Origin of the sequence: Flavobacterium facile, from assembly GCF_036321945.1 — a bacterium.
GTDB lineage: Bacteria > Bacteroidota > Bacteroidia > Flavobacteriales > Flavobacteriaceae > Flavobacterium > Flavobacterium facile.
Window position 1 is genome coordinate 57,672 of the sequence record NZ_JAZAYT010000030.1, and the last position, 57,671, is coordinate 115,342.

A 57,671-nucleotide genomic window follows, 5' to 3' on the forward strand; every position below is an offset into this window, starting at 1 on the left:
GAAGAAATCTGACCGTTTATTTAAAAAATTATCTACAAGAGAAATTGAGGTATTGCGCTATTTTAGTGAAGGAAGAAAAAACAAAGAAGTTGCTAAAATTTTAGGTTTAGACGAAAAAACCATCAGTACGTATAAATTACGTTTGCTTCAAAAATTGAGCGTTACAAATTTGTTGGATTTAATCAACAAGGCGAAACAATTAGAGATTATTTAGAGAATTACTTTATAGTCACGAATTTTAAAATTATTTTTTAAAATTCGTGACTTATTTTTTTAAAACCGAACCATAACTCGACCTAAGTTCTTTGCAATAACTGTTGTTAAAGATAAGTAGTCTTTTATAGTAGTTAAAATTTCGGTGTTATCAACGGTTACATCAGCGGTTATATTGTTTTTGTTCTCTTCAATGACTTTGTTTAATAAGTACCATCGGTAAGATAAAATGGTTTCGGTTACACTTTGTGCTAAATTGATATTTTTTTTCTCCACTACGATTTTTCTATTTTCCCATTTGTGCAAAATATCGCGTTCTTCTAACATTAAAATAGAAGTGATTTTGTTTGCAATTTCAGGTGAAGTTTGAGAAATATATTTATCAATTTCAAATTCCAAATTCTGATTGTAATAGTTTATGATATCTGTATAAATCGTTTTGAAAATCGGATTTGATAATTCAATTTCATCTTCTTGGAGTGCCAAATATATTTTTTCGTAAACTTTATAAGCGTTAGTTTCTTTAACATCTACTAAATTTCCTGTTTCATCTTCCGCTAAGAAAGTCTCAGTAAAATCTTCTGTTTCCGAACCGTTTACTAATAAGATTTCAATTATTTTTTGTTCTAATTCATATAAAATATCAATTTTTGCAGGTTGCAAATTCTCGTTATTTTTATGAACTTCAAATGCTTTTTTCTCTTCTGTGAATTTTTTATTCGCATCAGAAACATCCTTTTTTTCTATTTGTGCTAGAGTACTACGAATTACTTCTTCCGTAATATCCATGATACGAGAACATTCCTTAATGTAAATTTCACGTTTAATGAAATCTGAAATTTTAGAAATACTGTTCACCATATCTCTAATTAATTCCGCTTTTTTTATTGGATCGTTATTCGCTTCTTTAACTAATAAATCGGCTTTAAACTGAATAAAATCTTTTGAATTTTCGTCTAAATATTGTTTTAAAACATCGTAAGAATTGTTCTTAGCAAAACTATCTGGATCTTCTCCATCAGGAAAACTACAAACCTTTACGTTCATTCCCGCTTCCAGAATTAAATCAATTCCACGAATAGAAGCTCGTAAACCGGCTGCGTCGCCATCAAAAAGAACCGTAATGTTATTGGTTAATCGGTTTACTAATCGGATTTGATCTGCAGTTAAAGCGGTTCCAGAAGAAGCGACAACATTTTCAATTCCACTTTGATTGAACTGAATCACATCGGTATAACCTTCTACTAAATAACAAGTGTCTTGTTTGGCGATGGCTTGTTTAGCTTGAAAAATTCCGTATAAAACTTTACTTTTATGATAAATTTCGCTTTCTGGCGAATTTAAATATTTGGCTGCTTTTTTGTCGTTGGTTAAAATTCTTCCACCAAAACCTAAAACTCTACCGCTCATACTTTGAATAGGAAACATGACACGACCTTTGAATCGGTCAAATGTTTTTCCATCTTCTTGTTTTACGATAGTTAAACCGGTTTTTTCTAAATATTCTAATTTGTATGCTTTTCCTAAAGCTTCTTTGGTAAAAGCATCCCAAGAATCTGGTGAATAGCCTAATTGGAATTTTTCAATTGTGTTTTTAGTGAAACCACGTTCTTTAAAATACGATAAACCAATGGCTTGGCCTTCATCGGTATTCAACATCGTTTTATGAAAATAATCTCGGGCAAATTCCGAAACCAAATACATGCTTTCTTTTTCGTTGGCTTGTTCTAAGTCTTCATTGGTAACGATGGTTTCTTCAACTTCAATTCCGTATTTGTTAGCCAAATATTTAATGGCTTCTGGATACGTGAAATGTTCGTGTTCCATTAAGAAAGTCACGGAGTTTCCACCTTTTCCAGAACTGAAATCCTTCCAAATTTGCTTCACTGGAGATACCATAAACGAAGGTGATTTTTCGTTCACAAACGGCGAAAGTCCTTTCATGTTACTTCCGGAGCGTTTGAGTTGTACGAAATCGCCAATGACTTCCTCTACACGAGCTTGGTCAAATACTTTTTCTATGGTTTCTTTAGATATCAATGTATAATTTTTGGTTGGCTAAGATACAATAAAATTAAATTTCTATATTCAAAATTCCAAGTTGAATGTTCCAAGTTTAAAATTTAGAAGTTATTAAAGATTCTGAAATAAATTCAGATAAAAAAAACCTACAAGAAAATTCCTGTAGGTTTAAATAAAAGCATGATAATATAACTCAAAAAATGTAATTCTATTTGTTAATTGAAATCAAAACGCATTCCTAATGAAATGTTATTTTGATCTACTGCATTGTTTTTAAATACTGGATTTAAATCGTATTTTAAATATAACGAAGTTTGTTTGTATCCTACATAAGCACTTAATCCGTAGGTGAAATCGTTAACATTGAAATCTCCTTCTTGTTTCTCAGAAAATTTATATCCGTCAATTTTATATTCAATAAATTGTTTGGAGTTGGTGTTTAGACCTACAAATCCACCAATTCCTAATCGAGCTCCTCTATGTGATTTGAAAACTTTTTTATCGTCCACTGTTTTAGTTTTAGAAAAATCAAATTCTAAATGCATTGGTACTACAAAATATACGTTTTTAAAATACGTTCTACCAGCTTTTGTTGCTACACCAGCGTCTACTAATATGGTTTGATTATTACTGTCTGCAAAAACTTTATTGTCGGTTGCGTGTAACATGTTATACATAAATCCTGCTCCATATTTTAAATGTAAAAGATTGCTGTTTTTAGATAAGCGTGTGTTCCATGTTAATCCCCACTCATAAAATGAAGAACGAGCATAACCAAATTGAGAATTTGCTACCATTCCATCTGTTACAAGGTTATTAAATCCTGCTGCGAAAACAAGTTGGCTTGTAGTTCTGTTTTCAGATTTTAGAGAATCTTTTTTAGAAGCAATTGAAATTTTTAATTTACTTTTTAAAGTATCATTACTTTCTTCAATGTCTAATTTACCGTTTACTAAATCTCTTAAAGCTGTTTCTTGAGTTGCTGTTCTTGTTTCAATATTTTTAGCGCGTTCTTCTGCGATTTTTGTTTTCGATGCTTCTGCATCTTGTTTTGTCATTTTTCCTAATTCAACTGCTTTGTCAATCGCTTCAACTTCTGCTTTTAAAGCTTTTTTCTCTTCTTCAGCAATAGTTTTAATATTGACAGCAATTTCTTTTGCTCTTTGTTCAAACGTTTTTTCTTGTGCGCTAACAGTACTCACTAAAGTAACTAAAGCGATACTGATGTATAAAATAATTTTTTGCATGATTTCTAGGTTTTTTAAATTGGTTTTTAATTATAGTTTCTGTTTACAATTACTGATTTTGCTTGCTTAAATTTAGTTAACGCTTTATCTTTAAACGATTGATCGAGCTCTGATTCCACCGAATTTAGTAAATCGTTAGGGTTTACTTTTAAAGTAGATTTGTACGTATTTGTATTTCCTTTTGGCTTTTTATTACCTTGTACTTCGGCAAGTAAAGTTTCTGGATTTACATAGTTATACGTAGATTTTTGATTTGTTTGTTCTTTTTGTTGGGTTTTATTTTCGTTATTTGCGATTACTTCGTTTTGTATTTCTGTGATGGCTAAATAAGAATCTAATTTAGATTTGTATTCTGAATTATCGTTTTGTTTTGAAACTTTTTTAGCTGCTGAATTTGTTGTTTTTGGTGTAGCAATTGCTAATTCATTTTGGGTTTCTGGTGAAATTATAATTGCTACATCATCATTATTTTCAACTTCATTTGTAGGTGTTTCTTTTGAAATAACTACTTCATTTGTTGGTTGTGAAACTTCCAATTCCTGATTTTGTTGAAAAAAAACGTAACCCATTCCTGAAAACAGTAAGAACGAAGCAGCGATTTTTAACCAAAAATAGTTTTTAGGTTGTTTTTTTTCTTCGGCAACAGTTAGCATTGCGTCTAATCTGTCCCAAGCTTGTGCAGAAGGTTCAATTTCGCGAGAATTGAATTTCTGTTGTATGTTGTTATCGAAATTATTTGGTTCCATTGCTTCTGTTTTTTAATTCTGTAATCTGAATTTGCAACTGTCGTTTTGCGTGTGAAAGTTGCGATTTTGAAGTGCCTTCTGAAATATTTAATAACTCGGCAATTTCATTATGTTTATAGCCTTCAATGATGTATAAATTGAAAACCATTTTGTATCCTTCTGGCAAATTATCTATTAATAATTGAATGTCATCTATAGAAAAATCGCCTTCCATTTCGTAATTGTCTTCTTCTTCAGAATAAATTACATCGTCTATGTCTTTATGATTGAAGCTATTTTTCTTAACTCTTAAATAATCAATACATTCATGAATCATTATTCGTTTCATCCAACCTTCAAAACTGCCTTTGTTTTCAAATTTTTTTAAATTGGTAAACATTTTCATGAAACCCGTAATCATTACATCTTCGGCAAGGTGAATGTCTTTGATGTATTGTCTGCAAACACTTAACATTTTTGAAGCATACTTCGTATACAACTGTTGTTGTGCTTGACGATTATTCGCAATCGCTTCACTAATTAGTTGTTGTTCGTTTTTATGTAATGCTATTACTTTCATTAATTTAATTTGTCCATTCAAATTTAAGCTTCTATTTATATAGACGATTTTGTTTTTTAAATGGTTGCATGGCAATTAGTCAATTTTCAATTTGTTGATGTGCCAATTATGGATTCTATTGTTATAGACGATTTCGGTTTAAAAATGGTTGTATGAAAAATAATTAATTTTCAATTTACCGATGTATCAATTTGTCTTCTATTGTTATAGACGATTTTGGTATTAAAAAGGTTGTATCAATAATTGACTTATTGAAAATCGAACAATTGGCACATTGATTAAATCTTTCTTTCAATCACGTAATTTACCATTAAAGTAAGGGAATCTTTATAAATAGAAGTAGGGAAGTGTTGTATAAGTAATAATGCTTCTTGTTGAAATTGCATCATTTTTTGTTCTGCATATGTAAGTCCGCCATTGTTTTTTACGAAGGCTATAACTTCTTTGACGCGTTTTTTGTCTTTATTATGATTTTTTATCGAATTGATAATCCAACTTTTTTCTTTTGAAGTACAATTGTTCAACGTATGAATTAAAGGCAAAGTCATTTTTTGTTCTTTGATGTCAATTCCAGTTGGTTTTCCGATGGCATCTTCTGTATAATCGAATAAATCATCTTTAATTTGGAAAGCCATTCCGATTAATTCACCAAATTTTCGCATTTTTTCAACTACATCTTTGTCTTCGGGAAGTACAGAACAAGCACCAAGTGAACAACATGCCGCAATAAGTGTAGCGGTTTTTTGTCGGATGATTTCGTAATAAATATCTTCAGTGATATCTAATTTTCTGGCTTTTTCAATTTGCAATAATTCACCTTCGCTCATTTCTCTAACGGCAACTGAAATTATTTTCAACAAATCGAAATCGTTATTATCAATAGAAAGTAGTAAACCTTTTGAAAGCAAATAATCGCCAACTAAAACGGCAATTTTATTTTTCCAAAGAGCGTTTATAGAGAAAAAACCACGACGTTTGTTACTGTCGTCCACCACATCATCATGAACTAAAGTTGCTGTGTGAATTAGTTCAATAACTGAAGCTCCGCGATATGTTCTATCGTTTACTTCGCCACCAGAAACCATTTTTGCAGTTAAAAACACGAACATTGGGCGCATTTGTTTTCCTTTTCGATTTACAATATAATGCGTAATTCGATTCAGAAGCGCCACTTTAGAAGACATAGCCTCTTGAAACTTTTTTTCGAAAAGTTCCATTTCATGAAGTATGGGTTCTTTAATTTGCTCTGTGATTTTCATAGTGTGTCAAAAGTAGCAATTTTCAAGTTAATTTACTAACTCTTATTCGCCAATTGTCCGCAAGCGGCATCAATATCTTTTCCTCTACTTTTTCTAACTTTAACTACAATATTGTTTCTTTCTAGTGCAGTAATGTAATCTTTTGTGGCTTGTTCGCTAGCTTGTTGAAATCCACCGTCATCAATCGCATTGTATTCAATTAGGTTGACTTTACACGGTACATATTTACAAAATTTCACCAAGGCATCGATAGAAGCTTTGTCGTCATTGATATCTTTCCAAACCACATATTCATAAGTAATCTTGTTTTTTGTTTTGGCATACCAATATTCTAGCGCTTCTCTTAATTCGGTTAATGGAAAGCTTTTGGTAAATGGCATAATTTCATTTCGAGTAGCTTCAATTGCGGAATGTAAAGAAACCGCTAAATTGAATTTCACGTCATCATCGGCCATTTTTTTAATCATTTTTGAAACTCCGGATGTAGAAACCGTAATACGTTTTGGCGACATGCCTAATCCTTCGTTTGAAGTAATCATATCAATCGCTTTCATTACGTTTGGGTAATTCATTAAAGGTTCACCCATTCCCATGAAAACAATATTAGAAAGTGGTCTGTCATAATACAATTTACTTTCATTATCAATCGCTACAACTTGATCGTATATTTCGCCCGGTGTCAAATTCCGCATACGTTTTAATCGAGCCGTAGCGCAAAAATTACAATCTAAACTACAGCCAACTTGACTAGAAACACAAGCTGTTGTTCTGGTTTTTGTTGGAATCAGCACACTTTCTACAATTAAATCATCGTGTAAACGAACGGCATTTTTAACTGTTCCGTCTTCACTACGTTGCATCGTATCCACTTTTACATGATTTATGACGAAGTTAGCTTCCAACATAGTACGAGTTTCCTTTGAAACATTGGTCATGTTTTCAAATGAATGCGCACTTTTGCTCCATAACCATTCGTAAATTTGATTCCCACGAAAGGCTTTGTCTCCGTTAGTCACGAAAAATTCTCTTAATTGCTCTTTTGATAAAGCTCTGATGTCTTTTTTGTCTGCTTGCATGGTGCAAAGTTAGTGTTTTTTGTATATTTGTTGTAAATATTTATGATTATGGGAGCAATTGAATTAAAAGAATACATAAAACAGCAAATGGAACATGCTGACGAACGTGTTTTACGTATTGTAGCTTCTGTTTTTGATAATTATTCGAAGGATGTTAATGAAGTTGATAAAGAAATACTTGCTTTGTTAGAAGAAAGTGAAAATGAGTATAATGAAGGGAAAGTAAAAAAAAGTATTTCTGTAATTAATGTATCTAGAGAGAAATATTCTAAGTAAAGGAAGTTATTTGGACTGAAACTGCAGAAAAATCGTACTACAAAATTTTAGAATATTTGAAAGAAAACTGGAATTCAAAAGTTGCGAATGATTTTATTGACAGAGTTGAAAATTCAATGGATATAATTTCAAATAATCCAAATTGATTTGAAGAATATGTCTTCAATAAAAATTACAGAAAAGGATTTATTCACGAAAATGTTTCTTTTTATTATAGAATTTATGATAATGAAATTGTTATTCATTTGTTTTGGAATAATTATCAAAACCACCAAAAATTAAAGAAATTATTATAATGCACTTTATATCAGAAGATTTAGAAAATTACGTAGCCAATCATTCGCAACAAGAACCAGAATTATTGGTAAAGTTGAATAAAGAAACACATCAGAAAATCTTACAGCCTAGAATGTTAAGCGGACATTTTCAAGGCCGAGTTTTGAGTATGTTGTCTAAAATTATTAACCCAAAAACTATTTTAGAAATTGGTACGTATACGGGTTATGCGGCATTATGTTTAGCGGAAGGTTTACAAGAACACGGGACTTTGGATACGATTGATATTAATGAAGAATTAGAAGAAATTCAACAAAAATATTTCGATTTGTCTCCTTATTCGAATCAAATATTTCAGCATATTGGTGATGCTATTGAAATTATTCCAACTTTAAATAAGAAATTCGATTTAGTGTTTATTGATGCCGATAAAGAAAATTACATCAATTATTTTCATTTAATTGTGCCTCTAATGAATAAAGGTGGTATTATTTTATCTGATAATGTATTGTGGAGCGGAAAGGTTTTAGAAGAAGTAAAGGTCAACGACAAAAGCACGCAAATTCTATTAGATTACAACAGAATCATCAATGAAGACGATCGTGTGGAAACGGTTTTGTTACCTATACGTGATGGGTTGACCGTTACAAGAGTTAAATAATTAATTTTCAGTATTAGGTTTCATTTTTGTAGAAATTAAAATGTAAATTTTATAAAATAAAACACCTACTAAACTTCCGAATATATAACCAGAAATAATATCTACAGGAAAGTGTAATCCTAAATAAATTCTGCTATACGCGAAAATTAAAGGATATAAAAAAATCAAATAGCTGTATTTGTAGTGACTTCTTAAAACTAAAAATACAAACATCATTGCGGCCATTGAATTTGCGGCATGGCCTGAAAAATAACTAAAAGTTTCGCTGTCTTTTACGACTCTAATTAAGCCGTTTAATTCTTCGTCATTACAAGGTCGTAATCTTTGAACGGTATCCTTTATTAGATTGATAGTTTGATCTGAAAATGTAATCATAACCGTTACGATAAGCATGGCTATAAGCAATTGTTTCTGACCGATTTTTTTATAAAGAATAACTAAAAGCAAAAGAAAAAACGGAATCCAATTGAATTGTTTCGTTATCAATAGCCAAATGCCGTCAAAAGGTTCTGAGCCTAAATTGTTTAAAAAAATGAAAAGCTTTTTATCTAATTCAATAATTTTTTCCAACATTACATTTGACGTTTTATTGGTCCAGATAAATTTTCGATATCTTCTTTGATTTCAGTAATTGGATTGGTGATGTCAACAGGATTGATGGTTTCAGTCATGCTTTTTTTAGCACTAGCAATTTCGTCTGAAATGCCGCCTGTTAAGCTTTTCATGTCTAAACCGTTGTCTTCAACGCCTTTTTGAATTTCGTGCTTAATTTCATTGGTAGCGTTTTTCAATTGCGCCATTCCTTTACCCAAAGTTCGAGCTATTTCTGGAATCTTATCTGATCCAAAAAGCATTAGAATAACAATTAATATAAAAAATATTTCACCTCCGCCAATACCAAACATAGTTTTGATTTTTAAATTCTTAAGTTAAAAAATAACTGAACTGCAAAGTTAATACAAAGTTAGAAGTTAGAAGTTAGAAGTTAGAAGTTTTTAACAAAAAAAAAGTGCAATTCTAATGAATTGCACTTTCTATAAGTTGTTATTTCTTTTCTATTTGTTCGAATTTATCAACTACTGCTTCTTTTGGCCAAGTGTTATTGGTAACATCAATATCAGCTGTTTCTAGTTTTGGATCTAATTGAATTTTAACTACTTTTTTCTCTGTAGCAAAAACGCGTTTTGCCGTAGTGTTATTTCTTCTCCAAATTTGAACTGGGAATTTATGAACTTCTTTAGTACCATCTTCAAAATTTAATTCTGCAATAATCGGCATCATTAAACTTCCTGGTTTGTCAAATTCTACTTCGTAAAAGAATTTAGGATTTTTTAAATTCGCTCTTTCTTCTGCAGTATAATTTTTAGTTAAGTAGTCGTTTAAAGCCACTACTTTTTCTTTTTCTAAAGCCGCTTTTAGCTCTGGTTTCAAATCTGCACTTTCACTATTTACGATATATAAAAGTGGACCTGCATCTGCCATTCTTCTTCCTCTTCTGTTGAAAGATTCTTTTACTTCTTTTGTTGCGTCTTCAGTTACATAAAATTGTTTTACGTTTTTAATCCCTAAATCTACTACATCAGTAGAGTAGAACCAACCTTTCCAAAACCAATCTAAATCTACAGCTGAAGCGTCTTCCATTGTTCTAAAGAAATCTTCTGGAGTTGGGTGCTTAAATTTCCAACGGTTTGCGTAAGTTTTAAAAGCGTGGTCAAATAATTCATGACCCATAATCGTTTCACGTAAAATATTTAATCCAGTTGCAGGTTTTCCGTAAGCATTAGCTCCGAAATTATAAACCACGTCACCATGACTCATAATTGGCTCTAAAAATTGTTGATTTCCTTTCATGTATGGTACGATTGCTTTAGCAGGACCTCTATCTGCTGGGAAATCTTTATCAAATTCTTGTTCTGTTAAATATTCTAAGAAGGTGTTTAAACCTTCATCCATCCAAGTCCATTGTCTTTCGTCAGAATTTACAATCATTGGGAAAAAGTTGTGTCCCACTTCATGAATAATAACTCCTAACATTCCGTATTTCACACGGTCACTGATAACGCCTTTATCATCTGGACGACCGTAATTCCAACAAATCATTGGGTATTCCATTCCTTGATCTTCTGCAGAAACAGAAATCGCTTTTGGATAAGGATAATCGAAAGTATATTTTGAATATGTTTTTAAAGTATGCGCAACTGCTTTAGTTGATAAATTTTCCCAAAGTGGATTCGCTTCTTTTGGATACATTGAAATGGCCATTGGTTTGCTGTTACCAATTTGAACTGCCATTGCATCTAAAATGAATTTTCGTGAAGTAGAAAAAGCAAAATCTCTAACATTTTCTGCTTTTAAATGCCACGTTTTTTTAGCAGTCGAAAATCCTTTTTCAGCAGCAGTTGCTTCAGCTTGAGTCACAATTATAACAGGTTTGTCAAATGTGTTTTCAGCTAATTGCCATCTTTTTACTTGTTCAGCTGTGTAAACTTCACTTCTGTTTTGTAAAACACCAGTTCCATCTAAAATATGATCTGCAGGAACTGTAATTTTCACATCGTAATTTCCGAAAGTTAAAGCGAATTCACTTCTTCCCCAAAATTGCATATTTTGCCAACCTTCTACATCATTATACACACACATTCTTGGATAGAATTGCGCAATTACATATAATTTATTTCCATCAGGAAAAAGCTCATAACCAGAACGACCATTTCCGCCGTCTTTCATGTAATCATTAATGTTGTACCACCATTTGATAGAAAATACTACTTTTTCACCTTTTTTCAACGCTTTTGGTAAGTCGATACGCATCATCGTGTTGTTGATGGTATATTTCATGGTATTACCTTTTTCGTCTTTTACATATTCTAAATTGAAACCACCGTCAAAACTTTTACCCATGTAAGTTTTAGCAAAGTTTTCAGGCGAAGTTGCAGGTGGCATAGTTTGATTATCAATCAAAGGTGTTTGAGAATCTCTTCTAGCAATATTTTGATCTAATTGCACCCATAAATAATCTAAAGATTCTGGCGCATTATTATAATAAGTTACGGTTTCGCTACCATACATTCTTGATGCTTTGTCGTCTAATTCTAAATTGATTTTATAATCAGCACGTTGTTGGTAGTAAGCAGGTCCTGGAGCTCCAGAAGCCGTACGAAACATATTTGGTGTAGCCATTTCGGCGTACATCTGACTAAACTTATTAATGTCAGTATGACCTTGAGGTTCTTTTTTAACTTCTTCTTTTTTTACTTCTTGAGCAAATGCTGTAAGGGACGCAATAAATAAGAAAGCAATGGAAATTGACTTTTTCATGATTATTTATATTTCAGTTTTTGGTTGGTTTCTGTATTAGTAAACAAAATGGTCTTTTTGTTACCATTAATGTTCAAATGTACTAAATTTTGTTGTTCATTAAAAACATCTGATAAAACATTATTTGTTATTTCTAAGTCTTTTACGTTGTCTTTAAAACTAATTTTTAAATAGCAAATCACAATATTGTCTTCCTGTTCTTTGGTTAAAAATTGTAGGGTTTGTATTTTATTATTGATTTTAACTTTCAATTTATCTTGTAAATAGAAGGCGATATAATTGTTGGCCTCATTCACTTCATCTTTAGTAGTAATGTAAAAATGCTTGTTGTGTTTTTTATATAATGCTTTTTCTAAGTCGTCAATAAATAATCGTGCCGTAATTTGTACCGCTTTTTTTTCTTTAAAATAATCTACCTGAAAAACCCCAACATAAAATTTATGAAAAGTAAAGGCGCTGGAAAGTATAAATAATGTGACTAATAAACTTAACTTAATTTTATTCATCTTTTTTTGGTTCGGATTCCGGTTTAATAATTGTTGTGTTTTCGTTTTTTTCTTCCGAAGCTTTCTCGCTTTCTGCTGGTTTCGGATAATAAGGTTGTAGGTTTTTTAGTTTCAAATAATCCACAGCCAAAGCACTCATTCTAAAATTGATTAGAGTTTTGTTTTTAGCTTTTGCAGCGGCTTTCAATTCGGCATCTTCCACAATATAAAAAACATAACCTTCAATATATTCTTCAGGAATGTGTAATTGATTCATGATAAATTCGGAATCAAAATTGGCATTAATTTTACTTTGTAAAAATTCTTTTCGTTCGACTTCTAGTTCAGCTTTTAACTGTTTAGTTCGTCCTGTAATTGCGTTTATTAAAGGATCTAATGAAAGTAATGCGCCATCAATTCCTGTTCCAGACCAATCGCCTGCGGTTTTTACTCTTCTTTCTGCGGGTGTGTATTTTTTTTGTCCTTTCGGAACTAAACCTAGCGATTCTGCAGTTATGTCATCTGCATTAGTTACCATGATTTCTTTAATATGACGTGTATAAATATCTAATTTTATGAAAAGTAAATTGCTGCCAAAATCTTTTTTCGTTACAATATGTTTCTTTCCAACTAAGTGAATAGCGCTAAACATGATAGTGTCATTTAATTTTGCTTTTATTTTAAAGTAACCGCCATTTCCAGAAATGGTATTAGTTTTATTTGAAATATTTACAATAGTAATACCTTCATTGTCATTGGTTTCAACAATGATTTTACCTTTAATTATGGAGTCATTTTGAGATACCATAAATTGGGAAAGTAATAGGAATAGTATGTGTAAGTAGTTTTTCAATTTGTTATTTCGAAGTTAATTGATTTTCTTTTTGGGCTTCTGTTTCAATTGTTTTTAAATATTCGGTCGCTAATTCAGATAATTTAAATAGTTGCATCATTTTATCCTTGCTTTTAAATAATTCAACTGTTTTTTGGTCTTCACTTATATAAAATAAAAATCCGCTTATATAATTTTCAGGAATTTTTAAAGTATTTGTAAAATATTCTTTTTCAAATTGTTTTAGAATTTTCTCTTGAAACATTTCTTTTTTCTCAACTTCAACATTGTTTTTTAATTCTTTTCTGTAACCAGTAATTAGATTCACCAATGTACCAATTCCTATACCATTAGTTCCAGTATATAATCTTCTTTCTGCAACTGTGTATCTTTTTTGTCCTTTTGGAACTAAGCCTAAATTTTCAGGTGTAATTACAGTGTTGCTTGTTATTAATATTTGTTCAATTGTTTTTGATTTTGGTGTCATTTTAATGAAAAGTAAATCTTTGCCAAAATCTTTTTCTATAAGTATATGTTTTATAACATCTAAGTGTATTGCTGAAAAAAGCAAGGTGTCATTCACTTTAGCTTTTATATTAAAATAACCACCATTTCCAGAAATTGTATTAGTTTTGTTAGAAATATTTACAATCGTAATGCCATCATTGTTGTTGGTTTCAATATTAATTTTCCCCTTAAGTAAAGAGTCGTTTTGCGACACTACAAATTGGGAAAGTAATAGGAATAGTATTTGTAAGTAGTTTTTAATAATACAAGAATTAATTTTTTTGTAAAAATATAAGAACAAAACCACAATCAATATAAAATTTTGTTAAGAATAGCGTAAAATTTTTAGAAGTTATGAAAAAAGCAATTATTGCAAGCACATCTACCGTTTTTGGAGGCACATATTTAGATTATTTATTGCCTACTTTAGGGGAACATTTTAAAAATGTATCTAATTTGGTGTTTATTCCATTTGCCAGACCTGGAGGGATTTCTCACGACGAATATACGGAAAAAGTAAAACCTGTTTTTAAGCAATTAAATATCGAGGTAAAAGGAATTCACGAATTTGAAAATCCTATTGAAGCCATTCATAACGCCGAAGCTATTTTTACTGGTGGTGGTAATACTTTTGTTTTGGTGAGTATGTTGTATAAATTTAATTTGTTAGATGCTATTCAGACTGCGGTTGAAAACGGAACACCTTATTTAGGAACAAGTGCTGGAAGTAACATTTGTGGATTAACTATGGGAACTACGAACGATATGCCAATTGCGTATCCACCAAGTTTTAGAACTTTAGGATTGGTTTCTTTTAATTTGAATCCACATTATTTAGATCCAATTGAAGGTTCGCAACACATGGGAGAAACCAGAGAAACTAGAATAAATGAATTCCATCATTATAATCCACAATCGGTTTTAGGTTTGAGAGAAGGAAGTTGGTTAGAAGTTTTAGGAAAAACAATTACGTTAAAAGGGGATTTACCAGCAAGATTGTTTCAACAAGGCAAAGAACCAATTGAGTTGGAAACAGGATCGGATTTAAGTAATTTAAGATAAGAGCAAAAAAAAGCCTCAAAATAATTTGAGGCTTTTGAGCGAAAGACGAGGGTCGAACTCGCGACATTCAGCTTGGAAGGCTGACGCTCTACCAACTGAGCTACTTTCGCATGGTAGAATTTTGTAATTCAATAAATTTTAGAGCGAAAGACGAGGGTCGAACTCGCGACATTCAGCTTGGAAGGCTGACGCTCTACCAACTGAGCTACTTTCGCATTTTTTTGTTTTGGTGAGTGCAAATATAGTATGAAAAACTGGTTAAATGCAAGTTTTTTTATCAAAAAAATTTAATTTTTTTAAAATTAAATTGTAATTTATTAATTTAGAATTGGTTATGAGTGAAATAAAAATAAAAAAAATTACATATTTAGATACTTTTCCGGTAAGAAGTGCTGTTTTACGTCAAGGTAAACCTATCGAAACTTGCTTTTTTTTAGGAGATGATGAAGAAGAGACCACACATTTTGGTTTGTTTGATGATGAAAAATTAATTGGTGTAGCTTCTGTTTTCAAAGTTAACAATGAAAATTTCGAGCAAAACAAACAATTTCAGTTAAGAGGAATGGCAATATTAAGTGAATATCAAGGTTTGGGTTTTGGTAATTTATTATTGAAAGAAGTTTGTAAATTTGTAGCAACAAAAAATGCAGAAGTTTTATGGTTTAATGCTAGAGAAAAAGCAGTAAAATTTTACCAGAATTTCGGCTTTTCTGTACTTGGTAATCTATTTGATATTCCTGGGGTTGGTGCACATTTTGTTATGTTTAAGCATTTCGTCGTATAAAAAAGTATTTTAACGATAAAATATATTATGCGCGCATATTTTGTTAAATTTGTTATATGATGAAAAAGATTTGCATTTTTGTAGTGTTACTTTTCGTTGTTTTTATGTCATGTAAGAACAGCAAAAAAGAAGTTTTTGTAGAAAGTGAAGACTATTTTGACACTGTTAGAAAAGTAACTATTCATGCCATTCCAGAGGATTTATTAGCTGATAAATCGGATAGCATAAGAAGTTTTTATCAGTTGTTTGAAAATCATGAAATTTGGGTAGACCGTGAAAATAGAGAAGACTTAATTTCGCAAATTGAGAAAACAAAAGCAGAAGGTTTACATCCAGATGAGTATAATATTAATAAAATTTTCCGTTTAGAATTAAGAATCGATTCTTTACAAGTTGAAGAGAAATTAGCCTACGATATTTTACTAACTCAAACTTACGAAAAGCTTTGTAATCATTATTACAGAGGAAAATTAAATCCAGATGATGTCTATGATAATTGGGATTTATTTGATAAAAAACTTTCCGTTGCAAAATTATTGAAAGATGCAATCGAAACCAAAAAAATTGCGGCTTCAATACAAAATTTATTGCCAAATCATCCCGTTTATTTGTCGTTAAAAAAAGCGTTAGTAGAAGTAGATAAATTACCAAATAGTAAGTTTGATTCCATTGATAAAAATATTAAAATTAAATTTAATGATGATTTAGAAGTCGTTAAAGAAATAAAACGTCGCTTATCTTATTGGAAAGATTTAGAACAAAAAGACACTTTGTATACCAAAAAATACGATGCCAAAATGTTAGTTGCGGTAAAGAAATTTCAAGCCAGACACGGTTTGTTCGCTGATGGTGTTATTGGTATCGGAACGATAAAAGCACTCAACTATAACAAAGCAACTCGAAAAGCACAAATTTTAGCCAATTTAGAACGTTGGCGCTGGTTTTCTAGAAACTTAGGTGATCAGTATATTTTAATTAATTTACCGGATTACGAATTAGATTATGTGAAAGATAACGACACTGTTGCGACTCATAAAATTGTATGTGGACGACCACAACGAATGACGCCAATTTTGTCTTCTAAGTTATCTAACTTTGTGTTTAACCCAACTTGGACTGTACCGCCTACAATTATAAAAGAAGATTTAACAGTTGAGGCCAGTGCGAATAGAAATTACTTTAGTAGAAATAGAATTACAATTTATAAAGGAGAAAACACGATTATTTCTCCTTATGAATGGAATCCTGAAAAAGCAGAAACTTACCGATATGTGCAAACACCGGGTTATAATAATTCTTTAGGAGTTGTGAAATTTAATTTTCCAAACCATCATTCGGTTTATTTGCATGATACCAATCATAGAGATTATTTCGAATATAAATATAGAGCACTAAGTTCGGGTTGTGTTCGCGTGGAAAATCCTGTTTCTTTAGCTAAAAAAGTTTTAGAAGGTCAAGATAATGGCCGTTGGAAAAGTTTAGAAACTATCAGAAAAGAGCGAGCGGAAAAAGAAGCAAAATTGAAATTAAGTAAAAACTATAAACCAGTTAAACTTACTCCAGAAGAAGTTGCTGAAAAACAAAAAATGCTTTCCGAAGAACAAGATGCTATTGATGAAATTATTGCAGCTAAGGATACGTATTATATTAAAGTAAAACAACCCATTTATATCCATCAACTGTATTGGACAAGTTGGTCAGATAAAAACGGATTGCAATTCAGAGATGATATCTATAATTTAGATAAAACTTTATATGATAAGTTAAGAAATTAATCTAGATTTATTTACATACATTCTAGTAGGATGGTAAATAAATAAAACGGATTTGTTTTTTATGGTTTTAATTAATTTTGAAGCTACTTCTGGAGCCACAGCTGGGCAACCTTGACTTCTTCCAATATAACCTTGTCTGTTCGCTAAAGATTTAGAAACATAATCCGCACCATGAACTACAACAGCTCTTTCTCTTGCGTTATCGTTTAAGCCATATTCCTGACCATCTAATTTTAAAGAAATTCCGTGTTTTCCGATGTAAGTTTCACCCGTGATGAAAAATCCTAAACTACTTTTGAATGATTCGTTTTGGTTAGAAAATGATTTTGCAAATTCTTTACCAGAATTCATACCATGAGAAACTAAAGTTTGTAAAATTACTTTTTTGTTTTCCATATCAATTACCCACATTCTTTCTTTTGTAGAAGAAAAACTAAAATCGACAATCGTTAAAATGTTGTTTTTTACTTTTCCTTGATTTTCTAAAGCATGATATCCTTCAAAAGCTTTAATAAAAGTTTCTAAATTTGGTAATGAATATTGTCCAGCTTCAATTTCGTTATAAAGCGTTATTGTTTTTTCTTCAAAAGTTACTACTTTGTTTTTTGCTAATGTAGCTGGCTTTGCTGCTTCAGTTTTTGCTGAATGTGATTTATAAATACTCTTAGATGTAGTTTTGGTATTAGAAATATTTAAAATAAATCCTAAAAAAACTAAAGGTAAAAATTTGTAACTCATTGTTAATCTAGTTGTTAGTTGGTTTGTTGTTATGGCAAATATAGAATTTATTTTGATTAAAAAAAATATTTCAGTGTTTTTTAACGATTATTTTTTGCATTTCATCGATTATTTTGCATTTCATCGGATTTTTAAATTTAGAAAAGCCTTTGAAGAGTTGATGTTTCAGAATTACAACAAGTTGCGCTTCATTTGTTGTAGAAGTTATGGATTTCAAAATTTAACATTTCTTTTAGAAACAAAAACCGGGAACATGATACTAACAAAGTTATTATCTAAAGTTGCATTCATGAATATAATTAAAATCATTTCAGGTCTTTTATTTGTTTCTCAATTTTCTATTGCACAAGAAAGTGTTATCGAAATTGAAGCTGTGAAAAAGAAAATAAATGCTATAAAAACGAAAGCTTTAATTAAAATTGATGGTGATTTAAACGATTCAGAATGGCAAAATGTTCCAATAGCAAAAAACTTTGTAATGTTGGAACCAGATAATGGTAAGCCAGAAACAAATGAACTCAGATCGGAAGTGAAAGTTTTATACGATGATGACGCGATTTATATAGGTGCGACTTTATATGATAATGAGCCTAATAAAATTTTAAAAGAAATTTCTGAAAGAGATAATTTTGGTGCGGCTGATTTTTTCGGTGTTTTTATTAATGGTTTCAATGATGGGCAACAAGAATATAGTTTTTTCGTAAATGCTTCAAGCGGTCAGGCTGATTGTATTAGAAATGGAAATCAAGGAGAAGATTTTTCTTGGGACGCCATTTGGCATAGTCATACAAAAATTACCAATGAAGGCTGGCAAGTAGAAATCAAAATTCCCTATGCTGCCTTGCGTTTTTCAAAAGAAGATAAACAAACTTGGGGAATTAATTTTTTTAGAGAAGTGCGTCGCTTACGCCAAAAATTCACATGGAATCCAGTTGACAATAAAAAAGGGGCACTAACACAACAAGCCGGAGTTTTAGAAGGAATTGAAAAAATAGACACTCCAACTCGTTTGTTCCTAATTCCATATTCGTCTTTTTATTTAAATAGTCCTGCAAAAGAAAAAACATTCGGAAATATCAAAGGTGGTTTAGATTTAAAATACGGATTAACCGATGCTTTTACTTTAGATATGGTGTTAATTCCCGATTTCGGCCAAACTAAATTCGATAATAAAATATTAAATCTTGGGCCGTTTGAACAGGTATTCAATGAAAACAGATCTTTCTTCACAGAAGGAACCGATTTGTTTAATAAAGGCGGCTTGTTTTATTCTAGGAGAATTGGTGGGAAACCTCGAAAAATCAAATTAGGTGACGATGAAGAGATTATTGAACCACCAAGTGCAATAGGTTTGTTGAATGCCACAAAAATTTCTGGAAGAACAAAAAATGGTTTAGGAATTGGGTTTCTAAATTCAATTACTGAAAAAACAAATGTGGTAATTCGAGATTCAATAACTCAAAATCATAGAATTGAAACTATTGAACCATTAACCAACTATAATATTTTAGTTTTAGATCAGCGTTTTAATGGAAATTCATCCGTTTCTTTCATAAATACGAATGTTACTAGAAATGGAAATTTCAGAGATGCCAATGTTTCAGCAGCAGCTTTTGATTTAAATACAAAGAAAAATACCTACAATACAAATGGTGTTTTTAGATACAGTTATGTAAATACTTTTAAGGATGTAGAGGATAAAAAAGGAATTTCAACTAGCTTGAATTTTGGAGAAACATCTGGTAAAATAAGATATTCAGTTGGTGGAGAATATGTTTCAGATGATTATGATAATAACGATTTAGGAATTAATTTTCAAACCAATTATTATTCGCTTTATGCCAATGCAAGTTATAGAACTTTAAAATCAACAGAAAAATTAAATTCATTTCGTATCAATTTTAATGCCTTTACACAGTTTGATAATCGTACCAATTACTTGCAAGAGCAAAATTTCAATATTAATGCAAATTTAACTACCAAAAAAAATCATGCCGCTGGTTTTGGATTCAATGTTAATCCGTTTGAAAGATTTAATTTCTACAATCCTCAAGTGGAAGGTAGATATGTTATTTTTCCAAAGAACTACGGAACTTGGGTGTGGGTTTCTAGTAATTACAACAATAAATTTGCTTTTGATATAGAACCAAATATTGGGTTTACTGAAACAAAAGGTTGGTGGTATTGGGGTTTAAATTTAAGTCCGAGATACCGTTTTAATGATAAATTCACTTTAATTTATAGAAGTAATTTTTATAACGAATACCAAGATTTAGGAAGAGTTGATCAAGTTGGCAATGATATTGTTTTTGCAAAAAGAGACAATCAAACCCTAGAAACTAGTTTAGAAGGAAAATATTCTATCAGTTCTCAAATGAATTTCGGATTGAAATTAAGACATTATTGGTCGTTTTCTGAAAACAATTCGTACCATAAATTGTTAGAAAATGGTTATGTAGAAGCCTACAATTATACCGGAGATGCCAATCAAAATTTAAATTTATGGAATTTCGATTTATCTTACAGTTGGTGGTTTGCGCCAGGAAGTCAAATGTCTGTTTTGTATAGGAATTCTTCAGGAATTTTTGAAAACACTATCGATAAAGATTTTAGTTATAATTCGAAACAAGTTTTCAATCATGAACAATTAAATCATACTTTTTCTATAAGTGTTAGATATTTTATCGATTACAATCAAGCTAAAAACATAGTTCGATCTTTAATATAATTTTTTGCTATTTAAAGATATAGAACAACCTCTTTTTTGTAAATTCGTAGCTTAAATAACTCAACAATGAACAAGAAAGTAATATTAATGATTTTAGACGGTTGGGGACATTCTCCAGATCCGAAAGTCTCAGCAATAGATAACGCAAATACACCTTTTATAGATTCTCTTTATAAAAATTATCCAAATGCCGAATTAAGAACTGACGGACTTCACGTAGGTTTACCAGAAGGTCAAATGGGAAATTCGGAAGTCGGACATATGAATTTAGGTGCGGGAAGAATCGTATATCAAGATTTAGCTAAAATTAATTTAGCCGTTAAAAATCATACTTTAAAAAACGAAAAACCATTACTTGATGCATTCAACTATGCAAAAGTAAATAATAAAAACGTTCACTTTTTAGGTTTAGTTTCAGATGGTGGCGTGCATTCTCATACATCACACTTACGTGGATTAATTGAAGCTGCAGAAGAAAATGGCGTAAAAAATACCTTTGTTCATGCTTTCACTGACGGAAGAGATGTAGATCCAAAATCAGGAAAAAAATACATTCAAGATTTACAAGATTTTTTATCGCATACCAATGCAAAATTAGCTTCAGTAATTGGGAGATATTATGCAATGGACAGAGACAGACGTTGGGAACGCGTAAAGTTGGCTTACGATTTATTAGTAAATGGTGTTGGAGAAAAATCAACGAATTTAGTAGATAGTATTCAAAAAAGTTACGATGAAAATATAACTGACGAATTTATCAATCCGCTACTTTCTGTTGATGCTTTTGGAAATCCATTAGCCACAATCCAAGATGATGATGTGGTGATTTTCTTTAATTTCCGTACCGATAGAGGTAGAGAATTAACAGAAGTACTTTCACAAATGGACTGCCATGAACAAAACATGCATAAACTACCTTTGTATTTTGTAACGCTAACCAATTACGATGATACGTATCATAATGTTCATGTGATTTACGATAAAGATAATATTACAGAAACGTTAGGTGAAGTGCTTTCTAAAGCAGGAAAAAAACAAATCAGAATTGCCGAAACAGAAAAATATCCACACGTGACGTTTTTCTTTTCTGGTGGAAGAGAAGAACCTTTCGAAGGCGAAACTCGAATCTTAAAAAACTCTCCAAAAGTCGCTACCTACGATTTGCAACCTGAAATGAGTGCCTTCGAATTAAAAGATGCACTAGTTCTAGAATTGCAAAAAGGTGAAGTGGATTTTGTGTGTTTAAATTTTGCCAATGGCGATATGGTTGGGCATACTGGTGTAATGGAAGCAGCCATAAAAGCTTGCGAAGCCGTTGATGTTTGTGTGAAAGAAATCATAGAAACAGCATTAGCAAATAATTATACTACAATAGTAATTGCCGATCATGGAAATTGTGAAACGATGATAAACTGCGATGGTTCACCAAACACAGCACATACCACAAATCCAGTTCCAGTAATTTTAGTGGATAACGAAAAAATACAGATTCATTCAGGTGTTTTAGGTGATATCGCACCAACCATTTTAGATTTAATGGGAATTTCACAACCAGAAGTGATGACGCAGCATTCGTTGTTATTAACTTAAGAAAATTATTGCGATAAAGATTTATAGTTTGTATTTAAGCAGTATTTAATTGATTTTTTTGAATACTATTAAAAAAATACTGCTTTACATTTATAGATTGACAGGAATTTGTATTTTTGTGGTCCCAAATTAAGTTTTATGAAATTTTTAAATCGATTATCAATAATAGTAAGTCTCTTTACTTTAAGTGTATTTTCGCAGCAAGGAGCTCCTTCATGCGCAGTTTTAGAAGCTAATGCTAGTATATATCAAACCTGTGCCAGTAATATTAGTTTTACAAGTTCAACAACAGCTTCAACAGAAGGTTTTTCGCCACAATGTTTTGGAGGTCAGCCATTAGCTGGACCATCTTGGTTTATTTTTACAATTTTAAATCCTGGACAAATTGGATTACAAATTAGTCAGACCAATGCATCTGGAACGGGATTGGATGTTGATTTTGCATTATATGGACCTTTTTCAACTACAAATAACTTATGTTCAAATATTAACAATGCCACTTTAGTAGATTGTAGTTATTCTACAGCTGCCTTAGAAAATGTTTCAGTACCGAATAGTAATACTGGTGATATATATGTTTTAGTTATTGATAATTTTGCTGCGCGTCTAGGACAATCTGGTCCAATTACCGTTTCTCAAATAAGCGGAAGTGGTTCTACAAATTGTGATTTTCTTTCTTCTGTAAAATTAAAAAACACTGATAATTCTGATATTACGGTTTTTAATTATTGTAAGCCAGAAACTAAAGAAATAGTTGCAACAATTGATGTTACAGCTTTTTCAGGAAGTCCTGCAAATCTCAGATTTAATTATACTTGGTATAAAGATAATATACAAATAGGAACTCCTGTGTTAAATTCTACACAACCTACTAATTCCATTATAACAACAGAAACAGGCGTTTATAAAGTTGTTATAACAGCATATGATATTGTAATAAATCCAAATCAAAACAATCCAGTTCCTACATCAAGTGAAGCTCGAGTTGATTTTAAATTTCATACAGCTCCAAATGTTACCCTTTCAAATTCAAATACTGTTTGTTTGAACTCAAATCCAGTATTAAGTGCTACTATAAATAACGCATCATTAATGAATAATTCAATTGATGTGTTAACTTATAATTGGTATAGAAATAATACGTTAATCACAGGAGCAACGTTACAAAATTTCACTCCTACTTTACCAGGGAATTATTTTGTTAAAGTATTTAATGCTCCATGTTCTTCGATTGATTCCAATAGTATTAATATTGTTGCTAATCCGAATGTTACAATTAGTGCCAATCAGACAATCTGTGAAGGTACTAATTATACTATTGTTTCAAGTAATGCAAATTCAACTCTAAATAGTGTGGTTACATATGAATGGTTTAAAGATGGTATTTCTACAGGAATAACTACACCAAATTATGTGGTAAACTCGTCAAATCAAGCGCTAAATTCAACTTCAACTTATTATGTTGTTACCACTGAACAAGCAATTTGTTCTCAAATCTCAAATAATGTAAATATAACTTTAAACGCATTGCCTATTGTTAAAACGATGCCAATAACATTAGAACAATGTGATTATGTTAATAATACTTTAGATGGAATTGCAGAAACAAATTTAAATCAAGTTTATAATAGTTTGACATTTTCTACAACAGGCTTAACATTGTATTTTTATTCAGATGCTGCACTAACTAATTTAATTCCAAATCCAAATAATTATATTAATTCCGCTTCTCCATTTACTCAAACTATTTATGTTAAAGCCATAAATGAAAATGTTGTTCCTAATTGTCCTTCTCTAGGTACTGGTGTTGTAAATTTAATAATAAACCCTACTAGTGTAGCGAATTATCCCGACATCTTAGCTGTTTGTCCAGAGTTAAATAATAACTATGGTTTCATTGATTTTAACTCACAACGTATACTTATAAAAAACACCTATTTTCCAAGTTCAGTTGTTGCCATTTCATTCCATTTAAATACTTCTGATGCATCAACAGGATTAAATGAATTAACAAATACCTCACAATTACCTATTGGTACAACTCTAATTTATACAAGAGTAATTTCTACTACTACAAATAAATGTGAAGGGATTGGAACATTTAATGTTAATGTAAAAACACCTCCAATTCAAAGTTCTATTTCAAATAAAAATATATGTTTGTTAGATGTGTATTTTTTAAATTCAAATGAAAGTGAAGCCTTATTTGGGCAAAATGCAACAGTAATAGCCACCTATTTTGCTAGTTATGAAAATGCTCGAGACAATGTAGCTGTAATAAATAAAAGCATTCCTTTGCCACTTGTTTTGGGCACAAGAACTTATTTTGTAAGACTTTTTGATACAGTAACCCAATGTTTTTCTATTGTAAGCTTTAATATTAACGTTTATCCAAATCCTACAATAGTTCAACCAAACCCTATCAAACATTGTGGAAGTTTAACGGCTATGTTTGATTTAGATAGCAGAATTAATCAAATAACAAATGGTAATACAAATTATCAAGTAACTTTTTACGCTTCAAATGCAGATTTATTAGCGGGTAATAATATAGTAAATTCAAGTAGTTATAATTCTGGAACGACAACACTTATTGTTAAAGTTGTAGACTTAATTAATAATAATTGTGCTTCATATTCGACTTTAGATCTTGTGGTTTTATCATTGCCAGGAGCAATAAGTAATCCTGCTCCAATTCAATTATGTAATGATTCAGGCTTCGATTATTTTGATTTAAAAACTAAAGAAACAGAAATGTCTGGAGGTATGTTAGCTTCTTCAATTAATTTCAAATATTATATAAATGAATCTGACGCACTTTTAAATAATTCTAATACAATTTTAAATCCAAGTAGTTTTAGAAATACAGTTATTGATTATCAAAAAATTTATGTTCGACTTAATAGTACAACAAATATTGACAGTGAAACAAATTTAGCTTGTTTTAGAATATTAGAATTAGAATTATATGTAAGACCTTTTCCAGTTAACAACTTATTAAATAGACCTTATACAATTTGTGTTGATCAGTTAAACGGTATAGTTTACCCAGTTGAAGTTAAAACACTTTTAGATAATGCTTCATATAGTTTTGTTTGGTATAATAATTTTAATGCTATTCCAGGAAACGAAATTGCATCTGCTTCAAATAATTCCTATTTTACTGATATTGTTGGTGAATATTCAGTTAAAATCACGAATACTTCAAATCCTGCAATGTGTAGTTCTGTTTTTAATTTTACAACCCAAAACTCACTTATTCCAAATACAATTACTCCAAATCCGACTGAACTAATTGCATTTGAAATAGACAACACGATTACTGTAAACGCAACGCCGATTTCACCTGATTATTTATATTCTATAGATGGAAATTATTGGCAAGAAAGCAATGTGTTTACAAATATACCTGAAGGAGAATATACAATAACTGTATTAAATAAATTTGGTTGTGGTGAAGAAAAAAGCACTTCAATTGTTGTGGCTGATTTCCCAAAATTTTTCACACCTAATGGAGATGGATATCATGATACTTGGAACATTAAAGGAACGAAAGCGCTTGATAATGTTGTTATTTATATATTTGATAGATATGGGAAATTATTGAAAGAAATTGATCCTAACGGAATTGGTTGGGACGGTACTTTTAGTGGAAATCCATCACCTTCAACAGATTATTGGTTTAAATTAATTTATACTAAAGATAACGTAACAAAAGAATTTAGTAGTCATTTTGCCCTGAAAAGATAGAACGAAAACATATTTAAATTTATACTTATTTTATAACTCTGTAATATAGTGCAACATTCGTTTTTGTTGAGGAAATAAATTTTAAATAATAAGAATAAAAAAAACTCCCAATTTGGGAGTTTTTTTATAATAAATATCCAGAATTAAATCTGTCTAAATCAGTCAAATCTGCGTGCCTATATTAAAAATCAGAACCCGTAAATAAACTCTGATTCACTTCATCAATATAAGTCAAAATTTCTTCTTTACCCAAAGTGCTTTCGGCAGAAGTCACAAAGTATTGAGGCATTTCCGCCCAATCATTTGCTAGTAAATTTTTCTTGTACGCTTCCACATGTTTGTGAATATGTGTTTTTCCTAATTTGTCGGCTTTCGTAAAAACAATACAAAACGGAATTTCGCTTTCGCCTAAATATTCAATAAATTCGGTATCAATTTTTTGTGGTTCGTGTCTAATATCCACTAAAACAAACGCACAAATTAATTGTTCTCTGGTTTCAAAATAGTCCGTAATAAATTGCTGAAATTTCGCTTTAGTTGTTTTCGAAACTTTCGCATAACCATAACCTGGTAAATCGACTAAATGCCAGTTTTTGTTAATTAAAAAATGATTAATTAACTGCGTTTTTCCTGGTCTTCCAGAAGTTTTAGCTAGGTTTTTATGGTTGGTAATCATGTTAATTAACGATGATTTTCCAACATTAGATCTTCCAATAAAAGCATATTCCGGAATTCTGTCTTTCGGACATTTTTCCATTTCGGAATTACTAATTACAAATTCTGCGGTATTAATTTTCATATTCTTCAAAAAATTAAAAGTCACTCCAAAGAACGACTTTAATTATATTATAATTTCTTTTCGGTTAACCAACCATATAACAATTCGTTAAATTGGTCTGGTTTTTCCATCATTGCTGCGTGTCCACATTCGTCAATCCAGAATAAACTAGAATTCGGAAGCAATTTTTTAAATTCATCTGCCACTTCTGGCGGTGTTACTTTATCTTGTTTTCCCCAAATAATACAAGTTGGTGCGTGCATTTTTGGTAAATCTTTTGCCATATTATGACGGATAGCACTTTTAGCAATGGTTAACGTTTTCAAAAGTTTAATTCTATCGTTTACTGTAGCAAATACTTCGTCAATGATTTCTTTTGTTGCAATTTTCGGATCGTAAAATACATCTTCAGCTTTCTTTCTGATGTATTCATAATCACCACGTTTTGGATAGCTTTCACCCATCGCACTTTCATATAAACCTGAACTTCCTGTAATTACTAAACCTCTAACCAATTCTGGATATTGTTTCGTAAAATACAAACCAATATGTCCACCTAAAGAATTTCCGACTAAAATAACGCGTTCATACCCTTTAAAAGTGATGAAATCTTTTACATATCTAGCAAAAGCTTTCACATTTGTTTTCAATAAACTTTGCGTGTAAATAGGTAATTCCGGAATAATAACTTTATATCCTTTAGAAGGAAAAAAATTAGCCACACCATCAAAATTACTTAAACCACCCATTAATCCATGTAAAACAACTATTGGAGTGCCTTCTCCTGCTTCAAAATAGGTGTATTTTTTCTCTTTCTTTATCATAAATGCTGTATCGTGTTCAAATAATCAATATTTACAAAAATACACAATTTTTTCACATTTGTTCAATAACCAGCATTATTAAATTGTTTATTGGTTAAATGCCTTAAGTTCAATTTGTTTGCTATGATATTATAGTAATTAACAAGGATTTTCCAATCAAATAAAATTTAGTTAAAAACTTCAAATCTTCGTTAATAAGTGTGTTTTATGATGCTAAGTGGGATTTGTGTCTTTTTTGAGTAAAAACTTATTAACAAAGTGGTAGTTTGTGGTAAAAAGTGGTAAAATATTTTTTAAATTTGCTCATTATTAATTCATTCAAAAAAGTTGAATACATTTTTAGGAACATACGAGTGTAAAGTCGATGCAAAAGGAAGGCTAATGGTGCCTTCGCCTCTCAAGAAGCAATTGGGCAATCTTGAGGAAGGTTTTGTGTTGAAGCGTTCTGTATTTCAACCTTGCTTGGAATTGTATCCAATGCCTGAATGGAATAAAGTGATGCAAAAGATTAACAAGCTAAACCGATTTGTAAAAAAGAACAACGATTTCATCAGAGCTTTTACAGCTGGAGTGAAAATGGTTGAAATTGATGCAACTGGAAGATTGTTAATTCCTAAAGATTTAGTTTTATTTTCTAAAATAGATAAAGATATTGTATTGTCCTCTGCGGTTTCAATTATTGAAATTTGGGATAAAAATTTATACGAATCAGCTTTAGATAATGCAATGGTAGATTTCGCAGATTTGGCGGAAGAAGTAATGGGTAATCAAAATGAAGACGAAGATGGAATATCATAATCCTGTACTTTTAAAAGAAACGGTGGAAGGTTTAAATATTAAGCCTGACGGAATATATGTAGATGTAACTTTCGGTGGAGGTGGACATTCTAGAGAAATCATGAAACATTTAGGGCCAAACGGAAAATTGTTTGGTTTTGATCAAGATAAAGATGCATTAGCGAATACAATCGACGATGAAAGATTTGTTTTAATCAACGAAAATTTCCGATTTATCAAAAGATTTTTACGCTTTTATGGTGTAAAGCAAGTCGATGGAATCTTAGGGGATTTCGGAGTTTCTTCTCATCAATTTGATGTGGCGGACAGAGGTTTTTCTACTCGTTTTGATGGTGCTTTAGATATGCGAATGAATCAAAATGATACACTTTCAGCGTATGAAGTAATTAACGATTACGAAGAAAAAGAACTAAAACGCGTTTTTCTTGATTATGGTGAATTGAAAAATGGAGGTGCCATGGCAAGTGTTATTGTAGCAGCAAGAGCCGATAAAAAAATTAAAAGTTCAGAAGAATTAAAAGAAGTTTTAGCAAGATTTTTACCTGGACATAAAGCGAATAAAATTTTAGCTCAAATTTATCAAGCCATTCGTATTGAAGTCAATCAAGAAATTGAAGTATTGAAAGAATTTCTAACGCAAACAGAAGAATTATTAGTTTCTGGCGGAAGATTAAGCGTGATTTCTTACCATTCTTTAGAAGACAGATTAGTGAAAAGATTCATTAGAAACGGCATGTTTGAAGGAGAACCTGAACGCGATTTCTTCGGAAATTTTGAAGTGCCTTTTAAAATTATCGAAAAACTAATTGTGCCTTCAGCAGCAGAAATTGAAATCAACAACAGAGCAAGAAGCGCGAAATTACGTGTAGCAGAAAAAAAATAATGACAAAAGAAAGCAGTATATATAGTCTTTTAAAAGCGAAATTCTTAATTGATGATGACGCGCTTAAAACTTGGAAATTCATTATTTTCTTGTTTTCATTGGCTATGTTAATGATTTATTTTAACCACAATTACGACGAAAAAAATTATAAAATCACAAGGTTAACCAATGAAGTAAAAGAGTTGCGTTCCCGATTTGTAGATACGCGTTCCGAGTTAATGAAGCTCAAAATGGAATCTACAATTTCTAAAAAAATGGAAGAAAGACAAATTTTACCTTCATCGGTTCCTCCAAAAAAAATCGTAATACATAAACCAGAAGAAAAAAGCTTTTTCGATAAATTAAAAATATGGCAGTAAAAAAAGATAACATCATTTCATACAGACTCACTTTTGTAGTAGTCTGTGTTTTTGCGTTTTCTCTTGCCATTGCTGTAAAATTATTCAATATCCAATGGGTTGGAGGTGAGTATTACAGAAATTTAGCCAAACAACGAACCGTTAAAAACTTCGATATTCCTGCCAATAAAGGAAATATTTATTCTTCAGATGGAAGTTTATTAGCAACTTCAATTCCAGAATACACCATTCGTTTTGATGCAGTTACACCTACTGATGAAAATTTCGAAAAAAATTATGTAGCACTTTCCGATTCGTTAGCACGTCTTTTAGGAAAATCTTCAGGGGAATTTCAGAGAGAGTTGAGAAAAGCTAAAAACACCAAAAACAGGTATTTTTTAGTGGCTAGAAAATTGAGTTTTACAGAATATATGCGAATTAAAAAATTTCCATTATTTAAGTTAGGCGCAAACAAAGGTGGAATCATAGTTGAACAACAAACCGTTCGTAAACATCCAGTCGGATTAATTGCCAACAGAACAATTGGTTATGAACGTGATGGGAATCAAGGAAAAGGTTTAGAATACGCGTTTCGTAAATATTTAAACGGAACAAATGGCCACCGTTTGATGCAAAAAATCGCAAAAAACCAATGGAAACCTATTTCTGATATCAATGAATTAGATCCAGTTGATGGTTATGATATTATTTCAACTATCGATGTTTTCATTCAAGATATTGCTCATCATGCTTTGTTAAAACAATTAGAATTATACGAAGCAGATCACGGTTGTGTGGTGGTTATGGAAACCAAAACAGGTGAAGTAAAAGCAATTTCCAATTTAGGAAGAGCAAAAGATGGTTCGTATTTCGAAACACAAAATTATGCGGTTGCCGAATCTCATGAACCAGGTTCAACTTTCAAATTATTAGATTTAATCGCACTTCTTGACGATAAAAAAGTAGATACTTCTAAAGTGTACAATACAAATGGCGGAATTATTACCATCAGAAACAGAAAAGTAAAAGATTCTCATGATGGCGGTTACGGAAGTATTTCTTTGGCACGTGGATTTGAAGTTTCATCGAACACGGTTTTAGTACAAGCAGTTCAAGAGAATTATAAAAATAATCCAAAGCAATTTACTGATAGATTAAGCAGTTACGGATTAAATGGGAAAATCGGAATTCAATTATTAGGTGAAGGAAAATCATATATTCCACAACCAGGAACTGATAAGTGGAATGCACTTTCATTACCTTGGATGGCTTATGGTTATGGTGTTTCAATGACTCCTTTGCAAACACTAACTATTTACAACGGAATTGCCAATAACGGAAAAATGATTAAACCGATTTTCGTTAAAGAAATTAAAGAATGGAATAAAACCATTAAAAAGTACGAAGCGGAAGTCATTAACGACAAAATGTGTTCAGATGAAGCCTTAGCAAAAGTGAAAGCAGTTTTAGCTAATGTGGTCAAAAAAGGAACAGGAAGTAAATTATATTCCTCTGATTTTTCAATGGCTGGTAAAACCGGAACGGCACAAGTAAATTATAGTAAAGGAAAAGAACACATGTATTATGCTTCTTCATTTGTAGGGTATTTTCCTGCTGATAATCCTAAATATTCTTGCATTATTGTAGTTCATAAACCAAATACCTCTTTAAATAATTACTACGGAGCGGATGTGGCTGGACCAGTTTTTAAACGTATCGCACAAAAAATATTTACAGATGTTCCGAACACCAATAAGTTTAAAAGCATCAAATTGAAAAATGCAAAGCAAGATGTTTTGTATGCGGAATATGAAAAAAAATCGCAAGGAAATACCAATAAAATTCCAAATGTAAAAGGAATGGCAGGAATGGATGCGGTTTCTTTATTAGAAAACTTAGGATTGAAAGTGAAGTTTATTGGTGTGGGAAAAGTGAAAAAACAATCCATCAATCCAGGTGAGATTTTTAAGAAAAATCAAACTATAACTATAGAATTATCGTGAACAAATTAAAAGACATATTATATAAAGTTACGATTGAAGCGGTTCACGGTTCAACGGATTTGCCTATTGAAAAAATCGAGTTCGATTCTAGAAAAGTTTCCAATAACGATGTTTTTGTAGCGATAAAAGGTTCACTTTCTGATGGACATCAATTTATTGATAAAGCAATCCCATTAGGAGCTTCTGTTGTGGTTTGTGAAGATTTGCCAGCAACTTTATTAGAAAATATCACGTACGTAAAAGTGCAAAATTCTAATCAAGCTTTATCGTTTTTAGCGGCGAATTATTACAATAATCCATCGCAAAAATTAAAATTAATCGGAATTACAGGAACGAACGGAAAAACAACAATTGCTTCGTTGTTGTATCAAATGTTTAAAAAAGCGGGTTACAAAGTAGGCTTATTGTCGACCGTAAAAATTATGGTGGATGAAGTAGAATATAAAGCCACACATACAACTCCAGATTCATTAACGATCAATCAGTATTTAGATGAAATGGTGGAAGTTGGGTGCGAATTCTGTTTTATGGAAGTTTCTTCACACGGAATTCACCAAAAACGTACCGAATCTTTGCATTTTGAAGGTGGAGTTTTCACTAATTTATCTCACGATCACTTAGATTACCACGATACGTTTGCAGAATACAGAGATGTGAAAAAATCGTTTTTCGATAATTTACCAAAATCAGCATTCGCTATTACAAATGTTGATGATAAAAATGGAGTAGTGATGCTTCAAAATACAGTTGCCAGAAAAAGAACGTATGCCTTAAAAACGTATGCCGATTTTAAAGCACAAGTTTTAGAAAATCAATTATCAGGTTTAGTTTTAAAAATTAATAATGATGAGGTTTGGACGAAATTAATCGGTTCCTTCAATGCCTATAATTTATTAGCCATTTATGGCGTGGCGCTAGAATTAGGAATTGAAAGCAATGAAGCGTTACGCTTATTGTCAGAATTAGAAAGTGTTTCTGGACGTTTTCAATTTATTATTTCTGAATCTAAAATCACAGCCATTGTAGATTATGCTCACACGCCAGATGCCTTAGAAAATGTACTGAAAACAATTGAAGATATTCGTACCAAAAACGAACAATTAATAACAATTGTAGGTTGCGGTGGCGATAGAGATAAAACAAAACGACCAATTATGGCCAACATCGCTGCTTCATTGAGCGACAAAGCTATTTTTACTGCAGACAATCCAAGAACTGAAAATCCTCAAACGATTATCGAAGAAATGGAAGCTGGAGTGGAAGGTCAGAATTTCAAAAAAACAATATCAATTTTAGATAGAAAACAAGCGATAAAAACGGCTTGTCAAATTGCAAATCCAGGCGATATTATTCTAATTGCAGGAAAAGGCCACGAAACCTATCAAGAAATAAACGGAGTGCGTCATGATTTTGATGACATGCAAATCGTAAAAGAATTATTAAAACAATTAGATAAATAAAATATAAAAAGTAAGAAGTTTTTAGTCTCAAAACCTTTTAAACTTCAACCTTTTAAACTCTTAAACTTTTTTAAACATGCTATACTACATCTTTAAATACCTAGACGAAGCGTACAATTTGCCAGGAGCAGGTTTGTTTCAATATATTACTTTCCGTTCAGGAATGGCTGTGATTTTGTCGTTGCTAATTTCTACCATTTACGGTAAAAGAATTATTGGTTATTTAAGAAACAAACAAGTTGGAGAAACAGTTCGTGAGCTTGGTTTAGATGGTCAAGTGCAAAAAGCAGGAACGCCAACAATGGGTGGGTTAATTATTATTTTGGCAACGCTAGTTCCAGTTTTATTATTAGCGAAGTTGGATAATATTTACATTATTTTGCTTTTGGTAACTACGGTTTGGATGGGAAGTATTGGTTTCTTAGATGATTATATCAAAATTTTCAAGAAAGATAAAGATGGTTTAAAAGGTAAATTTAAAGTTATCGGACAAATTGGTTTAGGAATTATCGTTGGAGCAACTTTATATTTCAGTCCAAGTGTAACGATTAAAGAAGATGTTGTTGTTAAAAAACAAGGAATTGAAACGGTAATTAAATCTACTTCTCCAGAAGTAAAATCAATGGAAACGACCATTCCATTTGTGAAAAATAACACATTCGATTATGCAGAAGTATTGTCATTTATGGGTGATGATTACCAGAAATGGGCCTGGTTGATTTTTATTCCAGTTGTAATTTTTATCATAACAGCTGTTTCAAACGGTGCGAACTTAACTGACGGAATTGACGGTTTAGCTGCAGGAACTTCTGCTATTTCAGTGTTAGTTTTAGGGATTTTTACTTTCGTTTCGGGTAACATTATTTTTTCTAATTATTTGAATATTATGTACATCCCAAATTCGGGAGAAATGACCATTTACATTGCTGCTTTTGTTGGAGCATTAATCGGTTTCTTGTGGTACAACACGTATCCAGCAACTGTTTTTATGGGCGATACAGGAAGTTTAACTATCGGTGGAATTATCGCAGTAATCGCAATTGCGGTTCGTAAAGAATTAATGATTCCGGTTTTATGTGGAATTTTCTTAGCCGAAAACTTCTCCGTGGTTTTACAAGTAGCCTATTTTAAATATACGAAAAAGAAATTCGGCGAAGGACGTCGTATTTTCTTAATGTCGCCCTTACATCATCATTACCAGAAAAAAGGATATCATGAAAGTAAAATCGTGACTCGTTTCTGGATTGTAGCTATCATATTGGCAATTTTCTCATTAGTATCATTAAAACTACGTTAATGAAAATCATTATTCGTAAATCATTAATCGTAAATCGTAAATAAAAATGAGATTAGTAATATTAGGTGGTGGAGAAAGTGGTGTAGGAACCGCAATTCTCGGAAAGAAAAAAGGATACGATGTTTTTGTGTCTGATTTCGGAAAAATCAAAGAAAATTATAAAGAAGTTCTTACGATAAATAAAATTGCTTGGGAAGATGAAAAGCATACAGAAGAATTAATTCTGAATGCGGATGTAGTAATGAAAAGTCCAGGTATTCCTGAAAAATCGCCAATCGTAAAAAAATTATTAGAAAAGAAGATTCCAGTGATTTCAGAAATTGAATTTGCAGCACCTTTTACAGAAGCTACAACAATTGGGATTACAGGAAGTAACGGTAAAACAACTACAACTTTGTTAACGTATCATTTGCTAAAACAAGGTGGTTTAAATGTAGGTTTAGCCGGAAACATAGGTAAAAGTTTTGCCTGGCAGGTAGCCGAAAATAAGCATGATTGCTATGTGTTAGAATTAAGCAGTTTTCAATTAGACGGCATCATAAATTACAAGCCAGATATTGCTGTTTTATTGAACATAAGTCCTGATCACTTAGACCGATATAATTACGATTATAATTTATATATCGATTCCAAGTTCAGAATAACAATGAATCAAAATGAAGATGATTATTTAATTTATGATGAAGATGACGAAGCCATAACAAATTGGTTAGCCAATAATAAAATTAAAGCAAACAAATTGCCTTTTTCACTTACGAAAAAAATTGAAGAAGGCGGAAGTATTACAGAAAACAACGAAATCAATATCAACCTAAACGACGAAAATTTTATTATGCCAATCAACAAACTTGCTTTAGAAGGAAAACATAATGTTAAAAACACCATGGCTGCAACAACAGTTGCGCAATTAATGAATATTAGAAAAGCAACTATTAGAGAAAGCTTATCTAATTTTCAAGGTGCGGAGCATAGATTAGAAAAAGTATTGAAAATTAACAACGTTCAGTATATTAATGATTCAAAAGCAACAAATGTAAATGCTACATTTTTCGCTTTGGATAGTATGAATACACCAACAGTTTGGATTGTTGGAGGTGTGGATAAAGGAAATGATTATGACGAATTAATGGCTTTGGTTCGTGAAAAAGTAAAAGGAATTATCTGTTTAGGGGTTGATAATAAAAAATTAGCAGATAAATTCGAAGGTTTGGTTGATATGTTTGTAGAAACAACGTCAATGTCTGAAGCTGTAAAAATTGCTAATAAAATGGCTGAAAGAGGAGATACTGTTTTACTTTCTCCAGCTTGCGCTAGTTTCGATTTATTTGAAAATTACGAAGACAGAGGAAAACAATTCAAACAAGCTGTCCAAAATTTATAAGAAAAATCAATTACGACTCCAGCGGAGTCACACATATTTAGATAACACAAGTAAACACAAAACAAGACTCCAGCGGAGTCACATATTTCTAGATAACACAAGTAAACACAAAACAAGACTCCAGCGGAGTCACATATTTCTAGATAACACAAAACAAGACTCCAGCGGTGTCACATATTTCTAGCATTTTAAAAAAATGCAAATTTATACCATATGAACAAGATAGTTAGCCAACTTAAAGGAGATAAAACCATTTGGGCAGTAATCATATTACTGGCTATGGTTTCTTTTTTGCCTGTGTATAGTGCCAGTACAAACTTGGTGTACACAGTTGGGAATGGCGGTACAACCTTTGGTATTTTGTTCAAACATTTTGTTCATTTATCCATCGGATTAGCAATTGTTTTTCTGGTACATAAACTGCATTTTGAAAGATTTAAAAAGTACGCTATTTTTGGAATGATAGTAATTGTTCCAGCCTTAATTTTTACTTTGTTACAAGGAAAAACAATTGGCGGTGCTAATGCGAGTCGTTGGTTAAGTATTCCATTTGTGAATTTTTCATTTCAACCTTCTACATTGGCATTTACTATATTAATGGTTTATGTAGCGAGAACACTTACAAAAATTAAAGAAACAGAATATAATTTTCAAGATTCAGTTGTACAAATTTGGTTACCAGTAGGAGCGGTGTTAATTTTTATTTTACCATCTAACTTTTCTACAGCAGCTTTAATGTTTGCTATGGTTTGTATGTTGTTGTACATCGGACAATATCCATTAAAATATTTAGCAATTGTATTAGCGAGTGGAATTGCAGTTTTAGCCTTGTTTTTTTTATTAGCAAAAGCATTTCCGGATAAAAAAGCATTCAGTCGTGTGAATACTTGGGTAAGCCGAATTGAAAATTTTACAACAGATAAACCTGACGAAGATAAATACCAAATTGAAAACGCAAAAATCGCCATCGCGGTCGGAAAAATTAATGGTGTCGGACCAGGAAAAAGTATTCAGAAAAACTTTTTACCACAATCTTCTTCAGATTTTATTTTTGCTATTATCGTGGAAGAATACGGATTAATTGGCGGATTTACTTTAGTGTTTTTCTATATGTTGTTGTTTTTTAGATTCTTAATTAGAGCCAATAAAACCAATAACTTATTTGGGAAATTATTAATCATAGGACTCGGTTTTCCAATAATCATTCAAGCCTTAATTAATATGGGAGTTGCTGTTGAGCTATTGCCGGTTACTGGTCAGCCTTTGCCCTTAATTAGTAGTGGTGGAACATCTATTTGGATGACATGTTTGTCGTTAGGAATTATTTTAAGTGTAACGAAAAAAGAAGATGAAATTGCTGCCGATTTAAAAGATATCCAAGATAGAGAAGCAGCTTTACAACGAATTATTGATAGAGAAGTTTCTGTAATGAATGAAGAAAATTCATCTGAAATTATTACTGAAGATGAAAGAAAAGTAAATGATATGAAATATTCCATTCGCGAATCGTTAAAACAAGAAAACGAATTGGATAATGAAGGTGATAGTTTAGTAAATGGGCAAAATCCAATGAATGCTGTTTTAAATAAAAAGTAATGGGAAAACGATTTATAATTAGTGGAGGCGGAACAGGTGGACATATATATCCAGCTATAGCTATTGCAAACGAATTGAAGGCGCAATTTCCTGACGCTGAATTTTTATTTGTTGGTGCAAAAGATAAAATGGAAATGCAAAAAGTCCCGCAAGCAGGTTACAAAATTGAAGGGCTTTGGATTTCAGGTATACACAGAAAAGTGACTCTTCAAAATGCTATGTTTCCAGTTAAATTGATGTCGAGTTTGTTTAAATCTTTTTCTATTTTAAGAAAATTTAAACCAGATGTTGTTATCGGAACTGGTGGTTTTGCAAGTGGAGCTGTGCTTAAAGTTGCGGCGATGTTAAATATTCCAACTGTAATTCAAGAACAAAATTCATTTCCTGGAATTACTAATAAATTATTAGCTAAAAAAGCAAATACCATTTGTGTGGCTTATGAAAATTTAGAAAGGTTTTTTCCGAAAAATAAAATACGATTTACAGGAAATCCTGTTCGTCAAGATTTAATTGATGTCACAAGTAAAAAGTCTGAAGCGATTTCACATTTTAATTTAGATGTAAATAAAAAAACACTTCTAATTTTAGGTGGAAGTTTAGGTGCTAGAAGATTGAATCAATTAATTGAGAAAAATTTAGACTTTATAACAGGACTAGGTTTTCAAATTATATGGCAATGTGGTAAACATTATTTGATTGATTATTCTAAATATAACGAAAAAGAAAACGTTCAAGTTACGGCTTTTATTGATAGAATGGATTTGGTTTATGCTGCTGCAGATATTGTAATTTCTCGTTCAGGAGCTTCTTCTGTTTCCGAATTATGTATCGTGGGAAAACCAACCATTTTTATTCCATCACCAAATGTTTCTGAAGATCATCAGACCAAAAATGCTAAAGCAATTGTAGATAAAGATGGCGCAGTTCTAATAAAAGAATCTGACTTAGAATCGGAATTTAATGCTGTTTTTGAAGCTTTAATAAAAGACCAAGGAAAGCAAGAAAGCTTAATAGAAAACATCAAAAAGTTAGCCTTGCCAAATGCTACCAAAGATATTGTAGAAGAAATAAAGAAGTTAATTTAATTGTTTAAGGTTTCAAGTTTCAAGTTGGATAACCTGAAACAAAAACAACTTTAAACTTTAAACAAAAAATAAAAATGAATCTAAATCAAATACATAACGTCTATTTTATTGGCATCGGAGGAATCGGGATGAGTGCTTTGGCGCGTTATTTTCAATTCATTGGAAAAAATGTAGCAGGTTACGATAAAACCGAAACACAATTAACCAACGAGTTGCAAGAAAATGGTATAAAAATTCACTTTGAAGATGATGTGAATTTGATTGACGAGAGTTTTAAAAATACGGAAAATACATTAGTAGTTATTACGCCTGCCGTTCCAAAACAACATTCAGAATGGAATTACTTTCTTAACGAAGGTTTTACAGTAAAAAAACGAGCAGAAGTTTTAGGAATTATCACAAAAGACACGTTTTGTTTTGCCGTTGCAGGAACACATGGGAAAACAACTACATCAAGTATATTAGGTCATGTTTTATATGAAAGTGGTGTAGATGTTACTGCTTTTTTAGGTGGAATTGTAGAAGGATATAATACGAATTTAATCGGTTCTGGGAAAACAGTTACGGTTGTTGAAGCAGACGAATTTGACCGTTCCTTCTTGCATTTACATCCCGATTTATCTTGTGTAACCTCTATGGATGCAGATCATTTAGATATTTATGGAGATGTAGCTGCAATTGAAGAATCATTTAGAGAATTCGCACATAAAGTACCAGCTGAAAATTTATTTATTATCAAAGGTTTGCCTCTAGAAGGAAATACCATTGCAGTAAATGTTGGTGCCGATTATGTAGCTCAAAATATCAGAATTGAAAATGGTTTTTATGTTTTCGATGTAAAAACAAAAGAGGAATTAATAGAGAATATAAAATTCGGATTACCGGGTCATCATAATTTAACGAATGCTTTATTGGCTTTCGCTATGGCGAAATCGTATGGTGTGGAAAATGAAAAAATAAAAAAGGCATTGGCTACTTTTAAAGGGGTTCGTCGTCGTTTTTCATTCCAAATTAGAGAAGAAAATTTAGTGTACATTGATGATTATGCACATCATCCAACAGAAATAAATGCCGTGCATCAAGCGGTTAGAGAATTGTACCCGAATAAAAAAATAATCGCATGTTTCCAACCGCATTTATTCAGTAGAACAAAAGATTTTATTGACGGTTTTGCAGAAAGTTTATCGCAATTTGATGAGATACTTTTATTAGAAATTTATCCCGCGCGCGAATTGCCAATGGAAGGTGTCAATTCATCTTGGTTGTTGAGTAAAATAAAAAATGAAAATAAGCGTTTGGTAACTAAAGAAGAGTTGTTAACAAACTTTAAAAATTCAGACGCAAATGTGTTTGTAACCATCGGTGCAGGTGATATTGGAGAAATGGTGAAGGATGTCAAAAAAGTACTAAATGAAAAAGTTTAATTGGCAAAATATTCGTCTTGTATTGATGCTTTTCTTAGTAGTGTTTTTGTATTCTTTTACACAGAGAAGAAACGAAAAGAGGAAGATAAGTAAGGTGCAAGTTGAATTTCAGGGCGATAACAAAATGTTTTTAACAAATGAAATGGTTAATAACTTGTTAATACAAAATTTGGGAGGCACTTCTTCAATCCAAAAAGAAAAAGTAGATTTGAAAGATTTGGAAAGTGTCTTGAAGAGACAGCCTTTTATCGAAAACGCAGAGGTTTTTACTTCTGAAGATGGAGTGTTAATAACTAAAGTTTTACAAAAGTCCCCTGTAGCAAGAGTTGTTAATAAAAACCGTAATTTTTACGTAGATAAAAACGGCAGTATTTTTCAATTGTCAAACAATTTTTCATCAAGAGTTCCTATTGTTCAAGGAGATATTGAAGGAGAATTCAAAAAGGGTTTCATTGAAACTTTTAGCGCTATTGAAAAAGATGAATTTTTAAAAAAGAATATCATCGCAATCACAATTCAGAAAAACGGAAGTATGACCATGCTTTCGAGAGAATATGATTACGAAATTAATTTTGGCAAACCCGTTTCTGTCGATAAAAAGTTTAAAAATTACAAAGCTTTTTATCAATACGCATCGAAAGATTCGTTGATTGGGAAGTACAAATCAATAAATTTAATTTTCACACAGCAGGTAGTGTGTTCAAAATAAGGAATAGATGATGAACAAAGAAAGTATTGGAGTAGGATTAGACATTGGTACAACTAAGATTGTAGCAATGATCGGGAAGAAAAATGAGTACGGGAAATTAGAAATTCTAGGTGTAGGAAAATCTAAGAGTTTGGGAGTGCATAGAGGTGTGGTAAATAATATTACGCAAACTATTCAATCTATTCAACAAGCAATTTTAGAAGCAGAAAACAATTCAGGTTACAAAATAAATGATGTAGTAGTTGGTATTGCTGGACAACACATTCGTAGTATTCAACACAGCGATTACATCAGTAGAAAAAACCCAGAAGAAGTAATTGGAGATTACGATATTGAACAATTAACCTGTCAAGTTCAAAACTTATCAATGCTTCCAGGAGAAGAAATTATTCACGCCTTACCACAAGAATTTAAAATCGACGGGCAATCGGAAATTTTAGAACCAGTGGGTATGTATGGTGCTAGAGTAGAATCTAGTTTTCATATCGTAGTTGGGCAAGCAGCATCTATCAGAAATTTAGGTCGTTGTGTGAAAAATGCAGGTTTAGAATTAACAGGATTAACTTTAGAACCATTAGCTTCATCAGATGCGGTTTTAAGTGAAGAAGAAAAAGAAGCTGGAGTGGCACTTATCGATATCGGTGGTGGAACTACAGATTTAGCGGTTTTCAAAAACGGAGTAATTCGTCACACTGCAGTAATTCCTTTCGGAGGAAATGTAATTACGGAAGATATTAAAGAAGGTTGTTCAATTATTGAAAAACAAGCGGAATTATTAAAAACACGTTTCGGATCAGCTTGGCCAGGTGAAAATAAAGACAATGAAATTGTTTCTATTCCTGGGTTAAGAGGTCGTGAACCAAAAGAAATTTCGTTAAAAAACTTATCGAAAATTATTCACGCAAGAGTCGTGGAAATTATCGAGCAAGTATATGCTGAAATTAAATTATACGGACACGACGAGTCTAAGAAAAAATTAATTGCAGGAATTGTTTTAACAGGTGGTGGTTCGCAACTACAACACATTAAACAATTAGTAGAATATATTACAGGAATGGATACCAGAATTGGTTATCCAAACGAGCATTTAGCAGGAAATTCTAGCGAAGAATTATCAAGCCCGTTATATGCAACTTCTGTAGGTTTAGTAATGGAAAGTTTACGTAATCAAACGAATAGCGCAACGCCATTTGTGGAAATGAAAACGCCAGAACCTGTTGCAGTAATTGCTCCAGAACCTGTAGTAATAGAAAAAGTTATTGAAACTGTTGTAGAAGAAGTAAAACAACCTACACCTTCAGCTTCAAAGGAAACGCAAGAAAGAAAAAAGAAATACGACTTTAATAACCTATTAGGGAAAATTAAAGAGTTTTTAGATAATGTAGAATAAGTGTTATTAGTAGCAAGTAGCACAAAATAAAAAAAAGCCAAATATATGGAGAGCAACAACGAATTTGGAAACATTACTTTTGATTTGCCAAAAAATCAATCAAACGTAATAAAAGTTATTGGAGTTGGAGGCGGCGGAAGCAATGCCATCAATCACATGTTTAGACAAGGAATTGCAGGAGTAGACTTCGTAGTTTGTAATACTGATTCTCAGGCATTGCAAACAAGCCCTGTGCCAAATAAAATTCAGTTAGGTGTGAATCTTACTGAAGGATTAGGTGCGGGAGCAAAACCAGAAGTTGGACAACAAGCCGCTTTAGAAAGTATCGAGGAAATTGAAAAAATGCTTGATGCGAATACTAAAATGGTCTTTATTACTGCCGGAATGGGTGGTGGTACTGGAACTGGTGCTGCGCCAGTAATTGCACAATTAGCTAAAGAAAGAGGTATTTTAACAGTAGGTATTGTTACTATCCCATTTCAGTTCGAAGGAAAAAATCGTTCAGAACAAGCTATGGAAGGTGTGGAAAGACTAAGAAAACAAGTAGATTCATTAATTGTTATCAATAATAACAAATTAAGAGAAGTATACGGAAATCTTGGTTTCAAAGCAGGTTTCTCTAAGGCCGATGAAGTGTTAGCTACAGCTTCAAAAGGAATTGCGGAAGTGATTACCAATCACTTAACAATGAATATCGACCTTAAAGACGCGAAAACAGTTTTAAGCGATAGCGGAACAGCTATAATGGGATCTTTTGTTGCTTCAGGTGTGGATAGAGCTAAAATAGCTATCCAATCTGCATTAGATTCTCCATTATTAAATGATAATAAAATTACTGGTGCTAAAAACGTGTTGTTGCTTATTACGTTTGGTTCAGATGAGATTACTATCGATGAAATTAGCGAAATTAACGAATACATTCAAAACGAAGCAGGTCATAACGCCAACATCATTATGGGTATTGGTGAAGATGACAAGTTAGAAGAATCTATTTCGGTAACTGTTATTGCTACAGGTTTCAACATAGAACAACAAAAAGAAATTATAAATGCAGAACCACAAAAGATTATTCATTCTTTAGATGGCGAGCAAAAAATTCAACACAATTTAACGCCAAATGCAGTTTCTACTCCGGTAGTTTCTGTAAATGAGCCAATTGTGAATACTGTAACTTTTGAAGCAGAAGCACCAAAGGAAGTAGTAGCTGAAACAGCAGCAAAGATTGTTTTCGAATTAAATGATTTCGAAGTGGAACAACCACAAGCGGTTCAAGCGCCTGTTTCAGATTTAATACCAACATCGGATTATATTAAAAATTTAGATGTGTTTTTTGAAAACGTTTCAGAACAAGTTAAACAACCAGTTGTCGTAGTGGAACAACCTACTTTTACAGTAGAAACTCCAGTACAATCGATTCAATATACTGAACCTGTTGCACAAGTTGCTCCGCCAGTTTTTGAAGTTGTTAAACCTGTTCAAGAATTTGAAATCATCTCTAATTCAGTTAGAGAAATTGAAGTAATTGAACCAGAATTTGTCGTAGCAAATGACGATTTCAACTTTTCTTTAAATTTATTCGAAACCAAAGCAGAAACAACTCAAAATACAATTGTTTTTGAATTAAGCGAAGAAACAAAAGAGATTAAAGTTAACGAAGCTGTTCAGTTTTTCCCAGTGACAGAACTAGGTCAAGAAGGAATTATTAAATATACATTAGAAGAAGAAATTGAAGAAACTTTTGAACCAGCTGCAACGATTCAATATGCAGCAGAACCAATTGATGAAGAAGTAAATTTCACAGTAAAGGCTGTTGCAACTAATGTAACTTCTGAAAACAACTTCAGTTTTGATGCAGCTTCTCCAGTAGAAATGTCTATTGAAGAAATTTTAAAATCAAGAGCAGAAGAAAGAAAAAATAAATTAAAAAGTTTCAATCACAAGTTCAATAATCCAAACAGAATTGACGATTTAGAAAAAGAACCAGCTTTTCGTCGTCAAGGTTTAGATGTAACAAGTATGCCAAACCAAAATAATCAATCACGCATGTCATTAGGGATGGACAGTAACGACGACATTCAGTTGCGTTCAAACAATTCTTTTTTACATGACAATGTAGATTAAGCATAAAATAAACTAACCAATACTTTAAATCCCGACTTGTGATAAACAAATCGGGATTTTTTATTACTTTTGTTTTGGATTTTTTTGGCACCTATTCCAGCTATTCGCTATATCTTTTTTTGTCACAAATTTTTTAGTTTTAAACAAATATAAAATAACAAAAAAAGGATGCCGCTACTATCTGGGGTGAACCCTAAATTTCAAACAACATTACATTAATAAATACTTAAAATCAAAATATATGAGCTTATCTACACAAATTATGGATAGCATGAAAGAAGCAATGAGAGCCAAAGATACTGTGGTTTTAGAAGCTTTAAGAGCTATTAAATCAGAAATATTATTAGCACAAACGGCTTCAGGTTCTAAAGAAGAAATTACAGAAGCTGACGAAATTAAAATTTTACAAAAATTAGTAAAAATGCGTAAAGACAGTTACGAAATTTTTTCAACTCAAAACCGTGCCGATTTAGCTGAACCAGAATTAGCGCAAATCGCCGTTATCGAAAAATTCTTACCAGCACAATTATCAGAAGCTGAAGTAGAAGCTATCGTAGCAAAAATCATTGCAGAAACAGGCGCGTCTGGAATTGCTTCAATGGGTAAAGTGATGGGCTTAGCATCTGCACAAATTGGCGGACAAGCAGAAGGAAAAACAATTTCTACTATCGTTAAAAAACTTTTAGTTTAAAATACGAAGTACGAAGTACCGAGTAAAAACTCCCAACTTCGTACTTCCAACTCAAAATGGCTTCGTAGTTCAACTGGATAGAATGACGGATTTCGGCTCCGTTGGTTGCAGGTTCGAACCCTGCCGAGGTCACAAAAAGAATATGATTACAAACAAGTAAGTACACAAACAAGCGGGAAACCTCATGTAGTGTACTTTTTTTGTTTATTTTTTAAATTATATTTTTATGCTTTTAGCTAATAATGACCGCATTTTTGACACGCTAATTGACACGCAACTAAAACGAGTGTCAATGATTAAATCTAAATTCCTACTAAGGAAAGATATTATAGTAAATAATGAGCATCCGCTTTATTTACACATTACTGGTGGTGGTCACAAGAGAGAGCGTATCCATTTAGATGTTTACGTAAATCTTAAACATTGGGATTCTAACTCTGAAAATGTTAAACATAATTTATCACAATTACAGGATACGCATTTAATTATCGATAACTTCAAAAAAAAGTTAACCGATGTAAAGACTGTATTCCGACTATCCGGATTGATTTTGACTCCTGCAATTTTAAAAGAAGAATTTGAAAATAAACTTAGCCGTGTAAATTTTTGTGCTTTTTTCCTTGAAGCTCTAAATAACGATAAGCATAATCTTGTAGAAGCAACTTATCAAAAACACCATTCTATTTATTTAAAAATAAAAGAATATCAAGACTATATTCCATTTAATTGTTTAACGTTAAAATGGTTTGAAGATTATAAAAAATATTGCAAAACAGTAAAGAAGAATCAAGATACTACGATAAGCACGAATCTTTCATCAATAAAAAAGTTTTTAAACCTTGCTCAAAAGAACGGAATTAAATTATTATTTGACATTGATGATATTGTAGTAGGCAGTATGAATGGTAATAGAATTGCATTAAGTAAAGACGAAATGAAAAAAATGATTAAATATTATTTTTCTGAATTCATTAATGATACCGACAGATTAATTTTAGGCTATTTCATTTATGGCTGTTTGACAGGTATGAGAATTGGAGAAATTCAAAAATTAAATAGAAATCAATTAACTGAAGATTATGTTAGTTTTATCGGTAATAAAGGGTATAAAGACAAAAGTATTTCATTAATTGATTTGGCTAAAAAAGTAATTAATCACGAACCAAATTTATTTATTGAAAAATTAACTGATCAATATTTGAACAGAGAAATTAAACTTATTTTAAGAAATCTAGGAATTACAAAGAAAATATCATTCCATGTTTCTCGACACACATTTGCAACAAATTTTCTAAGAGCAGGTGGAACTGTGGAAAAACTACAAAAACTTTTAGGTCATTCAAAAATAGAAACAACTATGGTTTACGTACACATTGTAAATAGCGAAGCTAACGAAGACATATTCAAATTAGATAATTATTATTCTTGAAAAAGTAAAGCGGACAATTGTCCGCTTTTTTTATGCTTCAGTTTCTAATTCATATTCAAATAGTCCTGGCTTTATTTCTGTTTTGGTTAGGGATTTTATAAAATGAAAATTTCGATAAGAATGAACTACATCTTTTACGATTAGATTTGTGAAAACTTCATTCTCTGAAACAAAATTCCATTCGAAATTTTTAGAATTAATTCTGAACTTAAACCACAAATACCAATATAATGGATGCACGTTTTCTAAAAGAAAATCAGTAATTGGTAATGCTAAATTTAGGCCTCCAGTTAATCCATTGTAAGGAACGATGTAAACCTTATTGTCGTTTTCTTCAAACGCATGAGCCGTTTTAACACTTCGCATTAATAATGGTAACGGCAAACCATTAATTTCGATAGTTGATGTTTTTTCAGCATCTAATGGATAACCAGAATACATTACGTTATCCTTATTTTGAAAGACTTTCTTATATTCATATTCTTTAGATTCTATATCTTGAAATTTCAATAAAAAAGAAATGCCTTGCTTAAATTTTCTTACTGGTTTTTTTTGGTCGTGCATTGATAAATCCTTAACAGCAGGTGAATTAAATTTATCTTCCACTTTATTCATGTAAATAGTATTCCCCTCAATGCCAGTAATATCATAGTTTAAATAATTCTTCCAAAAAGTAACGTATTCACCGAAAGTTATATCGGGAACCGCTTTTCTTAAATCAATTTTATTTTCATTCAAAAGCGATGGGAGATAAGCGCCATCTACAAATTCAGATACCAAAGTTATTTCAACCTCTAAAATTAAACGTGTATCAGGTAAAAATGGATTTGATGCAGCATTTATTTTTAATATACTATTTGGAACTGTACAAGTTATATAATGATAATATTGAGCAATTAAATTATTATCAATGTCTAAATAAGCATCATTTCCACTATTTGTTACAATATTTCCATTTAATTCAAAATATCCATATTCTGTACTTCCAATTGACGGTTGTCTTTGTAGCGAGTTGAAACCAGAAATAAAATAAACACCCGGCTTTTCTAAAATTATACTTTTCTCATAATTACAATGAAAACTTCCATTGGAATTTGGTTCGACATAAAAATATTCGTTGTGATAAATTCTAATTGTATCAGTAACAACACCATCATTGTTTTTAAAATAATCAACATCACCATAAACAGTTGCTCTTTTTAAAAGTTCATCTGTCAAAACATTTCCTTCCAAAATATAACCGCCATCTAAAAACCCTTTTTTTAAGATGTGTAGTGCATAAGGCAATGGCTGAATTATATTTCTATTGTAAGAGACTGCATTTTCTGGATTGAAATAATTTTTTACAAATAAACCAGATTTTCTATTATTTATAATTTTCTCGAAGTGAGTATAGAATCCTTCTGACGTATCATATTTATCAACATGAACTTGCGGAAAATTATAATTTACATCTGGCCAAGTTTGTGTCACAACATCATTTGCATGTTCGTAAATATCTGTATCTGATGGTAAATCAAAATTATCTAATGATAGTTCGGATAACTTTTTATTAAAACTTGGAAAGTCATCGAAGCCATATTGCAAAACTGCTGACATTTTCACTCCAATAATTTGAATTATTTCTAGTTTCGCTTTTTCCTTCTTTCCGTTATGCACATATATAACATCATAAATAGTATCTACAGATGTGTTATAGTCTGAAATGAAATCGAATTGCTGTTCTAATTCATCAGTTAAAATTATATCAAAAGGAAATGTCGTTTTTACAAAAAAACCATCCGTAAACATGCTGTTTTGTTGCGTGTCCGTAAGTTTTAAATTTGATAAATCAATTTCAAATTTAGAATGAATTATTTTCCTCATCGTATATTTTATTTATTTGAAATTCAATATCAAAATCAATCAATTCTCTATTTACATCAACTTCTTGAAGTTGTTTAGTTAAAGGAATTAATTCTATTAATTTGTTGCCAGTAAGTAAAATCCAAGCTCTTCTTTGTTTAATAATCGACTTTATATAAGTAATATCATTTGAAGATATAAAACCAGTATTTATGATAACTTTTTCAGTACTAAAATTATCAACCAAATTTGTTCTTTCAACTATTTTATTGAAATTTTTTGTTTGTAAATTTTCAATATCAGATTTCAAAAAATACTTTCCTGTAAAATCAAAAATTTCAGGAACTCGGTACTCGTTTTCCCAAATAATTAATGTTGAATATTCTTGCTTCGGAAAAACTAAATATTTTTTACTAATTGAAATTGTTTTAGCAATATCCATCCATATTATTATATCAATAACATCCCCTTCAACCGCCGATAAAGTAGAAAAATCGATTGTTAATTTATAAGTTTCTGTTAAATTAAGAAGTGCGTTTGAAAAAACAGAAACATTATTTTTTAAAATTTCAATAGATTTTTCGTTATCAATTGTTAGCATCATATTGATATATTCAATTGATTCTGGCGTAACCCTTTTTATTCCGTTTGATAAATCCAAAAAACCATTGTTTTGGAATTTAAATTTAGGAGTTAAACCTGATAAAAATTTTAAATCTTGAATAATTAAGTCTCTAACTAAAACATTCGTATTATTCAATCTTTCCTTTATATCTAAAGTTACTGATGTTGAATTGTATAAATTGGAAACCGCACTTAGCGGATTTACAAAACGATACATTGCTTTTTCTACAATTTTACCTAAATTAAATTGTTGTTTTTTATTAAAAAGTGGAATTTTAAAAGGAATTTCAAAATTTTTTGTTTGAGTTGATTGAAATACAAAATCAGAACAAGTAATAATTGCTTTCATTTCGAAGTACGTATCTGGAATATCGGAATGAAAATCTAGCAACAAAGGATCTTTAGTGAAATTATAGTTTTCATCTGAATATGGTAATGTAATAATATTAGAAATTGTATAAGTTACCATTATATCAATATCGGTAGGAACACCTCCATTAATTCCGCTTAACACTATGCTATCTGTGTAAATACCTGCTGAAAGATTAATATAAGGAATAGGTTTTACCAATAATTTACTTGGTATTCCTGGTGCCGATTCGCTCAGTACAGTTACAGTTAACCAATATGGAACAGTATAAGTGTAAGGTACCAACGAAAAAACATCTACAATTATTCCGTCTGGTTCAGGTTCTCCAATTATTACGTTGAAATCTATATTCGTTGGACTTGCAAAAAATGAAGTATTTAAAATATTTACTTGATATCCAACATACCCAATAATAGTAGTATCGCCTGCAAAAACATATAATACTCTATTAATTGGAGATTGCGCTAAAGCAGGTGCCGTATTGTGATATGAAGTTGCATTAATTTTTAATACATGAGTTCCAGAGCCTGAAAGCCAATTTCCGTTTACATCAGTATCGTAAATAACATCAACATCATCGCAAGATAATTGTATATTATTATCTTGAGAAATTATCTTCCAACTTGGCCCATTCATTGTAAATGAAGTATTTCCAAATATTGGATTCCCATAAATATGATTTAAAGGAGGCGCGGGCGAATCCCAAGTAATATATTCATTATCATAAATATCAAAATTAATCATCACATCAAATGATGATATTACATTCCAAGTATTTCCTGATAATCCCCAAACTTTATAAGTAACCTTCGCTTGATAATTTCCAACCGGTAATAAATTCAAATTTTCAATTGAATAAACAACATTATCTGTTTGATTTGGCGCAGATAGATTAACAAAGCTGTCTGCAGCAGATGGTATTGACACACCTAATTTAGTAGAATTTGCATTCAACCAATTAACACCATAATTATTATTTATATACGTTTTTCTTGCTGAATACTTAATAGTTGTATACAACGCATCTTGAGAAGGTGTTATGTCTCTGATTTTTAAAACAGTCGGAGCAGGATTTACAGCACTAGGTTGGTCTAATAAATAAACAAAATGCAAAGGATTTAGACTTTCCCAATCTTGCAAAGCAGGAGTGGAAGGGGCACTAATAAATGTCTGATTATTTGTTGTTATACTCATAATAATTCTGTTGGTATTTTAGCGGATTCCTGAATATTTACATCATATTGGACAACCCATGAAAGAGTAACATCTTTTATCCAAATTTCGATTTTCACATAATCCAATTCGATTAATAATCTTTCTTTAAAAATTGCTATCTTTTTAGGCAAAAAAATTGATTTCAAATTTGCGGATATATAATCAAATATTTCTTGCTGATTTGTAATAAAAACAACTTGATTACAATTACCGTTTCCAGTACCTTGTAAGATTAATGCAGCCTTTCCTGTCAACCCAAATTTTGAATCTATTATTGAAGGTGTTTTTTCATCCTCTGGAGGAAATTGTTCTTTCAATAAATAAATTAGTTTATCTGCCAAAAAATTTACTTTAGCATCTGCAAAAATGCTTCCTGTCATATAACTCATGATACTTTAGATTTTGAGATTAATTCTTCATATTCTTTTATTCCTTTTTTTAAGTTTTTCATTGATTTCAAGTCTTTGTTAGATACAAATGCAGAAAGGCCATTCTCTTTAATATCATTCATAACTTCTGTGTTTTTTGCCACAACAGTCAAAGCCATTTGAAGTAATTGAATTACTTCTTCACCACTGTTTGGAGTTGTGTTATTTTGGGATATACCTGTATAAAAAGTACCTTTATTATAATACCCGTTTTCAAATCCTTTCACCGTTGATATTTCTCTAAGTAATGCCGATTTGGTTTCTGGTGAAATTTGCGCGAATGCTTTTTTATCAATAACCATTTCAGGCATATCACCAGGTCCCTCGCCAACCAACAACCTTGGTTTAGTAAATAAACCTGATTTCATTTTTGATGTTCCGGTTGTTCTAAAAAGTTTATTGTCCTGTTCACGACGAACTAGATTCGGATAGTAACCTTCTTCAGCACCACGAGCTGGCAATGGTGTACGATTAACTGCTGCTAATTGCGCCAAACCTAGTGCTCCAACTACTCCAGACATAACAGCAGCAGTCACACCAAAATCAGCTTTAGGAAATTGAGCCCATATACCTATAATTGCTTGTGCCGTACTCTGTATGACACTCATTGCAGCTAAAACCTTTTGACGTTTTGCTTGTTTATATTCTATATCTGCTTTTTTATTGTCTAAATCCTTGTCAATTAACTCTATGCGTTTATTGTATTGATCTTGATTAATTACACCCGCATCTAATTGTCTTTTTATAGATTTCTTTCTAGCATCAGCTGTTTTTTCATATTGTTTTAACTTAACAGCTTCTGATTGTGACGCAAGTTTATCAAATTCGGCAAAAGAATTTTTCAAGGCGCCAACTGCCATCATCATCGTTTGAATACCCGCAGTTCCTTCATCTATATTTTTATAGAAGTTTTTCCACTGTTCAGGTGTAAAACCTAAAATATCTGGCTGATCACCGCCTAATCCTAAATCAATTTCTTTTTTATCACCATCAGTTGAACCTCCTTTTAACTCATTTATTTTAGCAATAGCTAATATAATTGCCTGTAAATCTTCGGCCATTTTATCTCTTTGCTCATCAGTAAGAAGATTAAACTGAATACCGTTTACATCTGTTTCAGTAAGTACTTTTTTAATTATTTCTGCTTTTTCAACTAAATAATCAAGTTCGCGTTGTAGTTCAGCTTTTGCAAATGCCTCTTTACGTAATTTCTTTTCTTCTTCGGTAAGGTTTAATTCTGCTAATTCATTTAAAAAAGCAGTTTCACGAGCTTGCTTTTCTAATTCATATTGATCGTGAATTGTTTTAATTTCTTCAGTAGCTGCTTTTTCCTGAATTGTACCAATTTTTATATGGTGCAATTGTTCCGCAGATTCAATTTGTTTATTAATGAAAACACGTTCGTCTTTAATTAATCCCAATTGGTTTTTTAATGATTCAATTTTTTTTAAATCACCATCTTTTTGTGCTTGTACTAAATCTTTATGAAGTTTTACTTCAATTAAATTTAATTTTTCGGCTTTCATGTCAGATTGATGTAAAACATCTTGATGATGAAGAATTTCTAAACGCAATTCTTTATTATATCCATCTTCTAATAAAGCGATTCTATCTTCTTCAGCTTTTTTGGTTGCTTGATACAATTCCTCACGACGTTTTAATTCATCATCTAAATAACTATTGTCATATTTTTTTTCAGATTTTGGTTTTCCAACTCCATTCTTTTTATCTGGTGGAACATTTGAAGCAGTTGATTTATATTTTCCATTGTATTCTTCCGAAACATCACCAATTCCTAATAAAGTATTCAATACTTTATAATCTGAATTAACAGATAATTTTAACCTTTTATAAGTTTGAGAATCCTTGCTTAGTTTATTCATTTCAGCAGTCTTAATCTGAATATCTTTTCTTAAAGCTGAAATTTCCGCTTGTCTTCTTGCTTCTAACGAAGTGATTAACATATTAGTTTTAGAAGTGTTATCTTTTTCTGCTTCAATTTCCATTTGAATTTCCATTTGGTTACGTTCGCCTAAACCAAAAAATTTACCATCATCACCCATCCAAGAATTACCTGTATTTTTTGTTCCTTTTTTTTCAGTCGTAAGGGCTTTTGTTTTATTTTCAGATTCAATTCTTTCAGTGATTAATTTAGTTTTAATCTCTAAAATGGCTTTTGCTTCGGCTAATTTGTCAATTGATTTAATGTAATCATTAATTAAATTTTGAGACTCTTTGGTATGAAAATTTTCTAATGTCAATGACTCTAAGTAACCATCAGTAGCTGATTTTAATCTATCTATTGCCTTTTCTTTTTGTTCACGTGTAGCGTTTTCGTCATTCATTACACCAATAAGAAGTTTAATACCTTCTTTTTGTTTTGAAGTTTGATCATTAACTTTTTGCATTATATCATTACTCATTTTCATTTTATCATTAGCTTCTTCCACTTCATTGCTAAAAGCTTGATAAGTTGCATACAACACACCAATAGTCATTAATATTGCACCCCAAGGCATTGCCATCATAGTAGTTCCCATTGCGCGTAATGATAATGCAGCTGCATTAAGTTGTAGCCTCCATAATGAAGTAGCAAATGTCATTGCTTGGGTTTTAAATAAAGTAATATTATCCAAAACCGCTCTTACTCTTAAGCCTGCACTATAAAATGCGGTTTCATTTGTCAATGTTCTAGTTAAAAATGCTTGTTTAGCATCCCATAATGCTGATAATTTTTGCCAAGCTACTTTTGTTACTAATGCGGCTGTGATAATTGCTAAAAACTTTGCTAAAACAACCATTGTATTTTTAAAAGCTTCTGATTTAGTAGATGCTTTGTCAGTAGCTCCAATTAAATCCGCAAACCATTTTACGGATTTTTCTAACCACATTACAAATTCATCACTCGAAAACCATCCAGTAATCTTCTTTTTGATTTTTTCTAATGTAGCAGCTAAATTTTCATTTTTAATATTAAATTCATTGGTTAAAGAAGTAGCATCTAACATTGAGTTTTTTGCTAAATCCATTTTATCAACAAATAATTGGGTGTTTTCAGCAGCTGCTCCTAAAACCATTTTAACTTCATTGTCATTAAGCTTTAAATAATCTAGTATTTTCGCTAGTTCCGTTGCGTCTAAACCTTTTAACGAGTTAGAAAAGTCTAAAAAGAATTTAGTAGGATCAGTATTAATCATTTCTTTTACCTTTTCTGCTGGTAAACCCATAACTTGCGCAAACTGTTTAAAATCTCTAGCTGCGATTGAAATTACTTTTCCATAATTACTTCCTGCAACTTCCGCTTTCAATCCACTTTCTTCAAATGCAGCACCTAATCCTAGAGCCTGTTCAATTGATGGCTTTAAGGCGTTAGGCAAAGAACCAACTCTTGTTACAAATTCTGCTACGTTTTGTTCTGAAGCCGTACCAGATGCACCTAAGTCATTTAAAGCAGAACCAACAGATTCAAACGCGTCTTCAACATTTGTATTTTTAAGTTCATCATATAGACCTTTAATTTTTCCTAGTTTATCAGCCACAACTTCTGGACCACCTTCAAATGAATCACCTAGTGCTACAGCGGCTTTATCCATAACTTTAACAAAGCTTCCAATTTCTTCTTTAGCAATACCTAAACGACCACCTACTTCAGCTATACCTAACAAATCAATTCTAGCAGTTCTTGATTTCAACATCCCAAATGACTTAGTTAGTTCATCAACTTCTCTTTTTGTCATTCCGGTTGTTTTCATCACATTTGCCTGTGCGTCTGATAATTTACCATTCAAGTCGATTATCTTTTGCACTGAAACTACCATTCCGGCGAAAAAACCTAAAACAGAAGCACCAAGTGCAGCATAACGATTAAATTTATCTGCTAAAGAACCTATAGAGATTCCTGCTTGATTTGACTTACCTTTTAGTTCATTAATTCTTTCAGAAACTCTACCTAGCTCATCTTGGTATCTTTTATAATCCGCTGAACCAGGAACAAGATTTTGTAAAGTCATTCTTAATAGATGAGCTTTATCAGTAAGTTGCTTCATTGTTAAACCAGTAAGTCCTATTTGGTTTACCAGCTCTTTCATTTTAGCTTTGTTATTGTCAATTTCTTGGGTATTTGCTTTAATTGACGCTTTCAAGTTTTTGTATTGCTCAGTATCTTTTTTGCCTTGATTTTCTAAAGCTCTACGTTGAGCGTGTAAATTTGCATTTTCTTCATTGAGTTTACGTGTAGCTTTTTCTAAATCTAAAAGTTGTTTTTGAGCGGGATTACCATTGATTATAATGGATAGTTTTATTTCTTCGTCGGTGATAGTACGTGCCATAATTCTGAAATTTTATCAAATCTCATAAACTATGGTGTAAAAGAGTGTAACGTGACAAATGGCTAAAAATAAAAAACCTTAAATAACAACAGCTATTTAAGGTTTTGGATAAATAATTAACTTATAAGTTAATTATACAATTTTTTCAAACTCCATTTCATTTAGATCATATTCAACATACAATTCGTCATTTATTAAAATCAGTTTAGTTCCACCAACATTTTTCCATAAATATCCAGATTCTAAAAAGTAACCTTCAGTTGATTTTATTTCAACTGAATTTCTGTAAAGTCCTACACATTGACAATCCTGTGTAAACTCTTTTAAAGATAAATTTGAATTTACAAATTCATTTACTTTATTTAAGTCATAATGAAAAATACTTCCAGACGGAACTATAAAAGCAATAGGTGTAAAGCTCGCAAACATTTCATCGCGTTGCATATTTAGAACATCAAGCAAATTTTTGCCACTAATTTCTAATGAAATGCTTTTTAGCCCAACAAATTTAACTTTAAGCATGTTGTACCTCACTTTCTTTGCTAAAACCTAAAAGATTTAAAACTTGTTTAAATTCTTGGTCCAATTCGTCATCAGTGGTGTTTTTAGTAATATCTGATAATTCATTTAACACCATCATTAAATCAAAAAAGGCTTGGCGTTCCTCAATATCATTAAAAAGTTCGTGAGTTAGAATGAAAGGCATCCAATCTTCTAACTGGTATTTGGTGGTTTCAAAAAACCTTTTGTCGTGGCTAATTAAAGTGCCTACGAAACGGAACGCAAAGTTACTATTGTACTTTGTTCCGTTAATTGTGCTTTGTTCATTTTCTTTTGTCATATTCGAAAATATTAAACGCACGAAATCCTCGCTTCGGATGTGACAAAATACCCATAACGGATAGAATTAGTAGCCTCTCGGTTTAAACTACAGCATCGTGGCGAGGATTCGCTTATGTTAACTTTAAAAAAGTTTCGGATTTACTCCGTTATTGTATTTTGTCGTTGTAAACTTACTAATTTTTTTTAAATCAATGACAAAAATAATATATTTATATTGTTTCTAAATAAAAAAACCGTGTGCAGATGCATACGGTTTATGGTTTGTTTACCTTATATACGAGGTAAACATTATTTTTTGTATTCTTCAGAACGCATAGAAACTAATTCCCAACTAGAAGTATCTAATTCATTTCCTCCTTTATATTTTAATGATAATTTATAAATTAATTCTTTTTCTACCCCAAAAGAATTTTTTACACTTACTTTTTTAAGAACTGTATAAGTATTTATACCATCAAATTCTTTTACACAATCAAAAATAGAAAAATCAGCAGTCGCTGGATTTGATAAATCCGACTTAATATAATCTTCCGAAATCATACAAGGATTTAAATCGGATTTAAATTCTGTTTTAATTTCTTCTGTTTTTTTATTCGCAGGAAACGCAAAAAAATTAATATAAATTAATCCAATTAAAATAGATATCATTGAAATATTAGCAACTGGTTTAGTTTTTTTATCTTGAATTGAAGATATTAATTCAGCCGATAAATTTTTGTTATCATTTTTAATTTCATTACGGATAATTACTGAAACAATAAAACTAATTAAAAACACTAAAATTGTAAAAATCAAACTATACATAATTATTTTATCTAAAAATTACTAATGACGCTAAAAGAGCAACTATTGTGAAATAAAAGAAAAACTGTAAATTTTCTTTAGTTTTTTTGGTGTTTTGATTTATCTCCCAAAGGTAAAAAGTTTGTTTTTCTTGCAGCTCTCTGTCGGTTAATTCTTCGGTGGTTTTATAAAACTCCCTTGCATTGTCTGTTTTGATTAATTCTGGTCTCATAATATATTTTTAAAGTTGAAAAACAAATATAAAAAAAATACGCCTATTTGGCGTACTGTTTTACGGTTTCTAGAATTTCTGCGAATCTTGACCTATCCTTTTTGTCATTCATTAAATCAGTTTCAAGCATAGCTTTGTACCAAAATTTTAATTCTTTTCTCGCTTTTTTTAGTGGATGTTTTTTCGGTTTTTCTTTTTCGTGTGGCATAGTTAAGTTGATTTTTAGTTATAACATTTTAATAGGTTGTTTATTGCTTAATCTTCTAGTTTTTTCAAATCATTTTTAATCGCTTCCGTATAGCCATAAGCCAACTCACGAGTAAGGTAATTGTATTCTCCCCAAATAATTTTATTATGAATAGAACGGCTTTTTTTTCTGCTTTTTGTACCGTCTTTTTTCGCCCTGGTGCGCATATCTAAATAACGATGTGTTTTCGTATGCTTATAGACTAATTGACCGTTTGCTACGTTAAATTGTCTATCGTTCCAAAAGGAAGATTTAAAAGAAGCCATTTCCTTGCGCTGAAGCTTGTCAATTTCTTTGCTAGTTTCCACAAGTTTGGTGTGGATGAATTTTCCTTGTAAAACTTCTTCAGTTCGTTTATTTCTTTCAGACAAAACACTCATGACTATTTGGTTAAAATATTCATAAATATTTCATACCCTCTACACTGAACGCCGTCCCAAAATACTTTCACATCGATGGATTCTTCGTTTAAATCACTGAACAAATTGCATGCCGAAAATACGTCGCTTTCACCGCTTTTTGCCTCTATTATCATATCAATAAAAGCTTTCACAGCTATTTGTACTCTTTGGTATAAATCTAACTTATCTGAGTGCTTAATGTTTTTTTCAGTTTGTTTTTCTAAAAGGAAAAATTGAATGTAAT

51 protein-coding genes and 3 tRNA genes (2 of these 54 cut by a window edge) are annotated in these 57,671 nt (G+C 31.3%); 26 read left to right on the forward strand and 28 right to left on the reverse strand.

Going from position 1 to position 57,671, the window contains the following annotated elements:
- Positions 1-214 carry the final stretch of a response regulator transcription factor gene (locus UEQ13_RS05440; protein ID WP_329805353.1) on the forward strand. Its footprint begins 416 nt before the window's first position, so only the last 214 of its 630 coding nucleotides appear in the window; its start codon lies off the left edge, out of view; it ends in the stop codon at positions 212-214.
- 59 nt (positions 215-273) lie between these two features.
- Here UEQ13_RS05440 and dnaG read toward each other — a convergent pair whose 3' ends face one another.
- The 6 genes from dnaG to rlmN form a co-directional block, all read right to left on the reverse strand.
- On the reverse strand, positions 274-2,253 hold the full coding sequence (gene dnaG / locus UEQ13_RS05445) for a DNA primase (RefSeq protein WP_329805354.1): 1,980 nt from the start codon (positions 2,251-2,253) through the stop codon (positions 274-276).
- 197 nt (positions 2,254-2,450) lie between these two features.
- A complete protein-coding gene (locus UEQ13_RS05450) occupies positions 2,451-3,482 on the reverse strand; it encodes an ATP synthase subunit B family protein (RefSeq protein ID WP_329805355.1) in 1,032 nt (343 codons plus the stop codon).
- 26 nt (positions 3,483-3,508) lie between these two features.
- A complete protein-coding gene (locus UEQ13_RS05455; RefSeq protein WP_329805356.1) occupies positions 3,509-4,228 on the reverse strand; it encodes a hypothetical protein in 720 nt (239 codons plus the stop codon).
- The gene (locus tag UEQ13_RS05460; RefSeq protein WP_329805357.1) at positions 4,215-4,787 is read right to left on the reverse strand and encodes an RNA polymerase sigma factor; all 573 of its coding nucleotides are present in this window, start codon (positions 4,785-4,787) and stop codon (positions 4,215-4,217) included. Before UEQ13_RS05460 ends, UEQ13_RS05455 begins: the two co-directional genes overlap by 14 nt.
- A gap of 278 nt (positions 4,788-5,065) precedes the next feature.
- Complete coding sequence (locus tag UEQ13_RS05465) at positions 5,066-6,046, reverse strand: polyprenyl synthetase family protein (protein ID WP_329805358.1); 981 nt, start codon at positions 6,044-6,046, stop codon at positions 5,066-5,068.
- 35 nt (positions 6,047-6,081) lie between these two features.
- On the reverse strand, positions 6,082-7,122 hold the full coding sequence (gene rlmN, locus UEQ13_RS05470) for a 23S rRNA (adenine(2503)-C(2))-methyltransferase RlmN (protein ID WP_329805359.1): 1,041 nt from the start codon (positions 7,120-7,122) through the stop codon (positions 6,082-6,084).
- A 48-nt stretch (positions 7,123-7,170) separates the two neighbouring features.
- Between rlmN and UEQ13_RS05475 the strand changes: the two genes are divergently transcribed.
- The 3 genes from UEQ13_RS05475 to UEQ13_RS05480 all read left to right on the forward strand — a co-directional run bounded on the left by UEQ13_RS05475 (position 7,171) and on the right by UEQ13_RS05480 (position 8,335).
- Complete coding sequence (locus UEQ13_RS05475) at positions 7,171-7,398, forward strand: hypothetical protein (RefSeq protein ID WP_329805360.1); 228 nt, start codon at positions 7,171-7,173, stop codon at positions 7,396-7,398.
- 8 nt (positions 7,399-7,406) lie between these two features.
- On the forward strand, positions 7,407-7,544 hold the full coding sequence (locus UEQ13_RS15505; protein ID WP_407934651.1) for a type II toxin-antitoxin system RelE/ParE family toxin: 138 nt from the start codon (positions 7,407-7,409) through the stop codon (positions 7,542-7,544).
- A 149-nt stretch (positions 7,545-7,693) separates the two neighbouring features.
- On the forward strand, positions 7,694-8,335 hold the full coding sequence (locus UEQ13_RS05480; RefSeq protein WP_329805361.1) for an O-methyltransferase: 642 nt from the start codon (positions 7,694-7,696) through the stop codon (positions 8,333-8,335).
- On the opposite strand, the gene UEQ13_RS05485 is transcribed toward UEQ13_RS05480, so the two are convergent.
- The 6 genes from UEQ13_RS05485 to UEQ13_RS05510 all read right to left on the reverse strand — a co-directional run bounded on the left by UEQ13_RS05485 (position 8,336) and on the right by UEQ13_RS05510 (position 13,691).
- A complete protein-coding gene (locus tag UEQ13_RS05485; RefSeq protein WP_329805362.1) occupies positions 8,336-8,908 on the reverse strand; it encodes a phosphatase PAP2 family protein in 573 nt (190 codons plus the stop codon). It lies immediately after the preceding gene.
- The gene (locus UEQ13_RS05490; protein ID WP_329805363.1) at positions 8,908-9,240 is read right to left on the reverse strand and encodes a Sec-independent protein translocase subunit TatA/TatB; all 333 of its coding nucleotides are present in this window, start codon (positions 9,238-9,240) and stop codon (positions 8,908-8,910) included. The genes UEQ13_RS05485 and UEQ13_RS05490 overlap by 1 nt, the downstream gene beginning before the upstream one ends.
- 139 nt (positions 9,241-9,379) lie before the next feature.
- Positions 9,380-11,653 carry a M1 family metallopeptidase gene (locus UEQ13_RS05495; RefSeq protein WP_329805364.1) on the reverse strand — a complete coding sequence of 758 codons (2,274 nt, stop codon included), beginning with the start codon at positions 11,651-11,653 and terminating at the stop codon, positions 9,380-9,382.
- 2 nt (positions 11,654-11,655) lie between these two features.
- Positions 11,656-12,159: a DUF6702 family protein gene (locus tag UEQ13_RS05500; protein WP_329805365.1), complete on the reverse strand. Its 504-nt coding sequence runs from the start codon at positions 12,157-12,159 to the stop codon at positions 11,656-11,658.
- Positions 12,152-12,946: a hypothetical protein gene (locus UEQ13_RS05505; RefSeq protein ID WP_329805366.1), complete on the reverse strand. Its 795-nt coding sequence runs from the start codon at positions 12,944-12,946 to the stop codon at positions 12,152-12,154. Before UEQ13_RS05505 ends, UEQ13_RS05500 begins: the two co-directional genes overlap by 8 nt.
- A 49-nt stretch (positions 12,947-12,995) precedes the next feature.
- Positions 12,996-13,691 (reverse strand): hypothetical protein, encoded by a 696-nt coding sequence (locus tag UEQ13_RS05510; RefSeq protein ID WP_329805367.1) that lies wholly within the window; start codon positions 13,689-13,691, stop codon positions 12,996-12,998.
- A gap of 140 nt (positions 13,692-13,831) precedes the next feature.
- Here UEQ13_RS05510 and pepE point away from each other — a divergent pair, with 140 nt between their 5' ends.
- Positions 13,832-14,539, forward strand: a complete 708-nt coding sequence (gene pepE / locus UEQ13_RS05515; RefSeq protein ID WP_329805368.1) for a dipeptidase PepE — start codon at positions 13,832-13,834, stop codon at positions 14,537-14,539.
- Positions 14,540-14,576: 37 nt separating this feature from the next.
- Here the strand turns inward: pepE and UEQ13_RS05520 are convergent.
- A tRNA-Gly gene (locus UEQ13_RS05520) sits at positions 14,577-14,649 on the reverse strand.
- A gap of 32 nt (positions 14,650-14,681) precedes the next feature.
- Positions 14,682-14,754, reverse strand: a tRNA-Gly gene (locus UEQ13_RS05525).
- Positions 14,755-14,873: 119 nt separating this feature from the next.
- Between UEQ13_RS05525 and UEQ13_RS05530 the strand changes: the two genes are divergently transcribed.
- Together UEQ13_RS05530 and UEQ13_RS05535 are read left to right on the forward strand one after the other, a co-directional pair.
- Positions 14,874-15,323, forward strand: a complete 450-nt coding sequence (locus tag UEQ13_RS05530) for a GNAT family N-acetyltransferase (RefSeq protein ID WP_329805369.1) — start codon at positions 14,874-14,876, stop codon at positions 15,321-15,323.
- A 56-nt stretch (positions 15,324-15,379) separates the two neighbouring features.
- Positions 15,380-17,098 carry a L,D-transpeptidase family protein gene (locus tag UEQ13_RS05535; protein ID WP_329805370.1) on the forward strand — a complete coding sequence of 573 codons (1,719 nt, stop codon included), beginning with the start codon at positions 15,380-15,382 and terminating at the stop codon, positions 17,096-17,098.
- Here the strand turns inward: UEQ13_RS05535 and UEQ13_RS05540 are convergent.
- A complete protein-coding gene (locus UEQ13_RS05540; protein WP_329805371.1) occupies positions 17,087-17,836 on the reverse strand; it encodes a murein L,D-transpeptidase catalytic domain family protein in 750 nt (249 codons plus the stop codon). The genes UEQ13_RS05535 and UEQ13_RS05540 overlap by 12 nt on opposite strands.
- A 253-nt stretch (positions 17,837-18,089) precedes the next feature.
- Between UEQ13_RS05540 and UEQ13_RS05545 the strand changes: the two genes are divergently transcribed.
- From UEQ13_RS05545 to UEQ13_RS05555, 3 genes are all read left to right on the forward strand, one after another.
- Positions 18,090-20,564 (forward strand): DUF5916 domain-containing protein, encoded by a 2,475-nt coding sequence (locus tag UEQ13_RS05545; protein ID WP_329805372.1) that lies wholly within the window; start codon positions 18,090-18,092, stop codon positions 20,562-20,564.
- A 66-nt stretch (positions 20,565-20,630) separates the two neighbouring features.
- Positions 20,631-22,154, forward strand: a complete 1,524-nt coding sequence (gene gpmI, locus UEQ13_RS05550; protein WP_329805373.1) for a 2,3-bisphosphoglycerate-independent phosphoglycerate mutase — start codon at positions 20,631-20,633, stop codon at positions 22,152-22,154.
- Between the two features lie 138 nt (positions 22,155-22,292).
- Positions 22,293-25,904: a T9SS type B sorting domain-containing protein gene (locus UEQ13_RS05555; protein ID WP_329805374.1), complete on the forward strand. Its 3,612-nt coding sequence runs from the start codon at positions 22,293-22,295 to the stop codon at positions 25,902-25,904.
- A 181-nt stretch (positions 25,905-26,085) separates the two neighbouring features.
- Here UEQ13_RS05555 and yihA read toward each other — a convergent pair whose 3' ends face one another.
- Together yihA and UEQ13_RS05565 are read right to left on the reverse strand one after the other, a co-directional pair.
- Complete coding sequence (yihA, locus tag UEQ13_RS05560; protein WP_329805375.1) at positions 26,086-26,703, reverse strand: ribosome biogenesis GTP-binding protein YihA/YsxC; 618 nt, start codon at positions 26,701-26,703, stop codon at positions 26,086-26,088.
- Positions 26,704-26,750: 47 nt separating this feature from the next.
- On the reverse strand, positions 26,751-27,506 hold the full coding sequence (locus UEQ13_RS05565; RefSeq protein ID WP_329805376.1) for an alpha/beta fold hydrolase: 756 nt from the start codon (positions 27,504-27,506) through the stop codon (positions 26,751-26,753).
- A gap of 327 nt (positions 27,507-27,833) precedes the next feature.
- On the opposite strand from UEQ13_RS05565, the gene mraZ reads away from it, so the two are divergent.
- The 16 genes from mraZ (at position 27,834) to UEQ13_RS05645 (ending at position 46,111) form a co-directional block, all read left to right on the forward strand.
- Positions 27,834-28,304, forward strand: a complete 471-nt coding sequence (gene mraZ / locus UEQ13_RS05570) for a division/cell wall cluster transcriptional repressor MraZ (protein ID WP_329805377.1) — start codon at positions 27,834-27,836, stop codon at positions 28,302-28,304.
- Positions 28,279-29,187, forward strand: coding sequence for a 16S rRNA (cytosine(1402)-N(4))-methyltransferase RsmH (rsmH, locus tag UEQ13_RS05575; protein ID WP_329805378.1), 909 nt, complete (start codon positions 28,279-28,281; stop codon positions 29,185-29,187). The genes mraZ and rsmH overlap by 26 nt, the downstream gene beginning before the upstream one ends.
- Positions 29,187-29,546, forward strand: a complete 360-nt coding sequence (locus tag UEQ13_RS05580) for an FtsL-like putative cell division protein (protein ID WP_166125753.1) — start codon at positions 29,187-29,189, stop codon at positions 29,544-29,546. Before rsmH ends, UEQ13_RS05580 begins: the two co-directional genes overlap by 1 nt.
- On the forward strand, positions 29,537-31,528 hold the full coding sequence (locus UEQ13_RS05585) for a penicillin-binding protein (RefSeq protein WP_329805379.1): 1,992 nt from the start codon (positions 29,537-29,539) through the stop codon (positions 31,526-31,528). The genes UEQ13_RS05580 and UEQ13_RS05585 overlap by 10 nt, the downstream gene beginning before the upstream one ends.
- A complete protein-coding gene (locus tag UEQ13_RS05590; protein ID WP_329805380.1) occupies positions 31,525-32,988 on the forward strand; it encodes a UDP-N-acetylmuramoyl-L-alanyl-D-glutamate--2,6-diaminopimelate ligase in 1,464 nt (487 codons plus the stop codon). The genes UEQ13_RS05585 and UEQ13_RS05590 overlap by 4 nt, the downstream gene beginning before the upstream one ends.
- 76 nt (positions 32,989-33,064) lie before the next feature.
- Positions 33,065-34,285, forward strand: coding sequence for a phospho-N-acetylmuramoyl-pentapeptide-transferase (gene mraY / locus UEQ13_RS05595; RefSeq protein ID WP_329805381.1), 1,221 nt, complete (start codon positions 33,065-33,067; stop codon positions 34,283-34,285).
- A gap of 46 nt (positions 34,286-34,331) precedes the next feature.
- Positions 34,332-35,666 (forward strand): UDP-N-acetylmuramoyl-L-alanine--D-glutamate ligase, encoded by a 1,335-nt coding sequence (gene murD, locus UEQ13_RS05600; RefSeq protein WP_329805382.1) that lies wholly within the window; start codon positions 34,332-34,334, stop codon positions 35,664-35,666.
- A gap of 213 nt (positions 35,667-35,879) precedes the next feature.
- A complete protein-coding gene (locus UEQ13_RS05605) occupies positions 35,880-37,262 on the forward strand; it encodes an FtsW/RodA/SpoVE family cell cycle protein (protein ID WP_329805383.1) in 1,383 nt (460 codons plus the stop codon).
- Positions 37,262-38,347, forward strand: coding sequence for an undecaprenyldiphospho-muramoylpentapeptide beta-N-acetylglucosaminyltransferase (gene murG, locus UEQ13_RS05610; RefSeq protein ID WP_329805384.1), 1,086 nt, complete (start codon positions 37,262-37,264; stop codon positions 38,345-38,347). The genes UEQ13_RS05605 and murG overlap by 1 nt, the downstream gene beginning before the upstream one ends.
- Positions 38,348-38,421: 74 nt before the next feature.
- Entirely contained in the window at positions 38,422-39,771 is a 1,350-nt protein-coding gene (murC, locus tag UEQ13_RS05615) for a UDP-N-acetylmuramate--L-alanine ligase (RefSeq protein WP_329805385.1), read from the forward strand.
- Complete coding sequence (locus UEQ13_RS05620) at positions 39,758-40,480, forward strand: cell division protein FtsQ/DivIB (protein ID WP_329805386.1); 723 nt, start codon at positions 39,758-39,760, stop codon at positions 40,478-40,480. The genes murC and UEQ13_RS05620 overlap by 14 nt, the downstream gene beginning before the upstream one ends.
- Positions 40,481-40,490: 10 nt before the next feature.
- Positions 40,491-41,870, forward strand: a complete 1,380-nt coding sequence (gene ftsA, locus UEQ13_RS05625; protein ID WP_329805551.1) for a cell division protein FtsA — start codon at positions 40,491-40,493, stop codon at positions 41,868-41,870.
- Positions 41,871-41,915: 45 nt separating this feature from the next.
- Positions 41,916-43,991, forward strand: a complete 2,076-nt coding sequence (gene ftsZ, locus UEQ13_RS05630) for a cell division protein FtsZ (RefSeq protein WP_329805387.1) — start codon at positions 41,916-41,918, stop codon at positions 43,989-43,991.
- A 241-nt stretch (positions 43,992-44,232) separates the two neighbouring features.
- On the forward strand, positions 44,233-44,682 hold the full coding sequence (locus UEQ13_RS05635) for a GatB/YqeY domain-containing protein (RefSeq protein ID WP_329805388.1): 450 nt from the start codon (positions 44,233-44,235) through the stop codon (positions 44,680-44,682).
- 58 nt (positions 44,683-44,740) lie between these two features.
- Positions 44,741-44,814: transfer RNA gene (locus UEQ13_RS05640), tRNA-Arg, on the forward strand.
- Positions 44,815-44,974: 160 nt separating this feature from the next.
- Entirely contained in the window at positions 44,975-46,111 is a 1,137-nt protein-coding gene (locus UEQ13_RS05645) for a site-specific integrase (RefSeq protein WP_329805389.1), read from the forward strand.
- 30 nt (positions 46,112-46,141) lie between these two features.
- Here the strand turns inward: UEQ13_RS05645 and UEQ13_RS05650 are convergent, their stop codons facing one another.
- The 11 genes from UEQ13_RS05650 to UEQ13_RS05700 form a co-directional block, all read right to left on the reverse strand.
- Complete coding sequence (locus tag UEQ13_RS05650) at positions 46,142-47,977, reverse strand: hypothetical protein (protein ID WP_329805390.1); 1,836 nt, start codon at positions 47,975-47,977, stop codon at positions 46,142-46,144.
- Positions 47,955-50,144 (reverse strand): hypothetical protein, encoded by a 2,190-nt coding sequence (locus UEQ13_RS05655; protein ID WP_329805391.1) that lies wholly within the window; start codon positions 50,142-50,144, stop codon positions 47,955-47,957. The genes UEQ13_RS05650 and UEQ13_RS05655 overlap by 23 nt, the downstream gene beginning before the upstream one ends.
- A complete protein-coding gene (locus tag UEQ13_RS05660; protein ID WP_329805392.1) occupies positions 50,141-50,554 on the reverse strand; it encodes a hypothetical protein in 414 nt (137 codons plus the stop codon). The genes UEQ13_RS05655 and UEQ13_RS05660 overlap by 4 nt, the downstream gene beginning before the upstream one ends.
- Positions 50,551-54,921: a phage tail tape measure protein gene (locus tag UEQ13_RS05665; RefSeq protein ID WP_329805393.1), complete on the reverse strand. Its 4,371-nt coding sequence runs from the start codon at positions 54,919-54,921 to the stop codon at positions 50,551-50,553. The genes UEQ13_RS05660 and UEQ13_RS05665 overlap by 4 nt, the downstream gene beginning before the upstream one ends.
- A 132-nt stretch (positions 54,922-55,053) precedes the next feature.
- The gene (locus UEQ13_RS05670) at positions 55,054-55,443 is read right to left on the reverse strand and encodes a hypothetical protein (RefSeq protein ID WP_329805394.1); all 390 of its coding nucleotides are present in this window, start codon (positions 55,441-55,443) and stop codon (positions 55,054-55,056) included.
- The gene (locus UEQ13_RS05675; protein ID WP_329805395.1) at positions 55,436-55,762 is read right to left on the reverse strand and encodes a hypothetical protein; all 327 of its coding nucleotides are present in this window, start codon (positions 55,760-55,762) and stop codon (positions 55,436-55,438) included. Before UEQ13_RS05675 ends, UEQ13_RS05670 begins: the two co-directional genes overlap by 8 nt.
- Positions 55,763-56,052: 290 nt before the next feature.
- Entirely contained in the window at positions 56,053-56,568 is a 516-nt protein-coding gene (locus UEQ13_RS05680; RefSeq protein WP_329805396.1) for a hypothetical protein, read from the reverse strand.
- Between the two features lie 7 nt (positions 56,569-56,575).
- Positions 56,576-56,779 (reverse strand): hypothetical protein, encoded by a 204-nt coding sequence (locus tag UEQ13_RS05685; protein ID WP_329805397.1) that lies wholly within the window; start codon positions 56,777-56,779, stop codon positions 56,576-56,578.
- Positions 56,780-56,822: 43 nt separating this feature from the next.
- Positions 56,823-56,987, reverse strand: a complete 165-nt coding sequence (locus UEQ13_RS05690) for a hypothetical protein (protein WP_329805398.1) — start codon at positions 56,985-56,987, stop codon at positions 56,823-56,825.
- Between the two features lie 47 nt (positions 56,988-57,034).
- Entirely contained in the window at positions 57,035-57,406 is a 372-nt protein-coding gene (locus UEQ13_RS05695; RefSeq protein ID WP_329805399.1) for a hypothetical protein, read from the reverse strand.
- A gap of 2 nt (positions 57,407-57,408) precedes the next feature.
- Positions 57,409-57,671, reverse strand: the 3' portion of a protein-coding gene (locus UEQ13_RS05700) for a hypothetical protein (protein WP_329805400.1). It continues 202 nt past the right edge of the window; 263 of the gene's 465 nt are visible here — the last part of the coding sequence; its start codon lies beyond the right edge, outside the window — the gene reads right to left on this strand; its stop codon occupies positions 57,409-57,411.

Excerpts from the sequence above, each read along its gene's own strand:
- UEQ13_RS05450 (WP_329805355.1), bottom strand. The coding sequence starts at position 3,482 with ATGCAAAAAATTATTTTATACATCAGTATCGCTTTAGTTACTTTAGTG.
- UEQ13_RS05455 (WP_329805356.1), bottom strand. The coding sequence starts at position 4,228 with ATGGAACCAAATAATTTCGATAACAACATACAACAGAAATTCAATTCT.
- UEQ13_RS05460 (WP_329805357.1), bottom strand. The coding sequence starts at position 4,787 with ATGAAAGTAATAGCATTACATAAAAACGAACAACAACTAATTAGTGAA.
- UEQ13_RS05465 (WP_329805358.1), bottom strand. The coding sequence starts at position 6,046 with ATGAAAATCACAGAGCAAATTAAAGAACCCATACTTCATGAAATGGAA.
- rlmN (WP_329805359.1), bottom strand. The coding sequence starts at position 7,122 with ATGCAAGCAGACAAAAAAGACATCAGAGCTTTATCAAAAGAGCAATTA.
- UEQ13_RS05475 (WP_329805360.1), top strand. The coding sequence starts at position 7,171 with ATGGGAGCAATTGAATTAAAAGAATACATAAAACAGCAAATGGAACAT.
- UEQ13_RS05480 (WP_329805361.1), top strand. The coding sequence starts at position 7,694 with ATGCACTTTATATCAGAAGATTTAGAAAATTACGTAGCCAATCATTCG.
- UEQ13_RS05485 (WP_329805362.1), bottom strand. The coding sequence starts at position 8,908 with ATGTTGGAAAAAATTATTGAATTAGATAAAAAGCTTTTCATTTTTTTA.
- UEQ13_RS05490 (WP_329805363.1), bottom strand. The coding sequence starts at position 9,240 with ATGTTTGGTATTGGCGGAGGTGAAATATTTTTTATATTAATTGTTATT.
- UEQ13_RS05495 (WP_329805364.1), bottom strand. The coding sequence starts at position 11,653 with ATGAAAAAGTCAATTTCCATTGCTTTCTTATTTATTGCGTCCCTTACA.
- UEQ13_RS05500 (WP_329805365.1), bottom strand. The coding sequence starts at position 12,159 with ATGAATAAAATTAAGTTAAGTTTATTAGTCACATTATTTATACTTTCC.
- UEQ13_RS05505 (WP_329805366.1), bottom strand. The coding sequence starts at position 12,946 with ATGGTATCTCAAAATGACTCCATAATTAAAGGTAAAATCATTGTTGAA.
- pepE (WP_329805368.1), top strand. The coding sequence starts at position 13,832 with ATGAAAAAAGCAATTATTGCAAGCACATCTACCGTTTTTGGAGGCACA.
- UEQ13_RS05530 (WP_329805369.1), top strand. The coding sequence starts at position 14,874 with ATGAGTGAAATAAAAATAAAAAAAATTACATATTTAGATACTTTTCCG.
- UEQ13_RS05535 (WP_329805370.1), top strand. The coding sequence starts at position 15,380 with ATGATGAAAAAGATTTGCATTTTTGTAGTGTTACTTTTCGTTGTTTTT.
- UEQ13_RS05540 (WP_329805371.1), bottom strand. The coding sequence starts at position 17,836 with ATGAGTTACAAATTTTTACCTTTAGTTTTTTTAGGATTTATTTTAAAT.
- UEQ13_RS05545 (WP_329805372.1), top strand. The coding sequence starts at position 18,090 with ATGATACTAACAAAGTTATTATCTAAAGTTGCATTCATGAATATAATT.
- gpmI (WP_329805373.1), top strand. The coding sequence starts at position 20,631 with ATGAACAAGAAAGTAATATTAATGATTTTAGACGGTTGGGGACATTCT.
- UEQ13_RS05555 (WP_329805374.1), top strand. The coding sequence starts at position 22,293 with ATGAAATTTTTAAATCGATTATCAATAATAGTAAGTCTCTTTACTTTA.
- yihA (WP_329805375.1), bottom strand. The coding sequence starts at position 26,703 with ATGAAAATTAATACCGCAGAATTTGTAATTAGTAATTCCGAAATGGAA.
- UEQ13_RS05565 (WP_329805376.1), bottom strand. The coding sequence starts at position 27,506 with ATGATAAAGAAAGAGAAAAAATACACCTATTTTGAAGCAGGAGAAGGC.
- rsmH (WP_329805378.1), top strand. The coding sequence starts at position 28,279 with ATGAAGACGAAGATGGAATATCATAATCCTGTACTTTTAAAAGAAACG.
- UEQ13_RS05580 (WP_166125753.1), top strand. The coding sequence starts at position 29,187 with ATGACAAAAGAAAGCAGTATATATAGTCTTTTAAAAGCGAAATTCTTA.
- UEQ13_RS05585 (WP_329805379.1), top strand. The coding sequence starts at position 29,537 with ATGGCAGTAAAAAAAGATAACATCATTTCATACAGACTCACTTTTGTA.
- mraY (WP_329805381.1), top strand. The coding sequence starts at position 33,065 with ATGCTATACTACATCTTTAAATACCTAGACGAAGCGTACAATTTGCCA.
- murD (WP_329805382.1), top strand. The coding sequence starts at position 34,332 with ATGAGATTAGTAATATTAGGTGGTGGAGAAAGTGGTGTAGGAACCGCA.
- UEQ13_RS05605 (WP_329805383.1), top strand. The coding sequence starts at position 35,880 with ATGAACAAGATAGTTAGCCAACTTAAAGGAGATAAAACCATTTGGGCA.
- murG (WP_329805384.1), top strand. The coding sequence starts at position 37,262 with ATGGGAAAACGATTTATAATTAGTGGAGGCGGAACAGGTGGACATATA.
- murC (WP_329805385.1), top strand. The coding sequence starts at position 38,422 with ATGAATCTAAATCAAATACATAACGTCTATTTTATTGGCATCGGAGGA.
- UEQ13_RS05620 (WP_329805386.1), top strand. The coding sequence starts at position 39,758 with ATGAAAAAGTTTAATTGGCAAAATATTCGTCTTGTATTGATGCTTTTC.
- ftsA (WP_329805551.1), top strand. The coding sequence starts at position 40,491 with ATGAACAAAGAAAGTATTGGAGTAGGATTAGACATTGGTACAACTAAG.
- ftsZ (WP_329805387.1), top strand. The coding sequence starts at position 41,916 with ATGGAGAGCAACAACGAATTTGGAAACATTACTTTTGATTTGCCAAAA.
- UEQ13_RS05635 (WP_329805388.1), top strand. The coding sequence starts at position 44,233 with ATGAGCTTATCTACACAAATTATGGATAGCATGAAAGAAGCAATGAGA.
- UEQ13_RS05645 (WP_329805389.1), top strand. The coding sequence starts at position 44,975 with ATGATTAAATCTAAATTCCTACTAAGGAAAGATATTATAGTAAATAAT.
- UEQ13_RS05650 (WP_329805390.1), bottom strand. The coding sequence starts at position 47,977 with ATGAGGAAAATAATTCATTCTAAATTTGAAATTGATTTATCAAATTTA.
- UEQ13_RS05655 (WP_329805391.1), bottom strand. The coding sequence starts at position 50,144 with ATGAGTATAACAACAAATAATCAGACATTTATTAGTGCCCCTTCCACT.
- UEQ13_RS05660 (WP_329805392.1), bottom strand. The coding sequence starts at position 50,554 with ATGAGTTATATGACAGGAAGCATTTTTGCAGATGCTAAAGTAAATTTT.
- UEQ13_RS05665 (WP_329805393.1), bottom strand. The coding sequence starts at position 54,921 with ATGGCACGTACTATCACCGACGAAGAAATAAAACTATCCATTATAATC.
- UEQ13_RS05670 (WP_329805394.1), bottom strand. The coding sequence starts at position 55,443 with ATGCTTAAAGTTAAATTTGTTGGGCTAAAAAGCATTTCATTAGAAATT.
- UEQ13_RS05675 (WP_329805395.1), bottom strand. The coding sequence starts at position 55,762 with ATGACAAAAGAAAATGAACAAAGCACAATTAACGGAACAAAGTACAAT.
- UEQ13_RS05680 (WP_329805396.1), bottom strand. The coding sequence starts at position 56,568 with ATGTATAGTTTGATTTTTACAATTTTAGTGTTTTTAATTAGTTTTATT.
- UEQ13_RS05685 (WP_329805397.1), bottom strand. The coding sequence starts at position 56,779 with ATGAGACCAGAATTAATCAAAACAGACAATGCAAGGGAGTTTTATAAA.
- UEQ13_RS05690 (WP_329805398.1), bottom strand. The coding sequence starts at position 56,987 with ATGCCACACGAAAAAGAAAAACCGAAAAAACATCCACTAAAAAAAGCG.
- UEQ13_RS05695 (WP_329805399.1), bottom strand. The coding sequence starts at position 57,406 with ATGAGTGTTTTGTCTGAAAGAAATAAACGAACTGAAGAAGTTTTACAA.